General features: G+C 67.3%; 54 protein-coding genes. 22 read left to right on the top strand and 32 right to left on the bottom strand.

Annotated elements, in window-relative coordinates; all coding sequences use genetic code 11:
• Positions 1-93 precede the first annotated feature (93 nt).
• Positions 94-1,134 carry a PHP domain-containing protein gene (locus B5520_RS17715; RefSeq protein WP_079598396.1) on the top strand — a complete coding sequence of 347 codons (1,041 nt, stop codon included), beginning with the start codon at positions 94-96 and terminating at the stop codon, positions 1,132-1,134.
• Positions 1,135-1,168: 34 nt separating this feature from the next.
• Here B5520_RS17715 and B5520_RS17710 read toward each other — a convergent pair whose 3' ends face one another.
• Positions 1,169-1,852, bottom strand: coding sequence for a DsbA family protein (locus B5520_RS17710; protein ID WP_079598395.1), 684 nt, complete (start codon positions 1,850-1,852; stop codon positions 1,169-1,171).
• A gap of 126 nt (positions 1,853-1,978) precedes the next feature.
• Here B5520_RS17710 and B5520_RS17705 point away from each other — a divergent pair, with 126 nt between their 5' ends.
• The 3 genes from B5520_RS17705 to B5520_RS17695 are packed head-to-tail and all read left to right on the top strand — an operon-like array spanning position 1,979 to position 4,373.
• Complete coding sequence (locus B5520_RS17705; RefSeq protein WP_079598437.1) at positions 1,979-3,004, top strand: DMT family transporter; 1,026 nt, start codon at positions 1,979-1,981, stop codon at positions 3,002-3,004.
• Positions 3,005-3,013: 9 nt separating this feature from the next.
• Positions 3,014-3,442, top strand: a complete 429-nt coding sequence (locus B5520_RS17700) for a metallopeptidase family protein (RefSeq protein ID WP_079598394.1) — start codon at positions 3,014-3,016, stop codon at positions 3,440-3,442.
• A 10-nt stretch (positions 3,443-3,452) separates the two neighbouring features.
• The gene (locus tag B5520_RS17695; RefSeq protein ID WP_079598393.1) at positions 3,453-4,373 is read left to right on the top strand and encodes a cation diffusion facilitator family transporter; all 921 of its coding nucleotides are present in this window, start codon (positions 3,453-3,455) and stop codon (positions 4,371-4,373) included.
• A gap of 40 nt (positions 4,374-4,413) precedes the next feature.
• On the opposite strand, the gene B5520_RS17690 is transcribed toward B5520_RS17695, so the two are convergent.
• The 5 genes from B5520_RS17690 to B5520_RS17670 all read right to left on the bottom strand — a co-directional run bounded on the left by B5520_RS17690 (position 4,414) and on the right by B5520_RS17670 (position 11,501).
• Entirely contained in the window at positions 4,414-5,211 is a 798-nt protein-coding gene (locus B5520_RS17690; protein ID WP_079598392.1) for an ABC transporter permease, read from the bottom strand.
• A 70-nt stretch (positions 5,212-5,281) separates the two neighbouring features.
• Positions 5,282-6,235, bottom strand: a complete 954-nt coding sequence (locus tag B5520_RS17685; RefSeq protein WP_104443633.1) for an ABC transporter ATP-binding protein — start codon at positions 6,233-6,235, stop codon at positions 5,282-5,284.
• Between the two features lie 38 nt (positions 6,236-6,273).
• Positions 6,274-7,557, bottom strand: coding sequence for a hypothetical protein (locus tag B5520_RS17680; RefSeq protein ID WP_254865620.1), 1,284 nt, complete (start codon positions 7,555-7,557; stop codon positions 6,274-6,276).
• A gap of 71 nt (positions 7,558-7,628) precedes the next feature.
• Complete coding sequence (locus tag B5520_RS17675) at positions 7,629-10,424, bottom strand: PEP/pyruvate-binding domain-containing protein (protein ID WP_079598390.1); 2,796 nt, start codon at positions 10,422-10,424, stop codon at positions 7,629-7,631.
• Between the two features lie 36 nt (positions 10,425-10,460).
• The gene (locus B5520_RS17670; protein ID WP_079598389.1) at positions 10,461-11,501 is read right to left on the bottom strand and encodes a universal stress protein; all 1,041 of its coding nucleotides are present in this window, start codon (positions 11,499-11,501) and stop codon (positions 10,461-10,463) included.
• 437 nt (positions 11,502-11,938) lie between these two features.
• Between B5520_RS17670 and B5520_RS17665 the strand changes: the two genes are divergently transcribed.
• On the top strand, positions 11,939-12,565 hold the full coding sequence (locus tag B5520_RS17665) for an NAD(P)-binding protein (RefSeq protein WP_079598388.1): 627 nt from the start codon (positions 11,939-11,941) through the stop codon (positions 12,563-12,565).
• Positions 12,566-12,587: 22 nt separating this feature from the next.
• Here the strand turns inward: B5520_RS17665 and B5520_RS17660 are convergent, their stop codons facing one another.
• Positions 12,588-13,217 carry a copper resistance CopC family protein gene (locus B5520_RS17660; protein ID WP_079598387.1) on the bottom strand — a complete coding sequence of 210 codons (630 nt, stop codon included), beginning with the start codon at positions 13,215-13,217 and terminating at the stop codon, positions 12,588-12,590.
• A 110-nt stretch (positions 13,218-13,327) separates the two neighbouring features.
• Here B5520_RS17660 and B5520_RS17655 point away from each other — a divergent pair, with 110 nt between their 5' ends.
• Positions 13,328-14,770 (top strand): NCS2 family permease, encoded by a 1,443-nt coding sequence (locus tag B5520_RS17655; protein WP_079598386.1) that lies wholly within the window; start codon positions 13,328-13,330, stop codon positions 14,768-14,770.
• A 12-nt stretch (positions 14,771-14,782) separates the two neighbouring features.
• Here B5520_RS17655 and B5520_RS17650 read toward each other — a convergent pair whose 3' ends face one another.
• Positions 14,783-16,087, bottom strand: a complete 1,305-nt coding sequence (locus B5520_RS17650; protein WP_079598385.1) for a cation:proton antiporter — start codon at positions 16,085-16,087, stop codon at positions 14,783-14,785.
• Between the two features lie 172 nt (positions 16,088-16,259).
• Between B5520_RS17650 and hutG the strand changes: the two genes are divergently transcribed.
• The 3 genes from hutG (at position 16,260) to B5520_RS17635 (ending at position 18,914) form a co-directional block, all read left to right on the top strand.
• The gene (gene hutG / locus B5520_RS17645; RefSeq protein WP_079598384.1) at positions 16,260-17,249 is read left to right on the top strand and encodes a formimidoylglutamase; all 990 of its coding nucleotides are present in this window, start codon (positions 16,260-16,262) and stop codon (positions 17,247-17,249) included.
• Positions 17,250-17,415: 166 nt separating this feature from the next.
• Entirely contained in the window at positions 17,416-17,907 is a 492-nt protein-coding gene (locus tag B5520_RS17640; protein WP_079598383.1) for a transporter substrate-binding domain-containing protein, read from the top strand.
• Positions 17,904-18,914 carry a cation diffusion facilitator family transporter gene (locus B5520_RS17635; RefSeq protein WP_079598382.1) on the top strand — a complete coding sequence of 337 codons (1,011 nt, stop codon included), beginning with the start codon at positions 17,904-17,906 and terminating at the stop codon, positions 18,912-18,914. The genes B5520_RS17640 and B5520_RS17635 overlap by 4 nt, the downstream gene beginning before the upstream one ends.
• Before the next feature lie 28 nt (positions 18,915-18,942).
• On the opposite strand, the gene B5520_RS17630 is transcribed toward B5520_RS17635, so the two are convergent.
• The gene (locus B5520_RS17630) at positions 18,943-19,611 is read right to left on the bottom strand and encodes a response regulator (protein WP_079598381.1); all 669 of its coding nucleotides are present in this window, start codon (positions 19,609-19,611) and stop codon (positions 18,943-18,945) included.
• On the bottom strand, positions 19,608-21,182 hold the full coding sequence (locus tag B5520_RS17625) for a sensor histidine kinase (protein WP_079598380.1): 1,575 nt from the start codon (positions 21,180-21,182) through the stop codon (positions 19,608-19,610). Before B5520_RS17625 ends, B5520_RS17630 begins: the two co-directional genes overlap by 4 nt.
• 293 nt (positions 21,183-21,475) lie before the next feature.
• On the opposite strand from B5520_RS17625, the gene B5520_RS17620 reads away from it, so the two are divergent.
• From B5520_RS17620 to B5520_RS17605, 4 genes are read left to right on the top strand one after another with little or no spacing between them, the layout of a single operon-like run.
• Positions 21,476-22,486, top strand: a complete 1,011-nt coding sequence (locus tag B5520_RS17620; protein ID WP_079598379.1) for a Bug family tripartite tricarboxylate transporter substrate binding protein — start codon at positions 21,476-21,478, stop codon at positions 22,484-22,486.
• Entirely contained in the window at positions 22,483-22,995 is a 513-nt protein-coding gene (locus B5520_RS17615) for a tripartite tricarboxylate transporter TctB family protein (RefSeq protein ID WP_079598378.1), read from the top strand. The genes B5520_RS17620 and B5520_RS17615 overlap by 4 nt, the downstream gene beginning before the upstream one ends.
• Positions 22,995-24,605 carry a tripartite tricarboxylate transporter permease gene (locus tag B5520_RS17610; RefSeq protein ID WP_079598377.1) on the top strand — a complete coding sequence of 537 codons (1,611 nt, stop codon included), beginning with the start codon at positions 22,995-22,997 and terminating at the stop codon, positions 24,603-24,605. Before B5520_RS17615 ends, B5520_RS17610 begins: the two co-directional genes overlap by 1 nt.
• Entirely contained in the window at positions 24,602-24,994 is a 393-nt protein-coding gene (locus B5520_RS17605) for a universal stress protein (protein ID WP_079598376.1), read from the top strand. The genes B5520_RS17610 and B5520_RS17605 overlap by 4 nt, the downstream gene beginning before the upstream one ends.
• Here B5520_RS17605 and B5520_RS17600 read toward each other — a convergent pair.
• A complete protein-coding gene (locus B5520_RS17600) occupies positions 24,938-25,867 on the bottom strand; it encodes a fumarylacetoacetate hydrolase family protein (protein WP_079598375.1) in 930 nt (309 codons plus the stop codon). The genes B5520_RS17605 and B5520_RS17600 overlap by 57 nt on opposite strands.
• 234 nt (positions 25,868-26,101) lie before the next feature.
• Here B5520_RS17600 and B5520_RS17595 point away from each other — a divergent pair, with 234 nt between their 5' ends.
• A complete protein-coding gene (locus B5520_RS17595) occupies positions 26,102-26,362 on the top strand; it encodes a hypothetical protein (RefSeq protein WP_079598374.1) in 261 nt (86 codons plus the stop codon).
• Positions 26,363-26,446: 84 nt separating this feature from the next.
• Here the strand turns inward: B5520_RS17595 and B5520_RS17590 are convergent, their stop codons facing one another.
• The 6 genes from B5520_RS17590 to B5520_RS17565 all read right to left on the bottom strand — a co-directional run bounded on the left by B5520_RS17590 (position 26,447) and on the right by B5520_RS17565 (position 32,628).
• On the bottom strand, positions 26,447-26,683 hold the full coding sequence (locus tag B5520_RS17590; RefSeq protein WP_079598373.1) for a hypothetical protein: 237 nt from the start codon (positions 26,681-26,683) through the stop codon (positions 26,447-26,449).
• Between the two features lie 162 nt (positions 26,684-26,845).
• Complete coding sequence (gene hutH / locus B5520_RS17585; RefSeq protein ID WP_079598372.1) at positions 26,846-28,438, bottom strand: histidine ammonia-lyase; 1,593 nt, start codon at positions 28,436-28,438, stop codon at positions 26,846-26,848.
• A gap of 90 nt (positions 28,439-28,528) precedes the next feature.
• Positions 28,529-30,235 carry a urocanate hydratase gene (locus B5520_RS17580; protein WP_079598371.1) on the bottom strand — a complete coding sequence of 569 codons (1,707 nt, stop codon included), beginning with the start codon at positions 30,233-30,235 and terminating at the stop codon, positions 28,529-28,531.
• A 195-nt stretch (positions 30,236-30,430) separates the two neighbouring features.
• Positions 30,431-31,252, bottom strand: coding sequence for an IclR family transcriptional regulator (locus B5520_RS17575; protein WP_079598370.1), 822 nt, complete (start codon positions 31,250-31,252; stop codon positions 30,431-30,433).
• Between the two features lie 213 nt (positions 31,253-31,465).
• Positions 31,466-32,440 (bottom strand): NAD(P)-dependent alcohol dehydrogenase, encoded by a 975-nt coding sequence (locus B5520_RS17570; RefSeq protein WP_079598369.1) that lies wholly within the window; start codon positions 32,438-32,440, stop codon positions 31,466-31,468.
• Complete coding sequence (locus B5520_RS17565; protein WP_079598435.1) at positions 32,437-32,628, bottom strand: helix-turn-helix transcriptional regulator; 192 nt, start codon at positions 32,626-32,628, stop codon at positions 32,437-32,439. The genes B5520_RS17570 and B5520_RS17565 overlap by 4 nt, the downstream gene beginning before the upstream one ends.
• Before the next feature lie 148 nt (positions 32,629-32,776).
• On the opposite strand from B5520_RS17565, the gene B5520_RS17560 reads away from it, so the two are divergent.
• Positions 32,777-34,267, top strand: coding sequence for an amino acid permease (locus B5520_RS17560; RefSeq protein WP_079598368.1), 1,491 nt, complete (start codon positions 32,777-32,779; stop codon positions 34,265-34,267).
• 64 nt (positions 34,268-34,331) lie between these two features.
• Positions 34,332-34,970, top strand: coding sequence for a LysE family translocator (locus B5520_RS17555; RefSeq protein WP_079598367.1), 639 nt, complete (start codon positions 34,332-34,334; stop codon positions 34,968-34,970).
• 96 nt (positions 34,971-35,066) lie between these two features.
• Here the strand turns inward: B5520_RS17555 and B5520_RS17550 are convergent, their stop codons facing one another.
• Entirely contained in the window at positions 35,067-35,930 is an 864-nt protein-coding gene (locus tag B5520_RS17550; protein WP_079598366.1) for an SDR family oxidoreductase, read from the bottom strand.
• Between the two features lie 121 nt (positions 35,931-36,051).
• On the opposite strand from B5520_RS17550, the gene B5520_RS17545 reads away from it, so the two are divergent.
• Together B5520_RS17545 and B5520_RS17540 are read left to right on the top strand one after the other, a co-directional pair.
• Positions 36,052-36,441 (top strand): winged helix-turn-helix transcriptional regulator, encoded by a 390-nt coding sequence (locus B5520_RS17545; protein WP_079598365.1) that lies wholly within the window; start codon positions 36,052-36,054, stop codon positions 36,439-36,441.
• A 204-nt stretch (positions 36,442-36,645) separates the two neighbouring features.
• Positions 36,646-36,909, top strand: coding sequence for a hypothetical protein (locus B5520_RS17540; RefSeq protein ID WP_079598364.1), 264 nt, complete (start codon positions 36,646-36,648; stop codon positions 36,907-36,909).
• Between the two features lie 45 nt (positions 36,910-36,954).
• Here the strand turns inward: B5520_RS17540 and B5520_RS17535 are convergent, their stop codons facing one another.
• Both B5520_RS17535 and B5520_RS17530 read right to left on the bottom strand, forming a co-directional pair.
• Positions 36,955-37,704 (bottom strand): 3-hydroxybutyrate dehydrogenase, encoded by a 750-nt coding sequence (locus tag B5520_RS17535; protein ID WP_079598363.1) that lies wholly within the window; start codon positions 37,702-37,704, stop codon positions 36,955-36,957.
• 52 nt (positions 37,705-37,756) lie between these two features.
• A complete protein-coding gene (locus tag B5520_RS17530; protein ID WP_079598362.1) occupies positions 37,757-39,139 on the bottom strand; it encodes an MFS transporter in 1,383 nt (460 codons plus the stop codon).
• A 128-nt stretch (positions 39,140-39,267) separates the two neighbouring features.
• On the opposite strand from B5520_RS17530, the gene B5520_RS17525 reads away from it, so the two are divergent.
• On the top strand, positions 39,268-40,185 hold the full coding sequence (locus tag B5520_RS17525; RefSeq protein ID WP_079598361.1) for a LysR family transcriptional regulator: 918 nt from the start codon (positions 39,268-39,270) through the stop codon (positions 40,183-40,185).
• A gap of 28 nt (positions 40,186-40,213) precedes the next feature.
• Here the strand turns inward: B5520_RS17525 and B5520_RS17520 are convergent, their stop codons facing one another.
• From B5520_RS17520 to B5520_RS17470, 11 genes are all read right to left on the bottom strand, one after another.
• Complete coding sequence (locus B5520_RS17520; RefSeq protein ID WP_079598360.1) at positions 40,214-41,134, bottom strand: spermidine synthase; 921 nt, start codon at positions 41,132-41,134, stop codon at positions 40,214-40,216.
• Positions 41,135-41,166: 32 nt separating this feature from the next.
• Entirely contained in the window at positions 41,167-42,708 is a 1,542-nt protein-coding gene (gene rfaE2, locus B5520_RS17515; RefSeq protein ID WP_079598359.1) for a D-glycero-beta-D-manno-heptose 1-phosphate adenylyltransferase, read from the bottom strand.
• Positions 42,705-44,186, bottom strand: a complete 1,482-nt coding sequence (locus tag B5520_RS17510) for an aldehyde dehydrogenase family protein (protein ID WP_079598358.1) — start codon at positions 44,184-44,186, stop codon at positions 42,705-42,707. The genes rfaE2 and B5520_RS17510 overlap by 4 nt, the downstream gene beginning before the upstream one ends.
• 41 nt (positions 44,187-44,227) lie before the next feature.
• On the bottom strand, positions 44,228-44,929 hold the full coding sequence (locus B5520_RS17505; protein ID WP_079598357.1) for an SDR family oxidoreductase: 702 nt from the start codon (positions 44,927-44,929) through the stop codon (positions 44,228-44,230).
• A 48-nt stretch (positions 44,930-44,977) separates the two neighbouring features.
• Entirely contained in the window at positions 44,978-46,435 is a 1,458-nt protein-coding gene (locus tag B5520_RS17500; RefSeq protein WP_079598356.1) for a PfkB family carbohydrate kinase, read from the bottom strand.
• Positions 46,432-47,190, bottom strand: a complete 759-nt coding sequence (locus B5520_RS17495; protein ID WP_079598355.1) for a D-sedoheptulose-7-phosphate isomerase — start codon at positions 47,188-47,190, stop codon at positions 46,432-46,434. The genes B5520_RS17500 and B5520_RS17495 overlap by 4 nt, the downstream gene beginning before the upstream one ends.
• Positions 47,187-48,440: a glycosyltransferase gene (locus B5520_RS17490; protein ID WP_079598354.1), complete on the bottom strand. Its 1,254-nt coding sequence runs from the start codon at positions 48,438-48,440 to the stop codon at positions 47,187-47,189. The genes B5520_RS17495 and B5520_RS17490 overlap by 4 nt, the downstream gene beginning before the upstream one ends.
• Positions 48,437-49,471 (bottom strand): glycosyltransferase, encoded by a 1,035-nt coding sequence (locus tag B5520_RS17485; RefSeq protein ID WP_079598353.1) that lies wholly within the window; start codon positions 49,469-49,471, stop codon positions 48,437-48,439. The genes B5520_RS17490 and B5520_RS17485 overlap by 4 nt, the downstream gene beginning before the upstream one ends.
• Complete coding sequence (locus B5520_RS17480; RefSeq protein WP_079598352.1) at positions 49,468-50,556, bottom strand: glycosyltransferase family 9 protein; 1,089 nt, start codon at positions 50,554-50,556, stop codon at positions 49,468-49,470. Before B5520_RS17480 ends, B5520_RS17485 begins: the two co-directional genes overlap by 4 nt.
• Positions 50,556-51,092: a D-glycero-alpha-D-manno-heptose-1,7-bisphosphate 7-phosphatase gene (locus B5520_RS17475; protein WP_079598351.1), complete on the bottom strand. Its 537-nt coding sequence runs from the start codon at positions 51,090-51,092 to the stop codon at positions 50,556-50,558. Before B5520_RS17475 ends, B5520_RS17480 begins: the two co-directional genes overlap by 1 nt.
• 203 nt (positions 51,093-51,295) lie before the next feature.
• A complete protein-coding gene (locus B5520_RS17470) occupies positions 51,296-52,258 on the bottom strand; it encodes a sigma-70 family RNA polymerase sigma factor (RefSeq protein ID WP_079598350.1) in 963 nt (320 codons plus the stop codon).
• A 145-nt stretch (positions 52,259-52,403) separates the two neighbouring features.
• On the opposite strand from B5520_RS17470, the gene B5520_RS17465 reads away from it, so the two are divergent.
• A complete protein-coding gene (locus B5520_RS17465; RefSeq protein ID WP_079598349.1) occupies positions 52,404-53,444 on the top strand; it encodes an NAD-dependent epimerase/dehydratase family protein in 1,041 nt (346 codons plus the stop codon).
• A gap of 48 nt (positions 53,445-53,492) precedes the next feature.
• Here B5520_RS17465 and B5520_RS17460 read toward each other — a convergent pair whose 3' ends face one another.
• The gene (locus B5520_RS17460; RefSeq protein ID WP_079598348.1) at positions 53,493-54,113 is read right to left on the bottom strand and encodes a hypothetical protein; all 621 of its coding nucleotides are present in this window, start codon (positions 54,111-54,113) and stop codon (positions 53,493-53,495) included.
• Positions 54,114-54,321: 208 nt separating this feature from the next.
• On the opposite strand from B5520_RS17460, the gene B5520_RS17455 reads away from it, so the two are divergent.
• Complete coding sequence (locus B5520_RS17455) at positions 54,322-55,305, top strand: hypothetical protein (protein ID WP_079598347.1); 984 nt, start codon at positions 54,322-54,324, stop codon at positions 55,303-55,305.
• A partial coding sequence (locus B5520_RS17450; RefSeq protein WP_139386252.1) for a phage holin family protein occupies positions 55,305-55,573 on the top strand: 269 nt, incomplete at its 3' end. The genes B5520_RS17455 and B5520_RS17450, both read left to right, overlap by 1 nt.

The following is a 55,573-nucleotide window of genomic DNA, read 5'->3' as shown; positions in this document are numbered from 1 at the left end:
CTGGACTCTAAAACTATAGGGCCTAGTCCGGGATATTCCAAAATCGGCCTAAAACACCGTGCCTGAACAGGGAGAACAGGTGAAGATGGACTGATGGATGCCGTTGCAGCACTCAACGAGATTGCTTTCTGGCTGGAGCGCGGACGCGCCGCCACCTTCAAGGTCCAGGCCTTCCGCAAGGCCGCCGCGGCCATCAGCCCGCTGCCGCCGGAGGAGGTGGCGGAGCGTGCCAGAACCGGGCGGCTGAAATCCATGAAGGGCATCGGTGACCGGACCTACCAGGTCATTCAGCAGGCAGTGGGCGGAGGGGTCCCGGACTACCTGGCCGACCTTCGGGAGAAGGGCGCCCAGCCCCTGGCAACCGGCGGCGCCGCCATCCGGAACGAACTGCGCGGGGACCTGCACAGCCACAGCGACTGGTCCGACGGCGGCTCCCCCATTGAGCTGATGGTGGCGGCCGCCGGGGTGCTGGGGCGGGAATACCTGGCGCTCACGGACCACTCACCGAACCTCACCATCGCCAACGGGCTCTCGCCGGAACGGCTCACCCGGCAGCTGGACGTGGTGGCGGAGATCAATGCCGACGGGCAGTCCGGCCGCGGGAACCCGGACAGCAGGGTGCGGCTGTTGACCGGCATCGAAGTGGACATCCTCGAGTCGGGCGAGCTGGACCAGGAACCCGGCCTGCTGGACCGCCTCGACATCGTGGTGGCCAGCGTCCATTCCAAGCTCCGGGCGGACCGGAAGACCATGACCCGGCGGATGCTCGGAGGCATCCAGGCACGGCACACCAACGTCCTGGGCCACTGCACGGGACGCCTGGTTGAGGGTTCGCGGGGAACCCGCCCGCCGTCCGAATTCGACGCCAAGGAGGTCTTTGCCGCCTGCGCCGAATACAACGTGGCGGTGGAAATCAATTCCCGGCCGGAACGGCAGGACCCGCCGGATGCACTGATCCAGCTCGCGCTGGAAGCCGGGTGCCTGTTCTCGATCGACAGCGACGCCCACGCGCCGGGACAGCTGGACTTCCTGCAGTACGGCGCGGAGCGGGCCGCACGGAACGAGGTCCCGGCGGAGCGCATCATCACCACCTGGCCGGTGGACCGCCTGTTGGACTGGGCAGCCGCAACGTAACCTGCTTCCCGGATGACCGGCGCTGAACAGGAAGCTACTTCGCCGCGTCAGCCAGCTTCTGCCGGAAGTCCGCCTGCGTGGACAGCGTCAGCTTTTCCCCATTCAGGAAAAAGGTGGGGGTACCGCTCACGCCCAGCGCCTTGCCGTCGGCGATGTCGGCCAGGATCCGGTCCTCGGTCTTCTGGTCGGCCACCGCGGTATCGAACAGGGCAAGATCCAGCCCCAGCTCCTCGGCATAAGTGCGGAACAACGGCGCCTGCGACTGCTGGCTCCCCGCCCACTGGGACTGCGTTTCAAACAGCCGGTTGGCCATCTGCTGGTACTGGCCCTGCTGCCCCGCGGCCTCGGCGGCCAGGGCAGCCTGCCCGGAATTCGGATGCATCGACAACGGAAAATGCCGGTGGACGAACGTAATCCGGTCTCCGAACTCCGCCTTGAGCTGCTCCACCACAGGATGGATGGAGCCGCAGGACGGGCACTCGAAGTCGAGGAACTCCACCAGCTGGGCCTTCTCCACCGACGGCGTGGTGAGCCGGTGGCTGTCCGCCCGGACCAGCTGCTCCGAGCCGGGGACCGGCGGGGCGGCCTGTTGCGGCTTCCCGGCTCCGAAGAAGGCATACCAGGCGACGCCGCCTGCCACGACGAGGGCCAGGACGATCCAGATGATTGTCCTGACGAGGCGTGCGGCATCACGGGGAGGAGCAGGGTTTGAGACCATAACCCGCATCCTAACCGAGGCCGGCAGCTGCCCCTGCGCAAGCGCCGTGGAACTTTGGCAGGAAGTTGACCAGACGTGGCCGATTTCCGCCAGCCTGCAGCTCCTGCGCCCGGATACATTGGCACCATGCCGTCAACCACCCCCGCCAGCACATCCGTTCCCGCACCTGCCAGCCAAGCCGCCCCGCTGAAGGCGCTGGGCGTGGCAGCGATGGTGGTTACCGTGGTGCTGTGGGCATCCGCCTTCGTGGGAATCCGGGCCATCGGCCCGCACTTCTCCCCAGGCTCCCTGACGCTTGGCAGGCTGGCGATTGCCGCCGTCGTACTGTCCCTGCTGGTCCTGCCGCAACTCCTGAAGAGCCGGCACCTGCCCAGGGGCCGCGAGTGGTGGCCCATCCTTGCCTATGGCGTGATGTGGTTCGGCGGGTACAACGTGGCGCTGAACGCCGCCGAACATGTCCTGGACGCGGGCACCAGCGCTTTGCTGATCAACGTCAACCCCATCCTGGTGGCCATCATGGCCGGCATCTTCCTGAAGGAGGGCTTCCCCAGGTGGCTGCTGATCGGAAGCACCGTGGCGTTCGCCGGGGTTGCGCTGATCGCCGTGGGGTCCGGGCAGGGGACGGCGCCCGGGCTGGGATCCGTGCCGGCGTCCGGCGGAGGGGAAAGCACGACGGCGGAAATGGCGGGTGTGGCGCTTTGCCTCCTGGCCGCCGTACTCGCCGCGGTCAGCGTCATCATCCAGAAGCCAGTCCTGCGGAAGTTCCCCGCGGCGCAGGCCACCTGGTTCGGGATCCTGGTGGGTGCGGTCTGCTGCCTGCCCTTCGCAGGGCAACTGGCGGCCGAGGTGCAGGCCGCCCCGCCCGGGGCGACGGCCGGGCTGGTGTATCTGGGGATTTTCCCCACCGCCATCGCCTTTACCACCTGGGCCTACGCCCTCTCGCTCATTGACGCGGGCAAGCTCGCCGCCACCACCTACCTGGTGCCCGGCACCACGGTCCTGATTTCGTGGCTCCTGCTGGGAGAAATCCCCACCGCCCTGGGCCTGGTGGGCGGCCTCATCTGCTTAGCGGGAGTCAGCCTCACCCGGCGCCGTTCACGCCCGGGCGGCGGGCACAAGGCGCGGATCCGGCAGGGGCACATTCGGGACTAAAGTCGAGGTATGCCTGCCCGCCTCCCGCCCGGCCTCCCCATCATTCCGGAGGGTCCCCACGAACCGCTCGGCTTCAGGATGTCCGCCGACGAGTTCGAAGCCGCGGTGTCAGATGCCCTGGACAGCATCCCGGACAAGCTGGCCCGTGCCATGGACAACGTGGCCGTGTTCATCGAGGACGACTACGTGCCGGGGCCGGGTGAGGACCCGGACACAGTCCTGCTGGGAGTCTATGAAGGCGTGCCCCTCACCGAACGGGACTCCTGGTGGGACGCCGGCTCACTGCCGGACCGGATCACCATCTTCCGCGAACCCATCCTGGAGATCTGTGCGTCCCGGGAGGACGTCATCCACGAAGTGGCTGTGACAGTGGTCCACGAGATCGCCCACCACTTCGGCATTTCGGATGACCGGCTGCATGAGCTGGGCTGGGGCTAGCCTTGTAGGCATGGGACACGACCACAGCCACACACACGGCATCACCGCCACCGGGCGGCACCGCAGACGGCTCGTGGCCGTCCTTGTGATCACGCTGTCCGTGGTGGTGGTCCAGGTTGCCGGTGCCATCCTGTCCGGTTCACTGTCCCTGCTGGCTGACGCCGGGCACATGCTGTCGGACGCGGCCGGGGTGACCATTGCCCTGCTGGCATCCTGGATTGCCGGCCGGCCCGCCAGCGACCAGCGCACCTACGGGTACCAGCGGGCCGAAGTCCTCGCTGCGCTGGCCAACGCGCTGATCCTGATCGTGATCTCCGTGGTCATCTTTTCGGAGGCAATCCGGCGGATCGGGTCCGCGCCGGAAGTGCAGACCGACATCATGCTGTTCGCGGCCATCCTCGGCGCCATCGCGAACATCGTGTCACTGCTGATCCTGCATGGCGCCCACCATGAAAGCCTGAACGTGCGCGGCGCCTACCTGGAGGTCCTGGGCGACCTGCTGGGTTCCTTCGCCGTCATCGCCGCTGCCGTGGTGATCATGCTGACCGGGTTCAACGCCGCGGATACCATCGCGTCCGTGGTGATCGCCCTGCTGATCCTGCCCCGGGCCTGGAGCCTGCTGCGCGACGTGGTGGATGTGCTGCTGGAAGCCAGCCCCAAGGGCGTGGAGGTGCAGATGATCCGCGAGCACATCCTGTCCGTGGACGGGGTCACCGACGTGCACGATATCCATATCTGGACCATTACGTCCGGCGTGCCGGTCTTTTCCGCCCATGTGGTGGTGGAGGACGGGGTGCTCAATGCCCGTGGCGCCGACCAGCTGCTGGACAAGCTCATCACCTGCCTGGGCTCGCATTTCGACACCGACCATTGCACCTTCCAGCTGGAACCTGCCAGCCATTCCGAGCACGAAGCGCACCAGCACGCTTAGTTCTTCAAAACTGCCAGTTCGGCAACACGGCTGGTGCGGCTCAGCTCAGGACGTCCTTGGTGACCATCCGACCGTACGCGAGCGCCCCGAACGCGGTGATGTAACCGGCCTGCAGCAGCGCGTTGCTGGCGAACGTGTCCCACAGGACGGGCTGGCGGAGCATATCGCCAAAGCCGAACCAGTAATGGCTGAACAGCCATGGGTGCAGCCACTCCAGCTGGGGCAGCTGGTCCAGGACCTGGGACACCACCGAGACCACCACGGTGGCGGCCATCGCGCCCACCGGGACGACGGTCAGGGTTGAGAGGAACAGCCCGATGGCGGACAGGCCTGCCAGGGACACGGCAAGGTAGGCGGCAATCAGGAGAATGCGGACGGCAGCTTCCGGCGGCTGGATCACGTCGCCGGACAGCAGTGTCACCGGACCTACCGGAAAAAGCGCCGCGCCGATGGCCGCACCGGCAACGCCCACGGTGAGGGGTGCCACCAGGCAGAATGCGAGCGCCCCCGCGTACTTGACCAGCAGCAGCCGCACCCGCCCGGCAGGTGCGACCAGCAGGTACCTCAGCGTTCCCAGGTTCGCCTCGCCCGCAATCGTGTCCCCGGCAACCACCCCCACCGTGAGCGGCAGGAACAACGGGACCGAAACCAGCATCGCGGTAAAGGCGACGAACAGGCCGTTCTGGCTGATCCGGTCGAGGAAAGCAGGGCCGCGGCCCGGCGGGACGGAGGAGGACACCCGCACCGCGACGGCCACCAGCACAGGTATGGCCGCGAGCGCCAGCAATAGCGCCCAGGTGCGGCGGCGCGCAAACAACACCCTCAGTTCAGACAGCATCAGCGAAAAGCCGGACCCGCGGGGCACCCTTGCCGGTCGCAAGGCCACTCCCGGGACGTCCGCCGGGACACTACTGGGCAACGTCGAACCCCTCCCCCGTCAAGGCAACAAAGCGGTCTTCCAGGCTTTCGCGTTCGACGGCGAATCCCCTGACCCGGATTCCCGCCGCCACCAGGTGCCCCACAATGTCCTCCGGAAGGCGGCCGTCCGTACCTCCAGGGGAGGCCAGGTCAGACAGGAGGATCTCGCCGTCGGCCTGGACGCCCCCTGCCTCCACTTCCAGGCCAAGCCGGGCCAGGACCGGACGGGCCGCCCCGGCGTCCGGCGTCAGCAGCCGGATCCGGGCGCTGCCCGCCCTCCGCAGGTCGGCCAGCGGCCCCTGCGCCACCAACCTGCCGGCACTCATGACGGCGGCATGCGTGCACATCTGCTCCACCTCCGCCAACAGGTGGCTGGAGACAAAGACAGTGGCGCCGTCGTGGGCCAGTGACCGGACCAGGTTGCGTACTTCGCGCGTACCCTGCGGGTCCAGCCCGTTGGTCGGCTCGTCGAGGACCAGCAGGTCCCGGTGGGACAGCAGGGCATTGGCAATGCCCAGCCGCTGCTTCATGCCCAGCGAGTAGGCGTGGACCTTTTTTCCTGCGGCGTGCGACAACCCCACGCGTTCCAGCGCCCCGTCCACCCTGGCCTTGCGGGTGGACGGCACGGTGTGGCGGCCGGCGGCGTCCAGGCGGTGGAGGTTGGCCGCGCCGGACAGAAAGGGGTAGAACGCCGGCCCCTCCACCAGCGCGCCCACCCGGGGCAGCACGTCCTGGAACCGGCGCGGCATGTCCATCCCCAGCAGGTTGACCGTTCCCGCCGACGCCGCCGCCAGGCCCAGCAGCATCCGGATAGTGGTGGTCTTGCCGGACCCGTTGGGGCCCAGGAAGCCGAACACGGAGCCGGGCGGCACGGCAAGATCCACGGCGTCCACCGCAACCTGCTGGCCGAAACGCTTCGTCAGGCCCTGCGTCTCAATGGCCAATCCGTCAGTCCCGGGGCGGGAGCTTCCGCCCGCAGGGTTCACGGAACCGCCGACGCGGCTGCCTGCAGCCTGTCCGGCGGCACCATGCCCGCAAAGATGCGGCCGTCGTCGGTGATGAGAACGTTGAAGAGCGTGGTGGACAGCAGCCGCCCGCCCGGTACGACGACGGCGGCCTGGGACAGGAGTGGATCCTTCAACAGGGAGCCGGCGAGAGTGCCGCCCGCTGCCGCGGCAGGGATTTCCACCACAGTTTCCCAGCCCTTCCCCGTCACTGTGGACGGGGCCGGATCCTGGTGGATGCCGTCCGGATGCTGGTGGATGCCGTCCGGGCGCTGGTGGATGGCATCGAGTTGGTCGGGGGTGATCATCATGCCAGGGTTGTGGATGCCGGGCGGCCACCCGGTGGCCGGAACCTGCAGTTCCTCCACGGTGCTGCCCGGTGGCGGAACGAAGGTGAAGAGCGAATCGTCCGGTGCTTCAAGGGAAAGGCTGGTGAACCCGGCATGGAAGGACGGCGAGTCCGCACCGCGTGCGGTGACCTGGACGGACAGCGGCATTCCGGTTTCCCCGTCCACCGCGATGGCCACGTTGCCCACCAGGGTGGCGTCCGTGCGCGGCTCAAGTACCAGGTTGTAGGCCGCGCGTCCGGCCACTTCCACGTCGTCCCCGACCCGCACGGCGGTGGTGGAGTCCACCTTGGCCAGCAGGTGCTCGGCGAGTTCTTGGGGCGTGGCCGGCATGGCGCCGTCCGGTACAGACTGGTCCGGGGGCGGACTTCCCGGAAGTCCGGGATCAACAAGCGGCAGGTCGCGGGCGAATGCCGGCAGGGTCAGGTGCGCTGCGGAGTTGTCCCTGGAGGAGTAGAACCACAGGTCGCTGTCCCGGCGGATGATGTCGCGTTCAGCCAGCCGGTCCATGACCTGGATGCGGACCTTGGTTTTACCGTCCATGTAGACCCGTGCGGTGTGCTGTCCGGAGAGCAACTCGAACACCGAGGCTGCGCCGCCGGCAGATGCGGGTCCTGAGCTGGGCCCGGCAGCGGGCAGCTCCGGCAGGCCAAGGTCGGAGGACTGCTCGATGGTGCCCGAGAACGAGTGCGGTTTGTGCCCTCCGTCGTGCCCGCCCACCAGCGCCAGGACTTCAGCGGGAGTCTTGGCGGGCAGGGGATCACCGGCCCGCGCCGGAATGGTCCCCGCCAGGACGCCGGCGGCGATTACTGCAGGTGCTGCCACGGCAGGCACCCACCGCAGCCAGGCACGCCTGGTGCCGGGCGTACTCCGCCGGTTGAACCTGCCGCCGGAGCCCATGATGTCGGAGCCCATAGCTCAAGGGTACGCCTGCAACGGCGGGTAAACACGCGGGCCAATCCCCTACCTTCAGGGCTTCCGGAAGGTCACTCAGGCGCTACTGTGCCCGCCCCGCCGTCGACCGTTATTCTCTCCCCGGTAGTGATCCTGGCCGTGGCATCCGGCACCCCCACCACGGCAGGAATGCCGTATTCCCGCGCCACCACGGCACCATGGGAATTCGGACCGCCCATTTCCATCACCAGCCCGCCCGCCGTCAGGAACAGCGGCGTCCAGCCGGGGTCCGTGGACGGGGCAACCAGGATTTCGCCGGGTTCCAGGCGGGCGCCCACCGGGTCCAGGATGACCCGGGCGGCAGCGGTAACGGACCCGGCCGACGCAGGGCTTCCCGCCAGCGCGCCGGCAACAGTGTTTCCGGCCGCAGGCCGCAGCGCCTCGGGTTCCGTGCCGTCCGAAAGCAGCACCCGGGGAATGTGCCGCCGCCCGAGTTCCCGGGCGTACGCCTCGCGCCGTTCCGCCACAAGGTCCAGGATGTTTCCGGCTTCGGCTGTTGCGCCCGTGCCGCCAGTTTCGCCCGTGCCCGCCTGCCGGGTGACTGCCGTCCGGACTTCCTCGAAGTCGAGGAAGAAGATGTCGTCCGGCTGCCCGAGGACGCCGGCCGCGGTGAGCGCGCTGCCCACGTGCAGGAGTTGCCGGCGGACCTCGGCGAGGCCCAGCACCAGCTGGTACTTGGGCAGTTCCCTTAGCCCGGCGAACAGCCGCGCCCTGCGCAGGGCTCCGCGGACCAGCACGGCGTGGACGGCGCTGCGGGCCCTGGCCTGGGCGACGAGGCGTTCCACCTGCGCATCGGCAGCCTCTGCGGCCTTGCTGAACTGGACGTCGGGGGCAAGCCCGGGATCCTCCAGCCGGAGATAGTTGGCCAGGGACCCAAGGATGTGGGCAGGGTCATCGGACCAGCGGGGCATCCCGACGTCGATCTCGGCAACGGCGCGGTGCCCGTAACGGTCCAGGAACCTGGTGAGGCCGGCCTCCAGGCGTGGCGGCACGCGTCCGGCCAGGAACTCCCGGGCAAGGCGGGACGGGTCCTGGGTCAGCAGGGCCGCGCTGGATTCGGCGTCGTCCCTGATGGCCGCGGCAAGGTGCCACAGCTCAAGGTCCATTTCGGTGGTCACGTTGTTGGGCAGGCCGCGGAGCACCGGCTGGAGTTCGTCCCACCGTCTCCCGCCCAGCAGTTTGCCCGCCACTGCCAGCATGGCGAATCCCAGCGCCGGCAACGGCAGGATGGCGGGAACGATCGCGAACAAGCGCGTCTGCAGGAGCCTTTCGGCATGGTCGAGGCGTTCCCCGGGTCCGGCATCACCCGGCAGCGCCAGCGCGGCGTCGAATTCGGCCGTGAACCTCTCCATCCGCCGGAGGGCAGCAGCAGGCCGGACCAGTCCGCGGAGGACCGATTCCGGAGCTTTGGCACGGGCCGCTGCGGGCACGACGTGGCGGAGCAGCCCCCAGGGGGTCCTGCGCGTCACGGAAAAGGCCGGATCGTCGAAAAGTTGCCGCAGGACGATGGCGGAGCGGGCCTCCATGATGTCGAAGACGCGGGGCAGGATCTGCCGGCCCACCGTGCTCCGCAGTGGAGTGGTGGCGTCGATGTAGATGCGCTGCCCGGCTTCGGCATACGGGGACGGTCCGCGCCTCGGGTCGGGAACCCGGAAGCCTGCCGCTCCGGCGATCGAGGAAGCGATGAGCCGCAGGGCGGCGCGTCCCATCGGCGTCAGGGGACGGGTCAGGCCCTGGGCAAGGCTGAAGCAGAGGTACGCCCTGGTGCCGCCGGCGTTGCCGTTGCCGTTGGCCCGGGTGGTTCCGTTGCGTGCAGGCACCGGATACAGCGTGGTGATGGGCCTTGACTGCGTTAGCCACAGGGTGCCGTTATGGTCGATGGCCCACTCGATGTCCTGCGGCGCACCGAAATGCTGCTCTGCCTGCTGTCCCAGGCGGGCCAGTCCGGTCGCCTGGGCGTCGGAAAGGCAGGAAGAATCCGGCGCGGGTGGCAGGTCAACGCTCTCGGTCCCGCCGCCGGGAAGGGCCAGGACAGCCACCCGTTTGTCACCCAGTTTCCGCTCGACAACCCGGCCGGCAGCGGCGTCCACGACGTAATGGTCCGGATTGACCGCCCCCGAAACCACCGCTTCGCCCAGGCCCGGGCTGGCATCGATGACGGCGTGCCCCCTGCGTCCGGTCACAGGATTGGCAGTGAACAGGACGCCTGCCGCTTCCACGTCCACCATCTGCTGGACAACCACTGCCAGGGCGACGTCGTCAGGATCAATCCCGAGGCTGGCCCGGTAGGCGGTGGCCCGGTCCGTCCACAGCGAAGCCCAGCACTTCCGGACTGCTTCCAGGACGGGACCCGCGCCCACCACGTTGAGGTAGGTGTCCTGCTGCCCGGCAAAGCTCGCGAAGGGAAGGTCTTCCGCCGTGGCCGAGGACCTTACGGCCACGGGCACCTCCGGCCCAAGGCTGTTGTAGGCCTGTTCCACGGCGGCGGCTATGCCGGACGGAATGGGTGCCTCCTGGATGGCGCTGCGCGCAGCAGCCGCCAGGCCGGCAAGCGCATGCGGCTCAGGAGCACCACTTCCGGAGGCCGGCTTCAGGGCGGCATGGATCCCGGCGAGCGCCGGGAGCAGGTTGTGCGGGGCCCCGGTGATGTGCCGGTAGGCATCAGTGGTGAGGCAAAAGCCGTCCGGCACCGGCAGCCCGGCTGCCATCAGCTCGCCCAGGTTGGCGGCCTTGCCTCCCACCAGGGCGAGCATTCCGGCATCAAGGGAGCGCAGGTTCCGGACCAGGCCGTCACCGGCGCTCTCCTCAGCCTCCTCCGGCCGTTGCATGTGCGTGCCTTCCCTGGTGGCCGGGTGCTTGCCGTCTTAGGCGGCGTCGCCGAGGATCGGCCCGAAGCGGGCGCGGTCGGCGAGGCGGGGGTCTTCGCGGTCCGGAACCACCATCACCGGGCCCTTGGCATGGTGGAGCACGCCGTCGGACGTTGACCCCAGGAGCATCCCGGTGAACCCGCCGCGGCCGCGGGTGCCCACCACCACAAGCTCAACGTGCCTGCTTTCCCCAACCAGCACGTCCACGGGCGAGCCGTCCCGCAATTCCGACTCCGCCGGAAGGCCGGGGTAATGGCTCCGCAGCCAGGACATGCCGGCGTCCAGCGTTACCTGGATGTCCGCGAAGAGGGCCTTGCGGTCCATCGGAGCGGGAACCCAGGCGAGCGATCCGCTGTACTGGGGCACCGCGCACACCACACGCAAGGCCGCGCCCAGCCGTTCAGCCTGGTCTGCAGCTTCCAGCACGGCAACCCGTGCCTGTTCCGAGCCGTCAACGCCGACCACCACCACGTTCTCCACGCGCTGGTGCCCTGCTTTGGCCTGTTCAGCCTTGATGCGCCGGTCCTCGGTTGTTTCGCCCAACCGGTCCGAACAGATCAGCGGCACCGTCACCGTCGGGCATTTGGCGTGCGCGGGCAGGGCACTGCTCACCGAGCCAAGGAGCCGGCCCACGAAGCCGCCCCGGCCCCTGGTGCCGAACACCAGCAGTTCCGCGGTTTCGGACATTTCCAGCAATACTCCGGAGGCATCGCCGTTCTCCACGGAGGAGCTCACCTGGATGTCGTACCCGGCAACTTTTGCAAGTGCTTGCTTGACGATGGCCTCTGCACCCTCGCGGATCACGGAGTCATCCACGGTGGCGTAGCCGCCGTCAAGGCCGGACGCAGCGAAGATGGGCACGGAATATGCCGTGACGATGTGCAACGGACGACGCCGGCGCTGGGCCTCGCGTGCTGCCCACACCAGGGCGCACTGGCCATGGTCCGAACCATCAACGCCCACAACGATTCCATCGGGCGCGGCAGAAGTGCCACCACCGTCCCGTGCCGGGTCCGGATGCAACTCTCGTGCGCCCATGGGGCCGCCTCCTTGCGCTACTGCCTGATATTGCGGCTATTCTGCCAGAAGCCTGGCGTTCCCCAAGCACCCGGCCGGCAGCCGCAGCCACCCGGGAAACAACCCGCCTCCACTTCTCACTATTCTCCGTCCGCTGTGCCATAGCAAGCCTGTTCAGGCCACGGAAGCGCAGGTTATCCACAAGATTTCCACAGGCTCACGGCGGTGCCGCGGAAAGCGCGTTCACCAGCAGAAGAATGTTTGCGATTTGGGCTATGCCTGACCCGGATTGTTCTGTAGTCTTCAGGACATTGTTGGTCCGGGACGCCTACTGCCACTTCTTGTCAGGGGTGCCCGCCAACGTGCTGCGGCCGGACTTTGGGGGATACGGAACGCGCGCCGGCGAGGACGCCGGCACCTGCCGAAACTTTCGAAGGAGGGAAACTGTAGTGTCAAGCATGCCTGGGAGTGCCGGGACCGAACAGACCACCACCGTGATCATTGGCACGGGCCTCTCCGGCCTGGCCGTTGCCGCCGAACTGCGCCGCCGCGGCATTGACTCCATCGTGGTGGACGGGCTCGACATACTGGGCGCGGCCCAGCCTGCCAACACAGCTTCACTGCAGCGCTGCGATGCAGCGGACTCCGCCACCCTCCGGGAACGGAACGAGATCCTCCGGCACCTGCGCAACTACGCCGCCAGCCACCACGTGGACGTGCGGAACACCACCCGCGCCGTCCAGCTGACCATGGTGGAGCCCGCCCCGGCTGACGCTGCCGGCCCACAGTGGGAAGTCCACACCCCTACCGGCATCCTGGTGGCAGACCACATCGTCCTCACCCGCTGCGCCCACAGCCAGCTCCGGCGGATGATCAATGACTTCGGGATCGCCGTCGGCCGCAACCTTGCCGCCGCCATGCGGGCCATCGGCATCTACCTGGTGGGCGTTGGCGAGCTCATCACGCCGTCACCCAAGGAAGTCCTCCGCCAGGCAAAGACCGTTGGCCAGGCCATCTCCGCCAAGGTCCACCCGGACAGCACCGCCTTCCCGCCGACGGGGAGCTTTGCAATCCTGCCCTGCTAGTGATCCTGCCCTGCCGGTACGGCTATTTCCCGTCCGGCTGCTCTTCGCCGCCGGCGGACAGGCGGCGCTTCGCCAGGATGGCCAGCACCGCGAGCAGGCCCACGGCCACCGCGGCGAAAATGACGATGCTCCATTGGAACGGCTCCCCGGAGTTTGCCGGTACGGACGGTTCCGCCGTGACGCCAGGCTCAGCCGTGCCCATCCCCGGAACTGTTGCGGCCGCCGTCGAACCCGTTGCCGGGGCCGTTGCCTGGCCCGTTCCCTCCGCGGCGCCGGCCGCGGTGAAGCCGAAGGTGCCTTCGATGGGATGTGAATCGGAGCTGACCACCCGCCAGGACACCGTGTATTCACCGGCCGGGCCGCCCGCCCGGAGTTTCTGCGACGCCACGTTGTCCACGATCTCAACCGGCCCGTCGGCCCATTCGGCACCGGAGGCGTCCTTGACCGAGAAGGAGGCGCCGATGCCGAGCGGTTTGTTGCCGAAGGTGACCGACACCTGCGCGGGCGGGCTGGGCACGGACGCGCCCTGGGCGGGGCTGCTGGACTCGGCGGCGTCGTGGGCAGCGGCCGGGGCGGCAAAGCCCAGCAGGGCTGCGGCAAAAACGAGGGACCCGAGCACGAGGCTCAGCATTTGGCGGCGGATGGAACGCATGCGGGACTGCTCCTTGTGTTGGCTTCCTTACAGACTAGGGGAATTTGCCGGCCCTTCCGCCGTCACACCCATAGGATGCAGGTATCCCCACAGACTTCCCCGGAGGACTAATGCTTAAGCAAGGCTCTGCCCTGGACCGGTACTTCAAGATCACCGAGCGCGGCTCCAACCTCTCCCGCGAGATCCGGGGCGGCTTCGCCACGTTCTTCGCCATGAGCTACATCGTGGTGCTGAACCCCCTGATCCTTTCCGGCCCGGACTCGAGCGGCAACACCCTCGGCTTTCCCGCGGTTGCAGCGGTCACGGCGTTCGTGGCGGGCATCCTCACCATCCTGATGGGCGCGTGGGCAAAGCATCCTTTCGCGCTGGCCACCGGTCTTGGCGTTAACGCCTTCGTTGCCGTCACCGTGGCCACCAACCCGGGACTGACGTGGCCGGACATGATGGGCCTGGTGGTCCTCTCCGGCGTCACCATGCTGATCCTGGTCCTCACCGGGTTCCGAACGGCTGTCTTCAAGGCCGTGCCGGACGGGATCAAGACTGCCATCGTGGTGGGCATCGGCCTGTTCATCGCGTTGATCGGGCTCGTGAACGCCGGGTTTGTGAGGCGCATCCCCGACGTTGCCGGCACCACCGTTCCCGTGGGCCTGGGTTTCGACGGCAAGCTCCTGGGCTGGCCCACCGCCGTCTTTGTGTTCGGCCTGGTCCTGACCATCGCCCTGGTGGTGCGCAAGGTCAAAGGCGCCATCCTGATCGGCATCATCACCTCCACGGTCATCTCGGTGATCCTCGAACTCACCCTGCACATCGGACCCAGCGTGGTTCCCGGCAAGGAATTCAACCCCCAGGGCTGGTCCCTGGTGGCCCCCGCGTTCTCGGAATGGGCCGCCCCTGACCTGTCCCTGATCGGCAAGGCAAACCCGTTCGGCGCCTTCGACAACCTGGGCTTCGTGGCCGCCACCCTGCTGGCCTTCGTCATCCTCCTCAGCATCTTCTTTGACGCGATGGGCACCATGGTGGGCCTGGCGAACGAGGCAGGCACCGTGGACGAGCACGGCAACATTCCCAACGTGGACCGGGTCCTCCAGGTGGACGCGCTGGGCGCGATCGTGGGCGGCGGCGCCTCCGTGTCCTCCAACCAGATTTACGTGGAAGCCGGCGCCGGCATCGGCGAAGGTGCACGCACCGGCATCGCCTCGATCGTGACCGGGCTGCTGTTCCTGGTGGCCATGTTCTTCACCCCGCTCATCAACCTGGTCCCGTTCGAAGCCGTCGCCCCCGCCCTTGTGGTGGTGGGCTTCATGATGGTGTCCCAGGTGGGCAAGATCGACTGGCAGGACTGGGGCATCGCCATCCCGGCCTTCCTCACCTTCACCCTCATGCCTTTTACCTACTCCATCGCCAACGGCCTGGGCGCCGGGTTCATCGCGTACGTGCTGATCCGCACTGTCCAGGGCAGGGTCAGGGACATCCATCCGCTGATGTGGGCCGTGGCAGGAGCCTTCCTGCTGTTCTTCGCGGTGGGTCCCATCGAGGCTGCCCTGGGGATGTAGCCCGCTCCCGGCCTATACCGGGGTGTTGGGGGCGAGCCCTTCGTCCCCCGAAACGGCACGGGCCTTCTTCTCGCGAAGCCGGTCCAGCCGGTTCATCAGGGGCGAGGTGGTGGCGCCGTGGATCACGATGGACAGTGCCACCACCAGTCCCACGAAGGCCCACAGCCACTCTGCCTGGCCGCCGAACTGCCCTTTTCCGAGGGCGTAGGCGAGGTAGTACAGGGACCCGATCCCGCGGATGCCGAAGAAGGACAGGGCGATCCGCTCACGCGGGCCGGTTTTCCCGCCCAGCAGCCCCACCCACCCGGCCAGCGGGCGCACCACCAGCAGGAATGCCAACGCCACGAGCACCTCGGCCAGTCCGATGCCGGCCAGCAGTCCGCGGGCAATGGCGCCGCCGAGCAGGACCAGGATCACCACGGTCAGGAGCCGCTCCAGCTGCTCCACGTAGGAATGGAGCACGCGGTGGTAGCCGTGCGTATGCTCTGCGGCCCGGATGGTGACGGCGCAGACGAACACCGCGATGAAGCCGTAGCCCTCCACCATCTCCGTCAGCCCGTACGCCAGGAACGTCGCGGCGAGGGCCACGAAGCCCTCCGAGTGGTTGGACAGCCGGAGGCTTTCTTTCCGGGCCGAGAAGAAGAGCCGGCCCAGCAGTTTGCCCATCAGGAAGCCCAACAGCAGGCCAATGGCCAGCCGCCACAGGACGTCCACCCCGAACCATTCCAGAAACCACGAGGACGGGGACGATCCAGCAATGCTGATGGCGATGGCCAGGTAGACGAAGGGGAACGCCAGTCCGTCATTGAGGCCGGCCTCCGAGGTGAGGCCGAACCGCACCTCATCCTCCTTGTTGGCGCCGTCGTCGTGGTCTGCCGGCTCCCCCACCTGCACCTCCGACGCCAGGACGGGGTCCGTGGGAGCCAGGCTGGAGGCCACCAGCAGTGCAGCGCCGAGGCCCAGGCCCAGGAACCACAGCCCCAGCAAGGTCAAGGCGACAATGCACAGCGGCATGGCGATCCCCAGGAGCCGCCACGTGGTGGACCACTCCTTGCGCCCCACCGGCCGGTCCAGTGCCAGCCCCGCGCCCATCAGGGAGATGATGACGCAGATTTCGGCGAGGTGCAGGACGAAGTCGCCGTGCGCCACCGGGTCCGGATCGGGAAGCGTGGGGATCAGGGCGAACACTCCCATTCCGGCTCCGAGGAAGACCATGGGCATCGAAAACGGCATGTTGCGCAACAGCTTGGGCAGCACCGCGGCGATGAACACCGCCACGCCGGCGGCGGCAAACAGGAGGTTGGGGGCTTCAAACATGCGTGCTCTCCGGACTGTTCATTGCGCCCGTCCGGCGCAGGCAAACGTTCTGCGGTCCCAAACGGGATTGCTCCACCATAGCCCCTGCCGTTTTGGACGGGGTTCTTGGATTCCAGACACGACGACGGCGGCGCTGCTGGTTTTCGCCGCCTGCATGCGGTGAGCTTGAGGCATGCCTGCCGTGAGCCCCGCCGTCGATGTCCCGCCCCAGCCCTGGACGGGAAGGTTCGACGGGGACGGGCCGGAGCACCGCCGCTGGTGGCAGGCCGTGGCAGAGTACGGCCAGGCAGGACCGGCAGTCCCCGGGAATGCCGGCGGCGACGGCCAAGGCGCCGGTGACGCTTCCAAGCCCGTGGCCCTGCTCGGCTTTGCCAGCGACGAAGGGGTGCGCCGGAACAAGGGCCGCACCGGCGCGTCCGCGGCACCCGCCGCCCTGCGGAAGGCCCTGGGTCCCCTGGCGTTCCACCTGGACCGCAGCATCGCGGACGCAGGTGACGTTGTGGTGTCCGGCGGCGACCTGGAAGACGGCCAGGAACGCGCAGGCCATGCCGTAACGGAGCTGCTCGACGCCGGGCACTTGACCGTGGTGCTGGGCGGCGGCCACGAAACGGCCTACGCAAGCTACCTCGGCGTCAGCGCTTCCCAGGCAGTCCAGGGCGGCCAGCGGCTGGGCGTGCTGAACCTCGATGCCCACTTTGACCTTCGGGACGAACCGGTTCCCAGCTCCGGGACACCATTCCTCCAGATGGCAGAGGCAGAAGCTGACGCCGGGCGGGACTTCCGGTACGCCGTGGTGGGTATCTCCGAAGCCAACAACACCAGGGCGCTTTTCGACACCGCAGGGCGGCTGGGCGTGCGCTACCTGCTGGACGAGGACTGCGAGGCGGAGCGGGTCCGGGCTTTCGTGGCCTCCTTCCTCGGGGACATCGACGTCCTGTACCTGACCATCGACCTGGACGTGCTTCCCGCGGCGGTGGCTCCGGGGGTCAGTGCCCCCGCCGCATATGGCGTGCCGCTGCCCGTCATCAGTGCCGTCTGCCGGCAGGTGGCCTGGAGCGGCAAACTGCTCCACCTGGACGTTGCGGAGCTCAACCCCGCGTTCGACGTCGACGGCCGGACAGCGAAGGTTGCGGCGCGGCTGCTGGACACTTTGCTGCGCTGAATTCATTTCTGCCGCGCTGTTCGTTTCTGCCCGGCCGGGTTCATTCCTGCTGCGCCGGTCCATTTCTGCTGGGCTGAATGCGGCCGAGGTATCCACAGATTTCATCGAATGGTAAGCATGCTGTCTATCATGAAGATGAAAAGTACCTGCTGGAAGGAGAGTGCCGATGCGGCGTCACACGTTAGTGGCCGTCCTGCTGGCCGGGGTGATGCTTGTTGCCGGTTGCGGGACGTACCCGGTGGACCCGCAGGGCACCCTGGAGAAAGTCCGCGGCGGTACCCTTCGCGTGGGTGCCAGCCCCAACGGTGACTGGGTGCGGATTTCCGGGCAGGACACCCTTGGAACAGATGCTGTCCAGGGCTCGGAGGCGGAACTGGTGCGGCAATTCGCGCAGACGCTGGGGGCGGACGTCGAGTGGACCATCGGGACTGAGCAGGTCCTGGCTGAGGAGCTCAAGCATGGCGGGCTGGACCTGGTGATCGGCGGCCTGGATGACAAGACGCCGTGGTCCACCCACGCGGGCCTGACGCGCCCCTACGCGGAATCCAGGGACGGGCGGGGATCACTGCACAAGCACATCATGCTGGTTCCGATGGGCGAAAACGCGTTCCTGCTGGAACTGGACGCCTTCCTGAAGAGTGCGGCGGCCCAGGCATGAGCGCGCCCGGCAGCGGGACTGACGTGCGGTTCGGCCACACGCAACTGCCGCAGGAACAGCAGGACGCCCTGCGCAAAGCCAAAAAGTACGAGTGGATCACCATCGGATTCCTGGCGGCCTCCACGGCCCTCGTGTTTGGGGTGCTCGGCAACTCCCAGGCGATGAAGGCCGCATGGGTGGAGGACGTCCTGTCCTTCCTGCCGCCCATTGCCTTCCTTTTCGCCACACGCGTCATCCGCAGACACCCCAGCGAGGACCACCCCTACGGCTACCACCGGGCGGTGGGCATTGCGCACGTCGTGGCGGCGGTGGCCCTCACCGTCATGGGCGCCTATCTCATCGTGGATTCCGCCATTGGGCTGTTGAGCGCGGAACATCCCACGATCGGCGGCTTCAACTTTTTTGGCCAGACCATCTGGCTTGGTTGGCTGATGATCACGGCAATGGTCCTCACGGCAGGGCCTCCCATCTGGCTGGGCCGGGTCAAGATGAAGCTTGCAGAGAAGCTGCACGACAAAGTGCTGTACGCCGACGCTGACATGAACAAGGCGGACTGGATGACCGCCCTTGCTGCTGCCGTCGGAGTGGCAGGCATTGGGATTGGCTGGTGGTGGGCGGACTATGCCGCCGCCCTGGTCATTTCCGGGAGCATCCTGCACGACGGCGTCCGGAACACCCGCGCAGCAGTCTCGGCCCTCATGGACAAACGCGCCATGACCTACGACGACGACGCGCCCCACCCCCTGGGGCGGCAGCTGGACACCTACCTCTGCGGCCTCCCGTGGGCAGAGACGGCCAAGTCACGCATCCGGGACGAGGGGCACGTGTTCCACGTGGAATCGTTCGTGGTTCCGGCGCGAGGCACCATGCCCACCCTGGACCAAATTGAGGCGGCACGCGAAGCCTGCGTAGCCATGGACTGGAAGGTCCAGGACATGGTGATTGTCCCGGTGGCTGAACTGCCCTCGGAATTCCTTCCGGGCCCCACGCCTGGCGGCGAACACTAGGACTGGCTCCGGGTTCCCGGCGTGCCGGCTACTTGCCCTTCATGACGTAGCGGCGCTCGGGGCGTCCCACACCGTACTTGAGCCGGACGTCCAGGGTGCCTTCATCGTGCAGGTACTCCAGGTAGCGGCGGGCACTGACGCGTGACGTGCCGAGTTCCTCTGCCAGCTCGGCGGCCGAAAGGTCACCGGGGGCTGCGCCCAGGGCCGCCTCCACCAGCTTCAGTGTCTCCACGCTGCAGCCCTTGGGCAGCGGCCGCTCGCTGCGGTCCAGGCCGAAGACCCGGTTGACGTCCGACTGCTCGGCAATGTCCTTGGACGCATCGAGGCTCTGGTAGGCGCTCCGGTAATGCTCCAGCCGCTCCTGCAGGTCCGATTGCGAAAAGGGCTTGATGAGGTAGTGGACGATGCCTCCCCGGAGCGCCTTCCGGACTGTCTCCACTTCGCGGGCAGCGCTGATCACCAGCACATCCAGTTCCGGGGCCACCTCACGCAGTTGCTGCATCAGGTCCAGGCCGTTAATGTCCGGCAGGTGAATGTCCAGCAGCACCAGATCCGGCTGCAGCCGTTCGGTTTCGATCACCGCCTGGGCGCCGGTATGGGCAGCACCAACCACCTTGAAGCCGGGCGTCCGCTGGATGAACCCGGCGTGGACCTTGGCCACCATGAAGTCGTCATCGACTATCAGGACGTTGATCATGCTTCTGCACCTCTTTTGAATCGGGCGGTAAAAACCGCCCCGTTGCTGTTGGCCACCGTCAGGTCGCCGCCCGACCGGCGGCAGACCACGCGGGAGAGTGCCAGGCCAAACCCGCGCCCGCCCTCCCGCCTGGAATCCTTGGTGGTGAATCCCTGCCGGAAAATGTCCTGCACCTTGTCCGCCGGGACGCCGGGCCCGTTGTCACGGACGGTGACGGTAACCTGGCCCCCACTGTCCTCCACAAGCACCCGGACGGAGGCCTGCCCAACCCCGGCAACGGCGTCGAACGCGTTGTCCACCAGGTTCCCTGCCACGGTGGCAAGGTCGCGCGAAAGCTCATCATTGACCGGACGCAGCGATGATTCGGGATCCAGCTGGAGGGCCACGCCGCGTTCCGCCGCCAGGCTGGACTTGGCGATGAGCAGTGCGGCCAGCGCAGGGTCCTGGATCCTTGCCGTGACCTCGTCACTGAGCCGGGTCCGGTCCACCGTTGCCCCGTTCACGAACTGCACCACCGAATCGTAGTCGCCGATCTGGATCAGGCCGGAGATGACATGCAGCTGGTTGGCGAACTCGTGTGCCTGTGCGCGGAGGGTGTCCGTGGCAGTGCGGGTGGCGCCGAGTTCCTTTTCCAGGGAGGACAGCTCGGTCCTGTCACGCAGGGTGGTGACGGAGCCAATCCCGCGGCCGCGGGAACGGATGGGAACCCGGTTCAGCACCACCAGCCGCTCGCCCACCAGGACCAGCTGGTCAGGCTCCGGCTGGTCGCGGGTCAGCACCACTTTCAGTGCGGGATCCACGGGAAGTGATGCAAGCTTCTTGCCCACGCAGTCCGCGGGCAGTCCCAGGAGTTCCCGGGCGCTGTCATTGGCCACGGTGATGCGCTCGTTCGGATCGAGGGCCACCACGCCTTCCTTGAGCCCGTGCAGCATGGCCTCACGGTTTTCAACCAAGTTGGTAATCTCGCTGGGTTCCATGCCCAGGGTCTGCCGCTTGACGCGGCGGGACAACAGGAGGGAGCCCGCGACACCCAGCACGCTGGCCACCCCCACATACGTGAGCAGGTTGGGGACGGCATCGCCAAGCCGCTCCAGCGTGGTGGGATAGTTCCGGCTGACCGAGGCGATGCCGATCATTTTCCCGGCGTCGTCCAGCACCGGGACGTGGGCGGACAGGAGGGCTGCGCCGCTCCCGGCCACCACTCCGGTCCAGGCGCGGCCGTCCATCACCCGGCTCTCCCCCAGTTCCAGGTGCTGGCCCAGGAGCCCGGGGTCGGACGAGGCCACCACCGTCCGGTCCAGCTTCGCCAGCGCCACCTGGGACGCCCCGGAGACTGTCCGGACGGACTCGGCCACTGCCGGGAGTGCTGCGCCCACACGGGGTTCGGCGGCGGGAAGCAATTCACGGACCGCAGGGTTGTTACCGAGCGCTTCGGCGGCGGACAGCGCACGGCGGCCTTCGACGCGCTCGAAGGCGGCCGCAGACTGGGCCAGGGAGATGGCCACCACGGCCACCAGGACTGCCAACACAATCAGCAACTGCAGCACGAGGTACTGCCCCGCGAGGGACATCCCTCTTCGTCGAGTCACGGTGGTTGGTCCTTAAGGTTCAGCAAATAAGTCCGGCCGGGCCACTGGTCCTGCGGCCACCGGCGGAGGTACGGGAACTATACCGCAGGCGGAGCAGGTGCACGGCTGGCAGGGCTTTCCACCCCGGAGGCGCCCGGCGATGAGGGATTCCCGAAACGTGAACGCAATGAACTTAACTTTCTCTGCGTACATAAGAGTGACCGGTATCACGGCGGAACCTAGCATCGAAGCACAAGTCAGTCTTGCTGATCATTTTTCATGAGAAGAGGAACACCATGCGCCAGATCCGCGCATTGCGAATCGCCGCCGTCGCCGCCGGCATCGCCCTGATGGCCACCGGCTGCGGTGCCACCGGCAAAAGCTCCACGGGCACGGAAAGCTCCGGCGCTGCCGCCGGGCCCATCTCCGGCCTGCAGATCATGGTCCCCAACACTCCGGGCGGTGGCTACGACACCACCGCCCGCGTGGCCGCCAAGGTCCTCGACGACGAGAAGGTTGCCACCAACACCGAAGTCTTCAACCTCGCCGGTGCCGGCGGGACCGTGGGCCTGGCCCGCATCGTGAACGAAAAGGGCAACGGCGACCTCACCATGCTCATGGGCCTGGGCGTGGTGGGCGCAAGCTACACCAACAAGTCCGAGTCCAAGCTCACGGCCACCACTCCCCTGGCCCGGCTCATCGAAGAGCCCGGCGCCATCATGGTCAGCAAGGATTCGCCCTACAAGACCATCGATGACCTGGTTGCCGCCTGGAAGGCTGATCCAAGTTCCATCAGCGTCGGCGGCGGCTCCTCCCCGGGCGGCCCGGACCACCTGCTGCCCATGCAGCTCGCCGGCGCCCTGGGCATTGACGCCACCAAGGTGAACTTCGTTTCCTACGACGGCGGCGGGGACCTCCTCCCGGCCATCCTCGGCAACAAGGTGGGCTTCGCGGCCTCCGGTGCCGGTGAGTACCTCAAGCAGATCGAATCCGGTGAAGTCCGCGTCCTGGCCACCAGCGGCGAAGAGCGGCTTGAAGGCGTGGACGCACCCACGCTGAAGGAATCCAACATCGACCTGGTCTTCACCAACTGGCGCGGCATCGTCGCCCCTCCGGGCATCAGCGACGAGGACAAGGCATCCCTGATCGCCGCCCTTGAGAAGATGCACGCCACCGAAGGGTGGAAGGAAGCACTGAAGACCAACAGCTGGACCGACGCCTTCATCACCGGCGACGAGTTCGAGACCTTCCTCGCCGAGCAGGACAAGCGGGTGGCGGACGTCCTCACGAAGCTTGGCTTGGCGTGAGCTCCTCCCCAACACTTGCCTCACGGCTGAAAGGCCGCGCCGAGCTGGGGGTTGCCCTCCTGCTCGGCGCGGCCGGCGCCCTGGTCATCTGGGACGCGGCCCGCATCTCCACCCCGTACTCCCAGTCTGATCCAGTAGGACCAAAGACCCTCCCGTTCATCGTGGGCGCCATGCTGCTGGTCTGCGCCGTCCTCCTGGCCGTCAACGTCCTCCGCGGCGGCCAGGGCGAGGCGGAAGGCGGCGAGGACGTGGACCTTACCCACCCCGCCGACTGGAAGACGGTCCTGCCCCTGGCAGGCGCCTTCATCCTTAACATCCTGCTCATCGACTGGGCCGGCTGGGTCATCTCCGGAACGGTACTGTTCTGGGGCAGCGTCCTCGCCCTGGGCAGCCGCCACTACATCCGAGACGGGATCATTTCCCTGGCCCTGGCCCTGCTCACCTTCTACGGCTTCTACCTCGGCCTCGGCATCGCACTGCCGGCCGGACTCCTGGAAGGAATCCTCTGATGGACGTCTGGTCCTCACTGATGGACGGTTTCGCGACCGCCCTGACCCCCATGAACTTCCTCTACGCCGTGATCGGCGTACTCCTGGGCACCGCCGTCGGCGTCCTTCCGGGCCTGGGCCCGGCCATGACCGTTGCCCTGCTGCTCCCGGTCACCTACGCCCTGGAACCTACCAGCGCCTTCATTATGTTCGCCGGCATCTATTACGGCGGCATGTACGGCGGCTCCACCACCTCGATCCTGCTGAACACACCTGGCGAGTCGTCGTCGGTGGTGACGGCGATCGAAGGCAACAAAATGGCCAAGGCGGGGCGTGCGGCACAGGCGCTTGCGACGGCGGCCATCGGCTCCTTCGTTGCCGGCACCATCGGTACCGCCCTCCTGGCAGTCTGCGCCCCGGTCGTGGTGGAATTCGCCGTCAGCCTGGGCGCGCCGAGCTACTTCTCGATCATGGTGCTGGCCCTGCTGGCCGTCACCGCGGTCCTCGGTTCCTCCCGCCTTCGCGGCTTCGCATCGCTGGGCCTTGGCCTCGCCATCGGTCTGGTAGGCCTGGACGTGGTCACGGGCCAGGCCCGGCTCACGTTCGGCGTGCCGCTCCTGGCTGACGGCCTGGACATTGTGGTGGTGGCGGTGGCGATCTTCGCCGTCGGTGAAGCCCTCTGGGTGGCCGCCCACCTGCGCCGCAACCCCCTGCAGATCATTCCCGTGGGCCGCCCGTGGATGGGTAAGCAGGACTGGAAGCGGTCCTGGAAGCCCTGGCTCCGCGGGACCGCCTACGGCTTCCCCTTCGGTGCACTGCCCGCCGGCGGCGCCGAGATCCCCACGTTCCTCTCCTACGTCACCGAGAAGCGCCTCAGCAAGCACCCCGAGGAGTTCGGCAAGGGCGCCATCGAAGGCGTGGCCGGTCCGGAAGCTGCCAACAACGCTGCAGCTGCCGGCACCCTGACCCCCATGCTTGCCCTGGGCCTGCCCACCAACGCCACCGCCGCGGTGATGCTCGCAGCGTTCACCAGCTACGGCATCCAGCCCGGTCCCCAGCTCTTCTCGAGCCAGGGCCCCCTGGTGTGGGCACTGATCGCCAGCCTCTTCATCGGCAACCTGCTGTTGCTGCTGATCAACCTGCCGCTGGCACCGATGTGGGCGAAGCTCCTGCAGATCCCGCGCCCGTACCTGTACGCCGGCATCCTGTTCTTCGCCACCCTGGGCGCCTACTCGGTGAACCTGCAGGCGTTTGACCTGGTGCTCCTGCTGGCGCTCGGCGCGCTGGGCTTCATGATGCGGCGTTTCGGCCTTCCGGTCCTGCCGCTGATCCTCGGCGTCATCCTGGGCCCGCGCATCGAGAAGCAACTGCGGCAGACGCTGCAGCTCAGCGCCGGTGACCCGGCCGGCCTGTTCAGCGAGCCGATCGCCGTCGTCATCTACATCATCGTGGCCATCATCCTGGTGTGGCCGTTCATCTTCAAACTCATCCGGCGCAACCGTCCGGCGCTTGCCACGGGCGGCGTGGCCACACCGTCCGCTCCGGAGGCTCCTTCAGGCAGCTCCGCCCACCCGGATCTGCCCGTCCATTCAGAAAGCTCCGCCCGCCCCGAAAAGAAGGAGACACCATGACCATCGTGGTGGGATACGTCCCGACACCCGAGGGCGAAGCAGCCCTGACCCAGGCCATCCACGAAGCCCGGAAGAGCAACACCCGACTGCTGGTCATCAACTCGTCCAAGGGCGACGCTTTGGTGGACAACCGCTACGCCCAGGATTCGGACATCCAGAGCATCGAGGACCGGCTGGCCACCCAGGGCATCGACCATGTGATCAAGCAGCCGGTCCGTGGCCACGATGCCGCCGCCGAGGTCCTGGACGCCGCGGAGGAGAACAACGCCGAGCTGATCGTGATCGGCCTGCGGCGCCGCACCCCGGTGGGCAAGCTCATCATGGGCAGTGTGTCACAGCGCATCCTGCTGGAGGCCGACTGCCCGGTCCTGGCGGTGAAGGCCGGCTAGTACGCCGGATCCTGCGCGGTACAGTTCCTGGCGCTGGCGGCCCAGGCCTTCCACCTCTACCTCCACCACATCGCCCGGCTGGAGGTAGGGGAAGCGGCCGCTGAGGGCCACCCCTTCCGGAGTCCCGGTGATGATGACATCACCGGGCTCCAGCCGCATGTACTGGCTGCAGTGGTGGACCAGGGTGGCAGCGTCGAAAATGAGCTCTGATGTGGTGGAGTCCTGCCGCGGTTCCCCATTGACCCAGCTGCGCAGCCGGAGGTTCCCGCCGTCGACGTCTTCCGCAGGGACAAGCCACGGGCCCAGGGGTGTTGACCCTGGCAGCGTTTTGCCCTTTGTCCACTGCCCGGCGGCCCCGGGCAGCTGGTACTCACGCTCCGAGAGGTCGTTCGCCGCGACGTACCCTGCGATGCAGGCGGCCGCTTCATCTGTGGTTGCGAGGTAGCTGGCTTCCCGGCCGATGACGATGCCCAATTCCACCTCCCAGTCATACTTGCTGGAGAGGGGCGGAACGGGGGCGGCGTCGTAGGGACCGGCCACTGTGTTGCTGGGCTTGAGGAACACGACAGGGATCTCCAGCGGCGCAGAACCGGACTCCGCTGCATGGGCCGCATAATTCATGCCGATGCCCACCACTGTTCCCGGCCGGGCCACGGGAGCTCCCACGCGCAAGGTTTCTGCGTTCTCAAGGACGGGAAGGGTTCCGGCTGCCAGTGCCTCCCGCGCCCGGTCGAGGCCTCCTGATGCCAGGAAGGCGCCGTCCACATCCCGCGTCAGGGGCAGCAGGCTGAAGTACCGGGAGGAACCATCGCCGGCAGGAACCATCACGGCCGGCTGTTCCTTCCCGGCCTCGCCCAGGCGCATGATTTTCATGGTGAATCTCCTTTGATCCGGGATGAGTGGGAGGACTGTTTCCTATCGTGGCGCGGCGGCGCCTCCGGCCGCAAAACGCACCGATTGTGACTGGAGCCAGGCTGCCGTGGAGTCTTCTGTGCTTGCTCGTCCGGCGGCCGTAGAGTGCTTGGGATTCAGCAGTCATCTGACATCTCCGGTAGCGGCCGGTAGGCTGGGTGGGCCCTCAGGCAGGAAACACAGAAAGTTCAGCACATGACTACAGCCACGTTGGAGCGCCGCCCCGACGCCGCGGACTCCGCAGAAGCACATGCGAGCCGGTCCATCGACCTGGAATTTTCCAGCGCCCGCGAAGTACACGCCGGCCTGGAAGAGGCCGTTGCAGAGCTGATCGAGGTGGCCGCAAAGGATGCTGTCTGCGGCATCCTGGTGACGAGGCTCCACCCGGGACGCTACACCGTAGCCCTGGACGAATCAGTACCGTTCGGGGAAACCTACGAGGTGTTCGCAGCCTGATTTTCCCATCGCGGAAAGCCAAAACGCACAAATCCCCGCCCTGCCTTTCGGCAGTGCGGGGATTTGCTGTATCTGCTGGGGCTCCTAGCCGCGGCGGACCTGTACGCCGTCGGACTTCAGGAAGAGCTGCTTTTCTGCCGGGCCCGCCGGCACAAGCCACAGGACGTTTCCGCTCTGCGACACCTCTTCCACCTCCCCGGCCGCTACCACATGCGCATGCTTGATGATCTCGACATGGTCACCAACCGAAAGGCTCTTCCAGTTGGATACCACGGCGGAATGGGCATTGCGCCTCGATAAGACTGCCCCACGTGCTTTCATTTGAACTTCTACCCCTTTGTATACGTTCTGCGCCACAGCCTCGTTGATGTGACTTTCACTACACCTTCAGTTCTACTACACTCTTCCGCCCACGGTTGACCGTGTCGCCGAAAATTCCGCCCCTTGGACAGGAGCTGTCCGCATACTGAAGATTCTTCGATGTCAGGCAAGCGGGCCTACTGCTGATTCGGCCGCCCTCCACACCTCCCCGGACGCCACCAGCCGGTCCGCCGCTTCCAGCTCTGGTGAGAGGAAGCGGTCCGTTCCCGGCCCCTCGACGACCTCACGAAGGGCAGCGACGACGGCGGAGCCTGCCGGGCCAGGCGTGAGGACGCCGCCGGAAAGCTGGCTCCGGATGTCCAGGGCCCGGGCCGAGGTAACCAGTTCGATGGCCAGGACGCGGCGAAGGTTTTCGACGGCCTTGCGCAGCTTCCGGGCTGCATGCCAGCCCATGGACACGTGGTCTTCCTGCATCGCGGAGCTGGGGATGGAGTCCACGGATGCGGGGACCGCCAGCCGCTTGTTGTCGGACACCAGGCCCGCCTGGGTGTACTGGGCGATCATGAGGCCTGAATCCACACCGGGATCAGCCGCGAGGAAAGCGGGGAGGCCGTGCGATCGGGCAGGATCCAGCATCCGGTCCGTCCGGCGCTCCGCGATGGAACTCAGGTCCGCGACGGCGATGGCCAGGAAGTCCAGCACGTATGCCACCGGGGCGCCATGGAAGTTCCCGTTGGAGCTGACCCGGCCATCCGGCAGCACCACGGGGTTGTCGATGGCAGCGGCCAGCTCGCGCGACGCCACCAGTTCAGCATGGTCGATGGTGTCCCTGACGGCGCCGGCCACCTGCGGTGCACAGCGGAGGGAGTAGGCGTCCTGGACGCGTGAATCGCCCACCCGGTGGGAGGCAACGATGGGCGAGTTGGACAGGACGCGGAGCATGTTGTCCGCGCTGGCAGCCTGGCCGGGGTGCGGGCGCAGCGCGGCATGGAGCTCCGGCAGGAACACCTGGTCGGTACCCAGCAGCGCCTCGACGCTGAGCGCCGCGGTAATGTCCGCCGTCGTCAGCAGCCGGCGAAGGTCAGCGATGGCCATCAGGAGCATGCCCAGCATGCCCTCGGTGCCGTTGACGAGGGCCAGGCCTTCCTTTTCGGCGAGGGTGACGGGCTCGATGCCGTGATCGGCGAGCAGCTCCGCAACGGTGCGCTGCCCGGCGGCGCCAACCAGTTCGCCGTCAGGCCCTTCCGCCTCGCCCTCACCCATGAGCACCAGCGCGCAGTGCGACAGCGGGGCGAGATCGCCGGAGCAGCCGAGCGAGCCGAATTCGCGCACCACCGGCGTGATGCCGGCGTTGAGGACGTCCACCATGGTCTGCAGGACCACGGGCCGGACCCCGGTGCGGCCCGACGCCAGGGTCTTGGCGCGCAGGAACATAATGCCGCGCACCACCTCGCGCTCCACCGCGGGCCCCATGCCCGCGGCGTGGCTGCGGATCAGGCTCTTCTGGAGCTGGGTGCGCAGCTCGGTGGGGATGTGGCGGTTGGCGAGGGCCCCGAAGCCGGTGGAGATGCCGTAGGCCGGGACGTCGCTGGAGGCGAGGCCGTCGATGTGGGCGCGGACCTTGGCGACTGTTTCGAGGGCTTCCGGGGCGATGGCCACCTTGGCGTCGTGGCGCGCGACGGCGACAACATCCTCGGGCGTGACCCCGCTGGAGCCAAGGGTGATGGTCAGCGGTTCGTGGGTTATCAATGTCATGATTCCTACTTTTTGTGGTGTGCGGGGATCGATTGCTCCGTAACTGTCGTTTTCGGGGCTCTAAACGACAGTTACGGAGCAGTCGATGGACTAGTTGGTCCCTGAAGACTCGTTCATTGGGATGCGGACGCCGCGCTCCTGGGCGACGTCGAGGGCGCGTTCGTAGCCGGCGTCGGCGTGGCGGATGACGCCCATGCCGGGGTCGTTGGTGAGGAGGCGTTCGAGCTTTTCGGCGGCGAGGTCGGTGCCGTCGGCGACGGAGACCTGGCCGGCGTGGATGGAGCGGCCGATACCCACGCCGCCGCCGTGGTGCAGTGACACCCAGGTGGCACCGGAAGCGGTGTTGAGCAGGGCGTTGAGCATGGGCCAGTCGGCGATCGCGTCCGAGCCGTCGGCCATGGCCTCGGTTTCGCGGTAGGGGGAGGCGACGGAGCCGGAGTCCAGGTGGTCGCGGCCGATCACGATGGGCGCCTTGACCTTGCCTTCCTTGACGAGCTGGTTGAACAGCAGCCCGGCTTTGGCGCGCTCGCCGTAGCCCAGCCAGCAGATCCGTGCCGGCAGTCCTTCGAATTCGACGCGTTCCTGCGCCGCGTCGATCCAGCGGTGCAGGTGCTTGTTCTCGGGGAAGAGTTCCTTGATGGCCTCGTCAGTGACGCGGATGTCTTCGGGGTCTCCGGAGAGTGCCACCCAGCGGAACGGGCCCAGGCCCTCGCAGAACAGCGGCCGGATGTAGGCGGGGACGAAGCCCGGGAACTCGAACGCGCGGGTGTAGCCGCCCTTGCGGGCCTCATCGCGGATGGAGTTGCCGTAGTCGAACACCTCGGCGCCGGCGTCCTGGAATTCGACCATCGCCTGGACGTGGCGTGCCATCGAGGCCTGCGCCTTCTTGGTGAAGCCTTCCGGGTCGGCTTCGGCTTCGCGGTGCCATTCGCTGACCGAGATGCCCTCGGGGAGGTAGCTCAGCGGATCGTGGGCGGAGGTCTGGTCGGTGACGATGTCCACGGTGAGCTCGCCGGCTTTGTGGCGGCGCAGGATCTCTGGGAAGACCTCGGCGGCGTTGCCCACGTAGCCCACGGACCAGCCGCGCCGCTCTTCCTTGGCCTTGAGCACCTTGGCGATGGCGGCGTCGAGGTCCGTTTCCACCTCGTCCAGGTACCGCTTGCCGGCACGGCGGCGCAGGCGGGTCTCGTCGACGTCGACGATCAGGCACGCGCCCTCGTTCAGAGTGACCGCGAGCGGCTGCGCGCCGCCCATGCCGCCGCAGCCGCCGGTCAGGGTGAGTGTCCCGGCGAGGGTGCCGTTCTCGTCTTTGGTGAGCTTGCGGGCGATCGCCGCGAACGTCTCGAAAGTGCCCTGCAGGATGCCCTGGGTGCCGATGTAGATCCAGGACCCCGCCGTCATCTGGCCGTACATCATCAGGCCCTCGGCCTCGAGCCGGCGGAACTCGGGCCAGTTGGCCCAGTCGCCCACCAGATTGGAGTTGGCCAGGAGCACCCGGGGTGCCCATTCGTTGGTGCGGAAGACGCCCACGGGCTTGCCGGACTGGACCAGGAGGGTCTCGTCCTTCTCCATGGTTTCGAGGGTGCGGGTGATGGCGTCGAACGCTGCCCAGGAGCGCACGGCCCGGCCGGTGCCGCCGTAGACCACCAGGTCATCCGGACGCTCGGCCACCTCGGGGTCCAGGTTGTTCATGAGCATGCGCAGCGGCGCTTCGGTCTGCCAGCTCTTGGCGGTGAGCTCGGTGCCGCGGGCTGCTTTGACCGGGCGGGCACCGGTGGTGAAATCGGCGGGTGCCATGGTGGCTCCTTTTCGTTGTGCGTCTGTGCGTGGAAGAAGTTCTGTATCAACTAAAGCCCGTTAGGAAGAGGCTTTATAGGGGTTTTGCGGGGGTGCTGTCCGGCATTCCAGACAAGCCCGGCTGGCCGAGTTGCTCTGTCACTCAAGGCTCCCATTCCGGGGTTTTAGCAGCCGTAGGTGATGGAGCAACGAGCTTTATTTGACTGGTCGGCCGTGGATTCGGACCGAGAGCTCGTCTGCGACCTTTTGGACACGCGCCGCCAGGACGGGCCACTCTTCCGGCTGCAATTTGTCCTCAAGGAATGTGACCGCCACGGCCGCGGTGGGCCAGCCAAGGTGGTCGGTCACGGCGGCGGCGATGGAGCCGAAGCCGGGGGTCACCTCGCCGTGTTCAGTGGCGTAACCCCTTTGCCGGACCCGGTCCAGGTGTGAGGACAAGGCGGAGTACTTCATGATGGGCGACTCGGTCTCGTGCCGGGCCGTAAATGCGGCTGCATTCGGGTACAGCGCGCGGACCTGGGATTTGGGCAGGGCGGCAAGGATGGCCCGCCCGCTGGCGGTGAGGTGGCTGGGGAGCCGGACGCCGACGTCGGTCACCAGCGACGGGCGGTTCTTGGCCCGCTCCTCGACAATGTAGAGGACATCCCGCCCATGCAGCACGGCCAGGTGCGCGCTCTCCCCCAGTGCATCCACGAGGGAAGCAAGAAGAGGGCGGCCCAGCCGCGACAACGGTTCCTGCCTCGAATACGCGGAACTGAGCTCAAAGGCGCTGATCCCCAGACCGTACCGCTGTTCTTCATGGAGGTGGAGCACAAACCCGTTGGCTTCCATCACTCCCAGCAGGTGGTAGACGCTGGATCGGGGCAAGCCCAGGGAAGAAGCAATTTGCGAGGCTGCCATGGGACCGCGGCGGGAGGCCAGCAGTTTGAGGATGCGCAGGGTGTTTTCGGCGGCGGGAACCTTGGACGCCGCCTTTGATGTGCTGCCGGCCAGCGGCCTCGCTTCCGTAACTAACACCGGAACTCCTCCATTTCTCATGTGCGGCCCCGACGCTATCCGGGATCCCGTACTTAACCTTGCGCCCTTCGTTCCCCCGGAAGCACTACGTGAGACTAGGCACTGTCCGGGATACCAGATAGTGCCGCAACGTCTGACCGCACAATGCAGTCTCCTGGACGGCCAGGACCAGCCCCGGTGCCTTGACGGGGTCGGAGCGCGGGATTTCTGGCGTTATGAAACCCCGACCACCACCTTGCCCCGGCTCCGCCCCTCGTGCAGGTAGGCGATGGCGGCCGGAGCTTCCTCAAGGGGGAAGACCGTGTCGACGGCAGGCTTCACGCTGCCGGCTTCAATGAGCGATGAGAGTGCTTCCAGGTCCAGGTGTGTCTCCTTTGAGACAAGCCCCTTGAATTTCTGGCGCGAGAAAAGTGAAGCAAAGGGCGCCCCAATCGACCGCTCAAAGCCGCCGGTCAGCTTGCCGCCGCCTTCGCCTCCGACGATCACCAGCGTTCCCTGTGGCCCGAGCACCCGCCGGAGGACGGACAGCGGCCGGTTGCCGGCGGTATCCAGGATGACGTCGTACAGCTTTCCGCCACTGATGATCTCAGAGTTCTTGTAGTCAATAACTGCATCGGCCCCGAGGGACCGGACGAGGTCCATTTTGCCGGTACTGCAGACCCCGGTGACCTCCGCCCCGAAGGCCTTCGCCAGTTGCACGGCGAAGGAGCCCACTCCCCCGCCCGCCCCAATGACCAGCACCTTTTGCCCAACGGTGACCTCGCCGGCGTCGCGGACAGCCTGAAGGGCCGTAACACCGGAAATGGGAGCTGCCGCCGCCTCCTCGAATGAGAGGTTCACGGGCTTCCGCGCCAGCTTGTCCTCCCTCGCGCAGACGTATTCCGCAAAGGACCCCTCGCAGGTTCCATAAACTTCGTCGCCCACCCGGAAGCGGTCAACATCGGCTCCCACAGCCTCCACAACGCCGGCCACCTCCCGGCCCCGCACCGGCGTCTTGGGCTTCCTCATTCCGTAACCGAAAAGCCTGATCAGATAGGGCAGCCCCGTCATCAGGTGCCAGACCCCCTGGTCGACGCCGGCGGCCCGCACCCGGATAAGGACCTCACCATCACCCGGCACAGGCCGCGCGATCTCACGCAACTGAAGCACGTCCGCCGCTCCATAAACGTCCTGCACGATAGCTTTCATGGCTGATCTCCTTCTGGCTGCGGGTACTGGAACACGTCCTCAAGCGAAACGCCGAGCACATGGGCGATCTGGAAGGCCATCTCCAGCGACGGTGAATACCGGCCCTGTTCGATGGCGATGAAATTCTGGCGGGTGACCCCCACCCGCGTGGCGTCACCAACGTAAAGAGAACCCGACACCGCGTCAATAGTTCTGTACCAGCGAGCAGAAAGCCCGCAGGGAAGAACCAGCCAGTCTGCGATGAAAGACACCAACCTCCCGTGAGGCTCATCACCCCGCACTCGAAAGTGGTCTGCTGGTTACCGGTTCCCCTCCCAATGACGAGAAGGTATTTGCATGCAAGCAGCACCAAACCCCACCAGGAACGACAGTCCGGCCGGACAGCGAACCCCAGCAGCCGCCGTCGGGAGCGTCCTTAACCGGGGGCTGAACGTCCGCCACATCCGGTTCATGGCCCTGGGCTCGGCCATCGGCACCGGCCTCTTCTACGGGTCCGCCTCCGCCATCCAAAAAGCCGGACCGGCCGTCCTGCTGGCCTACATCATCGGCGGCGCCGCCGTGTTCATGGTGATGCGGGCCCTGGGCGAGATGGCGGTGAGGCACCCCGTCTCCGGCTCCTTCGGACAGTATGCAAGCCGTTACCTTGGCCCCCTGGCCGGCTTTGTCAGTGGCTGGACCTATGTCTTTGAGATGGCAATTGTCGCCATCGCGGACGTGACAGCCTTCAGTATCTACATGGGCTTCTGGTTCCCCCAGGTGGACCGGTGGATCTGGATCCTGGCCATCATCTGCTTCCTGGCTGCCCTGAACCTCCTCAGCGTCAAGGTCTTCGGGGAGCTGGAGTTCTGGTTTTCACTGATCAAGGTGGCCGCCATTATCGCCATGATCGCCGGCGGTGCCGCGATCATGGCCTTCGGCTTCCAGGCGGGCGGTTCCAGCGTCGCCCCGGGACTGGGAAACCTCGTTGAGCACGGCGGCATGTTCCCGCATGGCTTCGAAGGGATCCTGGCATCCTTCGCCGTGGTCATGTTCGCCTTCGGCGGGATCGAGACCCTGGGCATTACCGCCGGCGAGGCCGCAGACCCGAAGAAGGTCATCCCCAAGGCCGTCAACACCGTGCCGGTGCGCGTCCTGTTGTTCTACGTCCTGACCCTGGGTGTCCTTATGAGCCTCTTCCCCTGGAACGAGATCGGCAGCAACGGCAGCCCGTTCGTGCAGATCTTCAGCGGACTCGGCATCCCTGCGGCGCCGCACATCCTCAACGCCGTCGTCATAACAGCCGCCCTTTCCGCCATCAACAGCGACATCTTCGGTGCCGGGCGGATCCTCTTCGGGCTGTCCAGGCAGGGCCACGCCCCGGCCGCCTTCGGCAAGGTGTCCCGGCATGGGGTCCCCTGGATGACAGTGGTCATGATGACGGCCATCCTTCTGGTGGGCGTGGTCCTGAATGCGGTCATTCCCAAGGATGTCTTCATCCTCATCGCCTCCATCGCCACCTTCGCCACCGTGTGGGTGTGGATCATGATCCTCGCGTCCCACGTGGCAATGAAGCGGGAGATCGCACGGACCGGCCTGCCGGCGTCGGAATTCCCCTCGCCCTGGTGGCCGGCGGCCTCTGTCCTCACCATTGCCTTTATGGCACTGGTCATCGCCGTCCTGGGCGCGTTTGAGGACACGAGGATCGCGCTCTACGTGGGCGGCGCGTGGCTGGCTCTCCTGGTCCTTGCCTACCGGCTGTGGATCAAGGGTGACGGACGACGGCGGGCCGAACTTGTGGACGAGACCTCACCGCTGCCGGTGGTCACGGCGGTCCGCGGCGGCGATTAGGTCCCGATCCGACGGCTGCGGCCAGACCTGTGCCCGCCCGGTCCTTCCGGAGCTAAGATCAGGCATGGTTCCCCTCTCCAACCTGCTGGCGTTTTCGTTGGCTTCAGTGGTGCTGATCGCCGTGCCGGGGCCGAGCGTCCTGTTCGTGATCGGCCGCTCGCTGGCTCTCGGTTGGAAGGGCGGAGTCCTCACTGTCCTGGGTAATGCGACCGGCCAACTGGTCCAGGTGGCAGCAGTGGCCCTGGGCCTGGGCATTGTGGTGGCACAATCCGTGATCCTCTTCACCGTGGTGAAGTTTGCCGGTGCCGCTTACCTCGTTTACCTCGGGATCCAAGCCATCAGGCACCGCCACAGCCGCATCGAGGCCGAACATCAACCAGCCCATTCCACGCCCTGGCGGCGGCTGGTGGGAGAGGGCGCAGTGGTTGGAGCCACCAACCCGAAATCCGTCGTTTTCTTTGTTGCCGTGCTGCCGCAGTTCGTGGACTACGCGTCGGGTGCCATCCCGTTCCAGCTGGGACTGCTCGGTTCGGTGTTCCTGGTGATCGCCCTGGTCTCGGACAGCATGTGGGCCATCGCGGCAGGGACGGCCAGGCGATGGTTCGCCCGCTCGCCCGGGCGGGGTTCAGCCGTGGAGGTGACCGGCGGTGCCTTAATGATCGGGCTCGGCGGCACCCTCGCCCTCACCGGCAGCAAGTCCTGAGAACCAGCCCTCAGGGCCGAGCCCGCCGCAGTGCCGGCGATCCCAGAGACAGAAAGTGCCCGGTCCCACCAGGGAACCGGGCACTTTCCATGAAAACTAGGCAGAAGCCGCGGCGGAGCGTACCGCTTGGGCGAGCGACATGGCCGGGCGGCCGATCAGCGTCCGCAGGTCACCTGTGCTGACCAGGAGATCACCCCTGGCAATACCGAGGTCCGAATCAGCCAGGATCTCGGCAAAGGCCTCGGGAACACCAACACCCTTCAGCAGTCCGGCGTAGTCCTCGGCAGGCAGGTTGTTGTAGCTGATGTCCTTGCCGGTCGCTGCGGTGATTTCGGCCGCGAGGTCCGCCATGGTGAATGCCTCGTCGCCACCCAACTCGTAGACCTTGCCGGCCTGGCCCTCAGCTACCAGCACCGCCGCGGCCGCGTGCGCGTAGTCGACCCGCGCCGCGCCGCTGACCTTGCCGTCTCCGGCGCTGCCCGCGATCGCACCCTGCGCCAGGGTCCCGGGCAGCTGCTCGGTGTAGTTTTCCAGGTACCAGCCGTTGCGCAGCAGGACGAAGGGGACGCCGGATTCGCGGAGGATGGCTTCGGTCTCCTTGTGCTCCGCCGCCAGCTTCATGCCGGTGGTGTCGGCGTTGGCAATGCTGGTGTAGGCCAGCAGCTCCACGCCTTCAGCCTTGGCGACCTCGATGACAGTACGGTGCTGCTCCACCCGCTGGCCCACCTCGCTGCCGGAGATCAGCAGCACGCGGCGGGCACCCTGGAGGGCAGCAGCCACCGAGGCGGCGTCGGCATAGTCGATGGCGCGGACATCGACGCCCTGCGCGGCGAAGTCCGCCAGTTTCTCGATGGAACGTCCGGTGGCCACAATGTCCCCTGCAGGAACGTTGCGCTCCAGCAGGGCCTCGACGACGTGGCGGCCGAGCTGTCCGGTGGCTCCTGTTACAACGATGCTCACGATGAATCCTTTCGGGAAGTACTGGGTTGTCGAAAGGCACAACCAGCGCCCTGACGGATTACTTCCCAAAAGAGAGTACGCACTTTGAAGTAAGGTACTGACCTAGCGGTAAGGTGGAAGCATGGAAGCAATCACGCGTCCGCTCCCCCTGCCCATGAGCTTTGCCGACGGCGTCTTCCCGGCCGGGTGCCCCAGCCGGACCCTGCTGGACCACATCACCAGCAAGTGGGGCGTACTGATCCTGCTGTCCCTGTCCGAAGGTGAGCAGCGGTGGAGCGAATTACGACGGCGGGCCGAGGGCATCAGCGAAAAGATGCTCGCCCAGACGCTGAAGACGCTTGAACGGGACGGCCTGGTCAGCAGGAAGGCCCAGCCGGTCATACCGCCGCGGGTGGATTACAGCCTGACCGACAAGGGCTATGAGCTGAGCGGCCTGCTTGTTCCGCTGGTGGGCTGGGCGTTCGACAACGCTGACGAAATCATCAACGGCAAGCGCTCACCGCTCGCCTGAATCGACCGCCGGCGGTCCCGCACCAAAAGCAAGTAGTGCCCATTTTTAATCTGAGTACTTGTTACTGGTGTGACTGGTGTGAATAGCGAATAGCTTTGGCGTACGGTGCCAGCCGGAATTGGAGGGCCGTCCTCGCGCTGGGAGCGTTCCGGTTACCTGCACCGACAGCGTGCGGCTGATTGCCGCCGCAAGGAGGTGGTACGCATGGTCAAAGCATATGTCCAGGACCTGTCGAGCATGGGTAAACCGGTGAGCCTGGCCTCGGTCGCGGCGCAGACGTGGAGCCGCATTGCGAGGCCCTTCGCCCCGCGGTCCCCGTACAGGATCGGCGACGCCGTGGTGGCCGACGATCCCTTCAAGGGCCGCCGCGAGGGAGTGGTGGTGTTCCTGCAGGGCTTGTCCGCGGGCGTGGATACCGCCGAGGGCGTTTTCTTCTACGACCACCGGCAACTCAAGAAGCTGGACTAGCCGCTGAAGGCGGCCAGTCCAGCTGTGCGGATTACCAAAGAGTGCCTAGCGGGCAGACCAGCCGCCATCCATGGTGTAGCTGGCGCCGGTGACCATGCCGGCATGGCCGGATGCGAGCCATCCCACCAGGGAGGCCACCTCTTCAGGCTCCACCAGGCGCTTGATGGCGGACTCGGTGAGCATCACTTTGGCCAGGACTTCGGACTCGGGGATGCCGTGCACCTGGGCCTGGTCCGCAAGCTGCTTCTCCACCAGTGGGGTGCGGACATAGCCGGGGTTGATGCAGTTGGACGTCACGCCGTGCTCACCGCCCTCCAAGGCCGTCACCTTGCTCAGCCCCTCAAGGCCGTGCTTCGCGGAAACATAGGCGCTCTTGAATGGCGAGGCCCGTATGCCGTGCACGGATGACACGTTGATGATGCGGCCGAAATTGTTGGCGTACATGTGCGGCAGCGCTGCCCGGATCAGCAGGAACGGGGCTTCCAGCATCAGGGTGAGGATCCGCCGGAATTGGAGGGGATCGAATTCCTCGATGGGGCTGACGCGCTGGATCCCGGCGTTGTTCACCAAAATGTCGCAATCCAGGCTCAGGGTGGCGAGCGAGTCCACGTCCAGCAGATCCACCACCCAGGCCGTGCCGCCCACCTCATCGGCGAGGGCCGCGGCCCCGGCGGAGTCGACGTCGGCCACCGCTACCTTTGCCCCGCGGGAGGCGAGTTCCCGCACGCAGGCGGCACCGATGCCGCTGGCCCCGCCAGTGACAAGTGCCTTCCGGCCGTTCAAATCGTGTTCCATCACTTTTCCCATCGTATGCATAGTCAACTGGCTGTCCAACGGCTCAAGCAGCTCAGCGCCGGGCCGCCGGGAGCAGTCCCTCGCGGGCGGCGTCGGCCTTGTCCACGTCCTCCAGGGCAATGCCCTTGGTCTCCCGCAGGCTCAGCACGGCAATGGAGGTGACGATGCAGGCGACCACCAGGTACAGGGCCGTGGGTACCCAGGAACCGGTGTCCTTCAGCCACTGCGTGGCCAGCAGCGGGGCGAGCGAACCGGCGAAAATGGACGTCACCTGGGAACCGAGCGACACACCGGAGTACCGCATCCGGGTGGGGAACAGTTCCGCCATGATGGCGGGCTGGCCGGCGTACATAAAGGCATGCAGGCACAAGCCGATGGTGACGGCGGCGACGATGATCACGGCGTTGCGGGTATCGAACATGGGGAACGCGAAGAACGGCCAGGCTGCCCCGGAGATGGCACCGATCAGGTACACCGGCTTGCGTCCCAGCGTGTCCACGAGCCGCCCCACCTGCGGGATGACCAGGAAGTGGATGACGTGGGCGATCAGCAGGGCCAGCAGGAGCGAGGATGTGTCGTACTGGTGAACGCTCTTGAGGTAGACGATGGAGAAGCTCACCACGAGGTAGTACATGATGTTCTCGGCGAAGCGCAGGCCCATGGCCTGAAGGATGCCCCTGGGGTACTTGCGGACCACTTCAAACACGCCGTAGCTGACGGCCTGCTCCTTCTCCACCAGGGCCTTGGCCTCGAGGAAGATGGGGGCCTCCGTGACGTGGGTGCGGATGTAGTAACCAACAAACACGATCACCGCGGACAGCCAGAACGCCACGCGCCAGCCCCAGCCCAGGAACGCCTCGGGGCTCAGGGTGGAGGACATGATAAAGAGCACCAGCGTGGCCAGCAGGTTGCCGACGGGTACTGCCGCCTGCGGCCAGCTGGACCAGAAGCCGCGGGACTTGTTGGGGCTGTGTTCGGCAACCAGCAGCACGGCACCGCCCCATTCGCCGCCCAGTGCGAAGCCCTGGATGAAGCGCAGCGCCACCAGCAGGGTGGGTGCCAGGTAGCCGATATCGGCGAATCCGGGCAGGCAGCCCATCAGGAACGTTGCCACGCCCACAATGACGATGGTCAGCTGCAGCGTGGGCTTGCGGCCCAGCTTGTCGCCGATCTGGCCGAACACGATGCCACCGAGCGGACGTGCCACGAAGCCGACGGCGTAGGTGATGAAGGCCTGGATGATGCCGTCCAGCTCGTTGCCGGTAGCCGGGAAGAAGTACTTTCCGAAAACCAGGGTGGCTGCGGTGGCGTAGAGGAAGAATTCGTACCACTCCACCACCGTGCCCACCATGGAGGCGGCGACGATCTTCTTCAGCCCCGACCCTTTGGCTGCGGACCCGGCATTGTTGCCTGCCGGGCGTTGCTCTACGCTCACTGTTTCTCCTTGGTGTCCACATTGACACGTGCTGTGATCCACAGCACTGACGACTACCCTGAGTATTGCTGCACAAACCTGCGGCTTCAATGACCAAACCGGCACCAAACGTGTGCAGAATTGCAGATATGAACACCAACCCGGATGACCTGCTGGTGCTGCTCGCAGTCTCCCGCTCCGCCAAATTTACGACGGCGGCCCAGGCTTTGGGCCTGAACCACACCACCGTTTCCCGCCGGATCGCCGCGCTGGAGAAGGCGCTGGGCGGTCGGGTCCTGGCCCGGGCAACGGGCGGCTGGGAACTGACGGAACTGGGCGAACAGGCCGTGCGTGTTGCCGAGCAGGTGGAGGAGGTGCTGGGCACGCTGGGACCGGCGGGCAAGGCACCCGACCCCATTGCCGGCGTCGTGCGCATGACGGCGACGGACGGCTTCAGCGCCTACATCGCCGCCCCGGCGGTGGCCCGGCTGCGGCGTGAGCACCCGGGACTGAGCGTGGAAGTGGTGACCATGACCCGGCGGGCACTGCAGCAGCGTTCCGGACTGGACATCGAGGTGGTGGTGGGCGAACCGCAGGTGCACCGCGCCGAGGCCGTCCGGCTGGGCGACTACATGCTGGGCATGTACGCGTCGCGGTCCTACCTGGCCGAGCACGGTACCCCGGCAACGGTGGCCGAACTCAATGAGCACCCGCTGGTGTACTTCGTGGACTCGATGCTGCAGGTGGACGACCTCGATGCGCCCCGGCGGCTGGTGCCTGCAATGCGGGACGGGCTGACGTCCACCAACGTCTTTGTCCACGTGGAGGCAACCCGGGCCGGTGCGGGTATCGGCTTCCTGCCCTGCTTCATGGGCGACCTCCACGATGACCTGGTCCGGCTGCTGCCCACCGAGATCGCCGAACTGCTTCCCTACTGGATGGTGCTCCGGCCGGATTCACTGCGGCGCCCGGCCGTCGCGGCGGTGGTGGGGGCGCTGCGGGAACAGATGGCAGCCCACCACGAAGCGCTTATGGGGAGGGGCAAAACCTCATCGAGTGCTCCATAACGGCCTTTTTGGGGCTCGAAAACGGCGTTTATGGAGCAATCGATGGTGCTGCGGGATCGTGGCGGACCGGGGATCCGGCGGCGAAGGCGCGGACCTGGGCGTCGTTCCACAGGTGCGCGGGAACGGCGCCGCCGAGGAGCCGGCGGGCAAGCTGGGGGTCGTCCCCGAAGGGAACGTCGCTGCCGGCCATCACCATGTTTCCGTAGCGCCGGCCCTTCAGCATGGCGGGGTCCGCGATGATCACGGTGTGTTCGAACGCGGCCGCGATGGTGGCGGCGTCCTCCCGGGCGTTCTTCAGGTCCGGCGCATCGCCGGAGTTCACCACATAGAGCCCGCCCGGAGCCAGGACCCGCCGCACATGCTGGTTGAATTCCGCGGTGGTCAGGGAGCGCGGGGTCAGGGCGCCGGCAAAGACGTCCCGGATGATGAAGTCCCGGGTGTCCGCCGTAAGGGACTCCGTCACCTCACGCGCCTCCCCCACCCGCAGCCGCAGCAGGGGCGCTTTGGGCAGGTCGAACCAGCCGCGCACGTATTCCGCGAGCTTCCCGTCGAGCTCCACCACCACCTGCCGCGCGTCCGGGTAGACGGCGGCAAAGTAGCGCGCCAGGGAGCAGGCGCCGCCGCCCAGGTGGAGGCCGCGCAGCCGCGGGGGCCCGGCAGGAGAAGCGGACGACGGCGGCCAGCGCGACTCGATGAGCGCCGCCATCCAGCGCATGTACTCGAAGTCCAGGAACAGCGGGTCCGCGAGGTCGATGTGCGAGCTCATGACGCCGTTGATCTTCAGGAGCCAGCCGGTGGAGTTGTCCTGGTCCGCGATCAGCTCGCAGTCACCGGTGTCGATGTAATACACGCCCTCCACGGGACCGTCCGGCCTGGTTCCCTTCGGCACGTCCACGACTCCCGCCGTCGAACGGCCGCCCCGGCCTCCTGACCTTCCGCGTTTCGCCATTACCCGTGCCCCGCTTCAGTCATGCTTCAACCCTAGTTGGTAGGCACCGCTCCTTCGCCTTCGCGGATGCGCTTCACTACGGCGGTGGTGGAGCGCTCCGCCACGTAGTCCAGGATTGCCACCCGGCCGCCGTACTCCTCCACCGCCGGGGTCTCGGCCAGCATCTCGGGGGTGTAGTCCCCGCCCTTGGCGTAGACCTCGGGCCGGAGCTGCTTGATCAGCGGCGCAGCGGTGGGGGTATCGAAGACCGTCACGTAGTCCACGCAGCTGAGGGCGGCCACCACGGCTGCCCGGTCGGCGACGCCGTTGATGGGTCGGCCCGCGCCCTTGAGCCGGCGGACGGAATCGTCGCTGTTGAGGGCCACCACCAGGATGTCGCCCAGCTGCTTGGCCTGGTTGAGGTAGCGGGTGTGGCCGCTGTGCAGTACGTCGAAGCAGCCGTTGGTGAGGACGATCTGCTGGCCCTGTGCCCTGTGCACCGTGAGCTGGCGTTCCAGTTCGTCCGCGCCCAGCGCCGTGTCCGCGAATGCCCGCAAATAGCGGCTGAGCTGTTCCGTGCTGCAAACCGATGTGCCCGGCTGGTGCACCACCACGTCCGCTGCGGACTGCGCCAGGTCCAGGCTGGCCGTGAGCGGCAGGCCGGCCGAGCGGGCCAGCGTGAGTGCCGCCACGAACGTGTCCCCCGCGCCGGATGCCTGCTTCTCGGCAGCAGGCCGCGCCCACGTCCGGTGCCGCACGCCGTCGGGGGTCAGGAGCACTGTACCGTCGCGATCCAGCGTGACCACCACAGCGCGGGCGCCGGTGGCCGCCAGCAGCGCGTCCGCTTGCCCGCCCACGGCGTCCACCCGTTCCTGGCCGTCAGGGAGCCGGCGGTCCAGCAGCCGCGCGGTTTCCTGCGCGTTGGGCGTGACCAGGTCCGGATGCAGCGGCGCCCAGGGGCGGGGGTCGTGCGCATCGACCACCACCATCTGCCGGCGCGTTTCCCGGTCCCCCTGTTCCGCGGCGGCGAGCGCCTCGACCAGTCCGGCACGCACCGGGTCTGCCAGCACTCCGGTGCCGTAGTCGCACACGAGCACGGCGTCCTGGCGTTCGACGGCGGCACGCACCGAGGCGGCGAGCGCGGCAAGTGCGTCGGCCGGGACGGTCTTGGCTGAGTCGTCGAGGCGGAGCATCACCTGTCCGCCGCTGCTGATCCGGGTCTTGGTGGTGGTCACCATGTCCGGGTGGGAGTGCAGGTGCCGGACGTCGATGCCGGCGGCCACCAGCTGGTTCTTCAGGTCCACCCCGGCGTCGTCCGTTCCGATGATCCCGGCCACGGAAACCCGGGCTCCCAGAGCGGCCAGGTTCATGGCGGTGTTGGCGGCGCCGCCGGGCGCGGAGTCGCGCGCCTGGAGGTCCACCACCGGGGCCGGGGCCTCCCGGCACAGCCGCTCGATGCTGCCGCTCCACCAGCCGTCCAGCATCACGTCGCCGATCACCAGGATGCGCGGTTCTTCAGCCGCGAGCCGTCCGGGCAGCCACTCGGACAGGGCCCGCTGGGTGGAGAGGTCCACGGCGTCGGGAGAGATGCTCATGGCTGGTCCTGCCCTTCAATCGCCCGTTCTTCAGCGGCCCGTTCTTCCGTAGCCGGTCCGGCGGGACGTCTGGCACCGGCGGGCGGCGCGGCGATGTGCACCACCTTGACCTGGCTGAACTCATCCAGCAGTTCGGGACCGTAACCGAACCCGTGGCCGCTCTCGCCGCGCGGCTGGGCAGCGCCGCCGGGGGCGCCGCCGAACACTTCGTTGACCTTGACCGTTCCTACGGGCAGGGACGCCACAGCCTGCTGGATATGGGCAATGTTGCCGCTCAGGACTGTGGCGGCGAGGCCGTACTTTCCGCTGCACGCCAGGCGCAGGCCGTCGTCGAACGTTTCGACCACCTGCACCGGGGCGACGGGACCGAACGTCTCCTCCGTCATCACCTGCATCCCCTCCGTGCAGCCGAGCAGCACCGTGGCCGGGTAAAAGGAGCCCGGCCCGTCCGGCAGGACACCACCCTCCACCGCCCGCGCGCCCTGGTTGATAGCGGCCGTGACGTGGGCGTGCACCTCGTCCCGCATGCGCAGGTCCACCAGCGGTGCCACCGATCCGTTGCTGTTCCGCGCTGCCGCTTCGGCTTCAAGGGCGGCGCAGAATTCGGCGGCGATGTCCTCGTGGACGTAGATCCGTTCCACGGAGGTGCAGATCTGCCCGCTGTTGCTGAAGGCGCCGATGGCAGCCTGTTCAGCTGCCCAGGCGGGATCCACGTCGCGGTCCACCAGCAGGGGATCGTTGCCGCCGTTTTCGCGGATGACGTGGGCACCCGTCAGCGCACCCGCCCTGGCAATCCTGGCACCGGAGGCACTGGAACCGACGTGCGCCAGCACATCCACGTCCGCCTCGGACAGAAGGGCACCAACGTCCGCTCCGCCCGAAATGGTCAGGAAAACGCCCGGCGGGAAGGCCGGCGCCAGGACTTCACCCAGCGCTTCACCAAGGCGCGGGCACCGCTCGCTGGGTTTGTGGATGACGGTGTTGCCCGTGACCAGTGCCGCGCCTATCAGGCCGCAGGCCACCGCAACCGGATCATTCCACGGAGTCAGGAGGACTGCCACGCCCCGCGGTTCGGCCACCGTGTAGTCAGAGGCAAGCCGGTTGCCGCGGAGGCTGTGGCCGCGGTGGACGGGGCCCAGTTCAGCGTACTGCTCAAGAGTGGACACAGCGGCGGCGATCCCCGCCAGCGCTTCCCCTACCGGACGGCCCGTCTCACTGGCGTTGAGCCCCGCCAGTTCCTGCGCTGCTGCCTCGAGCGCCTTGGCCGCTGTGCGGAGCGCGGCGCCCCGCTCGGCCGGTGCCGTGGCGGCCCATTCGCCAGCGGCGCGGCGGGCCACCTCCACAGCATGGTGCACCGCACCGGGTTCTGCTTCCGGTACGGTCCACAGCACCTCGCCGGTGCGCGGGTCGCGGATGGTGATGCCGGAGCCTTCTGCTGGGTCCCGTCTTGTGGTCACTTCGGTGGCGGTTGTAGGCATGGTTTTCCTCCCGACGATTCCGTTCTAGTCCGTTTGCGGGCTTAGGGCCAGGAGCCCTCTTCCTCGTGGCAGATCAGCATCTCGCGGACCTCGCACCCGGTGGGCTGCCGCAGCGCGAACAGGATGGCCTGGGCCACGTTGCCGGGGTCGTTGAGGCGGGAATCGTCCTGCGGCTTGTACTGCTCGGTGCGATCGTCAAAGAAGCGCGTCTTCATGCCGCCGGGGATCATGGTGGTGACGCCGATTTCGCCGCCGGTCTCCGCGGCGAGCGCGTGGCTGAAGCCCACCACACCGAACTTCGAGGCGCAGTACGCCGTTGCGTCGGCCACCGCCCGTTTGCCCAGCGTGGAGGCTACGGTGACAACCCGGCCGTGGCTGGTCTTGAGGTAGGGCAGGGCGGCGCGCACCACGGACACGGTGCCCATGAGGTTCACCCCGATGACCTTTTCCCATTCCGTGGCTTCGACGTCGGCGAGCTTGCCGCACCGGTCGATGCCGGCCGCGGTCACCACCGCGTCCAGGCCACCCATGGTTTCGGCCGCTTCCCGCACCGCCTTTTCCACGGCCAGGCGGTCGGCAACGTCCACTTCAAAAGCCTTCACGGCAGACACGCTGCTGATGTCGCGGTCCAGCACCACCGGAGTGCCGCCCGCCTGGAGGACGGCGTCGACGACGGCGGCGCCCAGTCCCGAGGCACCTCCCGTCACGAGGACGCGGCCAAGTGTTGTGGAATCTGAAGTCATGGTGTTCCTTTCGATGGGAAATACAAGTCGATCGGGATGGGAAAAAGGTCAGCTCACCTTGGCGAGCGCGTCGGCCAGTCCGGTGGTGGAACGTGCCGGGTGGTAGGGGACGGTGAGGCAGCGGCCGCCCCAGCTTTCCACGAGTTCCGTTTCGGGCAGCCGGGCACCTTTGTAGTCGCCGCCCTTGACCCAGATGTCCGGGCGCAGCCGCTCCAGGGCGGCTTCCGGGGTGTCTTCGTCGAAAACCAGCACCGCGTCCACGCATTCCATGGCGAGCAGCAGTTCGGCCCTGTCGTGCTGGCCGATGATGGGACGTTCGGGGCCCTTGAGCCGCCTCACCGAATCATCCGAGTTGAGGCAGACGATCAGGCAGTCCCCCAGCTCGCGGGCCGCGGTCAGGGACCGGACGTGCCCGGCGTGCAGCAGGTCGAAGCAGCCGCCGGTGGCCACCACCGTGCCGCCGCCCTGCCGGACCGAACGGGCAAGCAGCAGCGGTTCGGTGGAGCGGCGCCGGGCTGCCGCCGGGGATTCGTTGTTCCGGCCGGCAGGCTCTTTGGTGCGGTCCGGGAGTGCTGAGACGCCGCCCGCGGCCAGGAAATCCGCTGCCTCGTGGACTGCCAGTTCCGCGGCTTCCTCGAGGGACCGGCCGGCCAGGAGGTGCACGGCCAGCCCAGCCGCCAGGCGGTCGCCGGCACCGCACGGATCGCCCGCCTCCACCCGCGGGGCAGGAACAGGGTGTGGTGTTGCATTGTTGTCCCGCAGCAGGACTGCGCCCTGTTCGCCCTTGGTGACCAGGACTGCCTTGCTGCGCCAGTGGTCCAACAGGATCCGGCCGGCTTCGACGGCCTGGTCCTGCGGCGCCTGGTCCTTGTGCGCCTGGTCCTTTTGTGCTTCGGGCTTGTTCGTTACGGTCCGAGCATCTTTCGGCGCCCGGGACTGGGCGGCCCTAACGGCTTCGGACAGGTTCGGCGTGACCACGGCGACGCCGGGGACGGGATCCGGTCCGGCGGGGTGCGGGTCCCAGATGATGGGAACCTCATCGGCAAGCCGGGCCAGGAGATCCCGCAGCCGGGGGTTGGCCGCCACTCCCCTGCCGTAGTCGGCGACGATAATCACTCCAGCCTCTTCCACGGCACGGAGCATGGCGGGGCTGACCTCGGGAACAGGCGTCTTTTCGCATCCTTGGTCAAAGCGGACCACGGGATGGGATCCGGCCCTGACCCTGGTCTTGACCGGCGACGGGTAGCCACTGGGCCCTGCCACCAGGCGCACTCCGGCGAGATGCTCCTGGAGCTGCCGCCCGGCGTCGTCGTCGCCCAGCACCGTCACCAGCGTGACGGGCCAGCCGTCCTCAGCCAGCATCCGGGCCACCAGCCCGGCGCCCCCTGCGCGACGCCGGACGTCCGAGACATCCACTACCGGCACCGGGGCGTCCGGGCTGAGCCGTGTGGCCTCCCCGGAGAGGTCCACATCCAGCATGACGTCGCCTACCACCACGATCCTCATGGCCGGCCACCTCCCTGGGGCAGTCCGGTTGCCGGCAGCCCGGCTTTGGGCATTCCCGATGCCGGAACTCCGGCGGGAACGCCGGGGCTGCGGCGGCCTACCTCCATGTCAAAGGCACGGCACAGTGCGTGCAGCGCGATCAGGTGCCCCTCCTGAGCATTGGCGTTGAGGGCGTCGATCATCACGGCCTCATCGCAGGCGTCGGCCAGCGGGTTGGGCCCCGCGCCGGTCAGTGCCCAGGTGGTCACGTTGAGGCGGGACGCCACCTCGGCAGCGCGCAGCAGGTTGGGGCTCTTGCCGCTGGTAGACAACAGCATCAGCACGTCCCCGGAGCGGGCATGAGCCCGCACCTGCCGGGCAAAGACGTCGTCGTAGCCGTAATCGTTGGCGATTGCGGTAACGGCCGAGGACTCGGCGTGCAGGGAGATCGCGGAGAACGGGACGCGCTCGCCGTCGAACCGGCCCACCAGTTCGGCGGTGAGGTGCTGCGCCTCGGCAGCCGAACCGCCGTTGCCGGCGGCGAGGAGCCGCTGGCCCCGGAGCAGGCGCTGGGCCAGCTCCACGCCCCAGGCGGCGAGCCTGCCGGACTGGCTGCGCAGGGAATCCAGCGCCGGAAGCACGTTTTCCAGGTGGATGCGGACGGCGTCGGCGCTGGCCGGGTCCACAAAGGCGGCGCCAGGCATCGCAGCGGGCAGGGCAGGCGGGGTGGCCAGGGCCCGCAGGTCGGCTTCCTTCAGGGACCATTCAGCAGTCACAGCACTGCTCCTTCCATGGGAACCACGCCGGCCGGGGCCTCCGCCACTGCCAGCTGGTAGGCCTTTTCGGTTTCGGCGGCCACCCGGTCCCAGGAATACCGGGTCCGGGCACGTTGCTGGCCGGCTTTGCCGAGCTCCGCGCGCAGGGACGGGTTCCCGAGCAGCAAGGTGAGCGCCGACGCGATGGCTTCCGGGTCCCGCGGCGGCACATGCAGCCCGGTGGTGTGGTCCACCACCGTGTCCCGCAGGCCACCCACGGCGGCGGCCACCACGGGAACGCCGCAGGCCATGGCCTCCAGGGGGACGATGCCGAAGGGCTCGTACCAGGGCGCGCACACCACGGCATCGGCGCTGCGGAAGATCCCCGGCATCTCGCCCCGGGAAACCTGGCCCTGGAGGGACACCTGGTCCGAGACTCCCAGCTCGGCGGCCAGGTCCAGCAGGCGCCGGACCTCCGGGTCGGCGTGCAGTGCCCCCGAGTCCCCGCCGCCGCCCACAATCAGCAGCTCGACGTCGTCGAACCCTGCCTCGCGCAGGTACGGCAGGGCGCGGATCACCAGGTCAACGCCTTTCCGCGGCACCAGCCGGCCCACGGAAAGGATGCGGTGGCGGCGATTCCTGGCGGCGATGGGGCCGTCCGCGGAGAAAAAGCCGAGGTCCACGCCGCAGGGCGCGATGGAAACCTTGCCGGTGGTGATGCCCATGGCTTTGAGCTCAAAGACCTCGTCCGAGCAGGTGGCAATGATCCTGTCCGCGGAGCGGCCCACACCCGGTTCCAGCCAGCGGCGTTCCTGCGGGCTGGTGTCCTCGGCGCCCTGGTGCCGCCGCTTGACGGTGCCCAGGGCGTGGAAGGTCTGGATGACCGGGACGCGGTAGCCGGCGTCGGGCCGCCTTGCTGCGTCCAGTGCGGCCAGCCCGGACATCCAGAAGTGGCCGTGCACCACATCCGGTGGCCGCTGGCCCCAGTCCCGGGCCACGCCGTCCGCGAGCTCGCCCATGTACGGCAGCAGCTCGTCCTTGGGAACATGGCAGGCAGGGCCTGCATCGACGTGGACCACGTCGAACCGGCGCCCCACCCGGACCCTGGAGGGAAGCCCCGTCGCGTCCCTGCGGGTATAAACGGTGACGTGATGACCCCGCTTGGCAAGCGCCTCGGAGAGCGCGGCAACATGGACGTTCTGCCCCCCGGCATCCACCCCGCCCAGCGCCGCCAGAGGACTGGCGTGCTCGGAAATCATGGCGATCTTCATGGTGTCTTCCTCTCTCGCGCCGGGACAAGGATCCGCTCGTCCGGGTGCTCGTTGACGGAGTGCCGGGGCAGGCCGCGCAGGTCCGCCAGGAGCTCATCCCAGCGGTCCTGGAACTTGCCCAGGCCGTAACGTTCCAGTGCCGCCTCACGCGCGGCAACGCCCCGCCGTCGGGCTTCATCCGGATTGGCGACCAGCCGCCGCGCACAGCGGAGCAGCTCATCAACATCGGCGGAAACGGCGCCGGCCTCCGGCGGCACCGCCCGCGGCGCTTCAGTGGTGGCCAGGGCCACCACCGGCATTCCCAGGTGCATGGCTTCCAGGAGGGACAGGCCCAGGGAAGTCCAGCGCATCGGGTGTACGTAGACGCGGCAGCGCGCCAGTTCGCGGTGGAGTTCCTGCGTCCGCAGGTCTCCCCGCGCCCTCAGGCGGGTCTCCGCGATCCCGGTGGCCGCGGCAAGCCCGTCCGTCTTCATGCCGAAGACCTGCAGCGGGGCCACCGAGGCGAATGCCGGCAGCAGGTCGGTGCCTGTGACGCGGCCGCGGCGGACCGGTTCGTTGACCACAACCCCCAGCTCCGCCAGCTCACCGGTGTAAAGCTGCCCGGGGTCCGGGATGCCATGTTCGATGACCGTGCTGGACGCGGAACCGTTGTCCCAGGCCAGCCTGTTGAAGTGGGTCACGTGGACGATCGGGATGTTGTGCTGGTCCGCGAGCGGGTGGGTGGTGAACGGGAAGTCGCCCTTCGGCGTGTTGTGCTCCACGTAAACCGCCGGGAGGTCCAGCCCGGGGGTGCGGCCGAGTATCCGGGTGACCTCCCCTATCTCCTCGGGGCGTTGGAGGACGACGGCGTCAACAGCGTCCGCGTCGAGCGTCGCCAGGTCCACCTCCCGGACGGATGGCGGCCAGTCCCTGCCGGCACGGCCAAGTCCCCAGGCACCGCCTTCCGGCAAGACTGGAAGCAGGTACTCATGACGGCCGCGGACGAAGGCGTCCGTCCAGGAACCGTGGACATGCCAGAGCAGGATTTTCATCTGTTGCGGGCCTTTCTACGGGTGCTGACGTGGGTGCTGAAGGAGCTCACTCCGCCCATCAGCCGTTCCACGGCTGCCACCACTTCCTCAGGGGATACGGAGTCAAGGCAGGGGTGGCCCGGGACGGGGCAGACGCGGGCGCGGGTCATCCGGCAGGGCGCGTTCTGGTCGCCGAGGAGTTCCAGGGGCACCCCGTACGGTGCCCAGCGGATGGCCGGCACCACGGGTGAAAAGAGGCAGACGACGGGGGTCCCCACGGCGGCGGCAAGGTGCGCCGGGCCGGTGTTCCCGGTGACCACCGCCTCAGCCCCCGCCATAACACCCGCCATCGTCTGAAGGTCAGTGCGCCCGCCAAGGTCCAGGGCCGAAGGGCCGGCAACGGTTGCGGTGAGGGAGGTTTCATTCGGTCCGCCGGTCACCACCACCCGGTGGCCCGAACCCTGGAGGAGTTCGACGGCGGCCGCGTGGTGCAGGGGCGGCCAGGCCCTGGCCGGGACGGCAGCCCCGGGATGGACCACCACGTAGGGTTCGTGTCCCACGAGGTCCCGGACGTCGGGGACGGTTGCCACCCGGAGCTTGCCGTCGTCGCCCGCCGGCAGCCGGAACCCTGCGGCCTCGGCGATGCCCAGGGCACGTTCCGCCTCGGGCTGGTCTTCCGGAAAGTCTTCCCCGGGCTTGAGCCGGACGTCCAGCAGGGATCCGGCGTAGTCGGTGGACGCCCCGGTGATCCGTTGAACGCCGGCCAGCCGGAGCAGCAGTGCCAGCGGCAGCGGGGACTGGTGGAAGGAGGTCAGGATGACGGCTTCGGTGATCCTGGAATTGCGGACGTATTCGATGAGCCTGTCGGCGTGCGGGCCGGTCATCTTCGGCGCGGGATTCATGATCCAGGGGCTGTCCCAGCTGTAGACCTCCGCCACCCCGGGCAGCAATCCCGCGGCGGCCTCGCCTTGCCTGCCGCACAGCATCACCACGTGGTTGGCACCGCTGCCGTCAGGGATCCGGCCGTTCGCCACGGCCCGGACAGCAGGCCCCGCCAGGAGGACATCGCCCATGCTGTCCAGGCGCGCCACCAGGACCCGGCCCATCAGGGCGTCCCCCGCAACAGGCCGACGGCGGCCGCCAGGTCCGGTGCGACCAGCCGCGCTGCGGCCACCTCCTCAGCCCGGGTCACCGGGGTGGGAACCAGCACGCCTGTGGCTCCGGCGGCTTCCGCAGCGCCGACGTCCGCCCCGATGTCTCCGATCAGCGCTGCCTCCGATTCCCGGATTCCGAGTTTCCTGCAGGCACTGTGGACCATGCCGGGCGCCGGCTTGCGGCAGGTACAGCCGTCCTGCTCGGAGTGCGGGCACACTTCCCACACATCAAAGGGTCCCAGGAGTTCTTCAACCCTGGCGTTGACCCCTGCCACGTCGGCTTCCGTGATCAGGCCACGCGCAATACCCGACTGGTTGCTGATGACGCCGGTTGCTATGCCTTCTGCGCGGAGGCCGTCCAGCACGGCTTTGGCGCCCGGCATCGGCCTGACCAACGCGGGGTCCCCGTTATAGGGCACATCGACCACCAGGGTCCCGTCCCGGTCGAACAGGACAGCCCGGAGCTTGGAGGTTACGGAGCTTCCCATATCCACACTGTTCCCCACTGCTCCTGCTCCTAAACAGGGCCGGACGCTTTTCTCGGCTTTCGGACAGAGAAGTTCCGAGCCGTTGAACAGGCAAGATAGGAATTACGGGACTGCTGCTGCTCCTTCGGGGCCGCTCTGGCGGTGTCACGAGGGGTGGTTTCGGGGGGGGTGGTTTGGCGAGCGGGGATGCGGCTGGCCGGCCGCTACCTGGTCCTTGCCCTGGCACCGATCCGGCGGACCGGAACGTCATCTGCTGCGCGGGCATTCACACTCCGGACGGACCTGCAGGAACCCGTGGAGCCGGCCGCACGGCCAGCGCCGGCACTGAGCCGCGCTTCTCCGCCACCATTGTGGTCATCGCCAGTTCCACCAAGCCGCGAGCTGCTCTCGAGCCGGCGCTGGAGTTCCACCAGCACACGGGCCAGCCTTCGTGAAACCTGCATCTGCGACATGCCCAGCCGCTTTCCCAGTTGCACCTGGGTCTCCTCGCAGAAGTAGCGGCGATAGAGCAGTTCCCTGTCCTCCGCGTCCAGGTCCTGCATGGCGTCGCGCAGGCAGGCCAGTTCTTCCAGCCGTTCGAGCGGAGTATCCGGACACGCCAGCAATTCCCCGATGGTCGGCGCGTCCGAGTGCGGATTGACGGCGTCCAGCGAATCCGGGTGCATGCTGCTGGAGGCCGAGATTGCCTCCTGCACTTCCGCCGGGTCCGTCCCGAGCTCCCCGGCCAACTCCTCCACGCTGGGGTTCCTTCCCAGCGCCTGGGTCAGCTCCGGCTCTGCGCGGAACATGCGGGTTCTCAGGTCCTGGATGTGGCGTGGAGGACGGACCACCCACGTGCGGTCGCGCAGGTACCTCTTCAGCTCACCGGTGATGGTGGGGGCTGCATAGGCAGGAAAGCTTTCACCCTTGGACTGGTCAAAGCCGCGGGCTGCCTTCACCAGCCCCAGGTAGGCCACCTGGTTCAGGTCTGCGCGTTCGCGGCCGCGGGCTTCGAACCGCCCAGCAAGGGCCTCCGCGAGGTCCAGGTAGCCCAGGACAAGGTCGTTCTCGAAGGCCTGCCGCAACCGGCCCGAAGAGGCGGTCGAAGCATTCCTGTGCGTAAGTTCTGGTTGTTGTTGGCGGACTGGCGTAACATCCACGGCAAGTGCGGCAAGAGAGTCGGGCATTGTCGTTGGTACCTCCGGTCTGGTTCCGAAAGCCTGCGGCAAGACTTAGCAGTAGGAAATCATAAGCCTGCTTATAAAACAATCCTTCCTGGCTATAGGCTCGGCATGTCAGCGGAAATACCCACCCCGCCAAGGAGTATTTTTCATGCGCATCGCCATTACCGGAGCCAGTGGAAATGCAGGAACTGCACTTCTCCGCAACCTTCAGGGCCAGCTGGCCAAAAAGCCCGGAAGCCTGCAGCTGACCGGGATCAGCCGCAGGCTCCCCGACACCTCGCGGGAACCCTACGCGGGCGTTGAGTGGCACACCCTGGATATCGGCGTGGATAGCGACAGGCCACTGTTGGAGTCGGCACTGGCCGGAGTGGATGCCGTAGTGCACCTGGCCTGGCAGATCCAGCCCAACCGGGACCTGGAGCAGCTGTACCGGACCAACGTCAACGGCACCAGGCGCGTATTGGAAGCGGCAAGGACCGCGGGCGTCAAGCAGATCGTCTGCGCTTCCTCCGTGGGCGCCTACAGCAAAGCCCCCAAGGACCGGCGCGTCGACGAGTCGTGGCCGGCAGGGGGCATGGCCGGCTCGCATTACAGCCGGCACAAGGCAGAGCAGGAAGAGATCCTGGACCGTTTTGCGGAAGCAGAGCCGGGCATTGCAGTGGCAAGGCTTCGCCCGGGCCTCATCTTCCAAAGCGAGGCTGGGAGTGAGATCGGCAGGTACTTCCTGGGCCGGGTCATACCCCGGCTCTTGCCCGGCAAACTTAGGGTTCCGCTGCTGCCGGCCCCGGACAACCTGATCTTCCAGGCGGTCCATGCCGACGACGTGGCGGAGGCCTATTGGCGGGCCATCGACCAGCGCGCGTCAGGAGCCTTCAACATTGCTGCCGAGCCTGTACTGACACCCCACGAACTCGCCCGGATCGTGGGGGCACGGAGGATTCTCCCCGTCCCCATGGGACTGCTCCATGCGGTTGTGGACATCGCGTGGAGGTTGCGGCTGCAGCCTACAGACTCCGGATGGGTGGACATGGCGGCGGGGGCTCCCATCATGGACACCAGCCGGGCCCGCCGCATCCTGGGATGGGAAGCGAAAACCTCATCCGTCGATGCGGTCAAGGAAGTCCTCGAGGGCATGGGAAAGGGGAAGGGTGTCAGCCCCTCCCCCCTCCTCAAGCCGCGCCGGCCCTGACGGCCTCAGCGGCGCCAGGCCGGCCCTACGAAAGCCTGATATCGGCGACTAGATACCATTTCGCGGGTTTTCCCTGTCCCTGCGGGCGGCTTCCTCCCGCGCAGCCTCGGCACGGGCAGCGTCGCTGCGGATCGGATTGCGCCCGTCAGCCTCGCCCGGAATCCCGTCCCGATAATTCGCGTCGCCGCGGCGGGCATTGTCGTCATCCATCCGGCCACGGTCCGCGTGCAAGCCCTCGCCCCGAGCGCCGCCCACTCCACCACCCGGGCCGGTTCCTGCATCCCTGTCCGTTGCGGCGTCCCTGACAGCGTCGTCACGGGTGGCGGCACTCCTCCTGCTGCCGTCCTTCTGGACATCGGGATCCACTTCGTCCGCCTTGCGGGTATGGCTGGCCACGTCAGCGCGAAGGGACTGGGCTTCCCTGGCGGTCGACTCAGCTTCCTGCCGGAGCCGCGCAGCGTCCACCTGGGCCTGTTCCGCATCAGCACGCGCACGGGTGGCCTTGGCCTCGCGCTCCCGGGCGTCCAGTTCCATCTTTTCCGCCTCGCGGCGAATTTCTGCTGCCTTTTCCCGGTGCGCTTCATCGCGCTTTTGCTGCAACGCCTTCCGGCGCCTTCCGGTTAACAGCAGCAGCACAATCAGCACCACTACAACAATGGCGACGACCACCCAAACCCATGGAGCTGTTTCCAAATTACCCACCACTTTCCACTCGATGTGACCGTGCAGGCCTGCGCCATTCCGGCTGACTTCTGGAACCGTTATAACTCGCTTAGCAAGGGTACTTACCTTTTATTAGTAATCATGCTTATTATTTTACGGCCAGTATTGCTGGTTCTTGATCAACAACCGGCCTTCTTGGAAAGAGAGAGCGAAGATGACAGAGAACCAATGGCCCGAGGATCCCGCTTACACGGCTCCCCCGGCCTCTACGGGAATTCCGGGCGAGCGGACTGCCTCCACCTTTCCACCCGCCGCTACTCCTCAGACAGGAGTTACACAGACCGGGGTTACACAGACCGGTGACACCTCCGGGGCGTCCCGAAAGGATGCGGCGAAGGAAGAAGCAGCAGACGTAGCCCGCACGGCAAAAGGCTCCGCCCAGAATGTGGCGCAAACGGCCAAGGAAGAGGCGGCCAACGTTGCATACGAAGCGAAGAACAGCGCAAAGGATCTCCTCAACCAGGCGAAGTCGGGGCTGAGCAGCCAGGCCGGCACCCAGCAGCAGAAGGCGGCCGAGGGCATCCGCACGATTTCCAGCCAGCTGCAGAGCATGGCTAACGCTCCTGAGCAGCAGGGCGTGGCCAGTGACCTCATCCGGCAGGCCGCGGAGCGCAGCGAGTCCATGGCTTCCTGGCTTGAGAACAGGCAGCCGGGCGACCTGCTGGGCGAGGTCCAGCGCTTCGCACGGAACCGCCCCGGCACCTTCCTGCTCCTTGCAGCAGGAGCCGGCATCCTGGCCGGCCGCCTTACCCGCGGACTCGCCGCAGGCGCCCAGGAGAGCTCCACCACCACGCCCCGCACAGCCGGGCTGGCAGGACAGTACTCCGGCACCCCCTACGGCGACCAGTACAGCGAATCCTACGTACCGGCCGGTGGCACCGTCCCGCCCCCGCCGGTGCAGCTCCCTGGCCCGGCTACCACCACGGCAGGGTACGACGGCGGCGCTCCCGGCAGCGGCTACGGTGAGCCCGCGCGTCCGGCCAGTGCGCTGGACAGCCCGCAGCTGGTCGAGGAACCGTGGTCGGGAAACCAGGTTGCCAATGACCCCTTGGGTGACCGCGATCTCGCCGACGAGCCGATGACCAACGATCCCCTGACCCGCGACCGTCGCGCAGGCGGCCAGTCAGGCGGGCTCTGATGAGCAGTCAGATTCCGGAGCCTCCTCCGACTGAGGCGCATCAGAAGGCGGAAAACGCGTCGCTGGGTGAGTTGCTGGGTGATGTGACCCGGGATCTGTCCACCCTGATGCGCCAGGAGGTGGAGCTTGCCAAGGCCGAAGCCAAGCAGTCCGCCACCAAGGCCGGGAAGGGCGCCGGGATGCTCGGCGGCGCCGGCGTGGCCGGACACTTCGTCCTGGTCTTCCTGTCCCTGGCGCTGATGTTCGCCCTGGGCGCCCTGATGCCGCT

Source organism: Arthrobacter sp. P2b (assembly GCF_900168295.1).
In the GTDB taxonomy this organism is placed as follows: Bacteria; Actinomycetota; Actinomycetes; order Actinomycetales; family Micrococcaceae; genus Arthrobacter.
Note: the sequence above shows the minus strand (reverse complement) of the source record. Positions and strands in the feature narration are given on the sequence as shown.

Excerpts from the sequence above, each read along its gene's own strand:
- hutG (WP_079598384.1), top strand. The coding sequence starts at position 16,260 with ATGCCTGCCGTGAGCCCCGCCGTCGATGTCCCGCCCCAGCCCTGGACG.
- B5520_RS17475 (WP_079598351.1), bottom strand. The coding sequence starts at position 51,092 with ATGGGAAGCTCCGTAACCTCCAAGCTCCGGGCTGTCCTGTTCGACCGG.
- B5520_RS17670 (WP_079598389.1), bottom strand. The coding sequence starts at position 11,501 with ATGGGCGCACGAGAGTTGCATCCGGACCCGGCACGGGACGGTGGTGGC.
- B5520_RS17605 (WP_079598376.1), top strand. The coding sequence starts at position 24,602 with ATGACCATCGTGGTGGGATACGTCCCGACACCCGAGGGCGAAGCAGCC.
- B5520_RS17555 (WP_079598367.1), top strand. The coding sequence starts at position 34,332 with ATGGTTCCCCTCTCCAACCTGCTGGCGTTTTCGTTGGCTTCAGTGGTG.
- B5520_RS17470 (WP_079598350.1), bottom strand. The coding sequence starts at position 52,258 with ATGCCCGACTCTCTTGCCGCACTTGCCGTGGATGTTACGCCAGTCCGC.
- B5520_RS17560 (WP_079598368.1), top strand. The coding sequence starts at position 32,777 with ATGCAAGCAGCACCAAACCCCACCAGGAACGACAGTCCGGCCGGACAG.
- B5520_RS17590 (WP_079598373.1), bottom strand. The coding sequence starts at position 26,683 with ATGAAAGCACGTGGGGCAGTCTTATCGAGGCGCAATGCCCATTCCGCC.
- B5520_RS17695 (WP_079598393.1), top strand. The coding sequence starts at position 3,453 with ATGGGACACGACCACAGCCACACACACGGCATCACCGCCACCGGGCGG.
- B5520_RS17600 (WP_079598375.1), bottom strand. The coding sequence starts at position 25,867 with ATGAAAATCATGCGCCTGGGCGAGGCCGGGAAGGAACAGCCGGCCGTG.
- B5520_RS17675 (WP_079598390.1), bottom strand. The coding sequence starts at position 10,424 with ATGCAACGGCCGGAGGAGGCTGAGGAGAGCGCCGGTGACGGCCTGGTC.
- B5520_RS17625 (WP_079598380.1), bottom strand. The coding sequence starts at position 21,182 with ATGTCCCTCGCGGGGCAGTACCTCGTGCTGCAGTTGCTGATTGTGTTG.
- B5520_RS17620 (WP_079598379.1), top strand. The coding sequence starts at position 21,476 with ATGCGCCAGATCCGCGCATTGCGAATCGCCGCCGTCGCCGCCGGCATC.
- B5520_RS17510 (WP_079598358.1), bottom strand. The coding sequence starts at position 44,186 with ATGCCTACAACCGCCACCGAAGTGACCACAAGACGGGACCCAGCAGAA.
- B5520_RS17595 (WP_079598374.1), top strand. The coding sequence starts at position 26,102 with ATGACTACAGCCACGTTGGAGCGCCGCCCCGACGCCGCGGACTCCGCA.
- B5520_RS17520 (WP_079598360.1), bottom strand. The coding sequence starts at position 41,134 with ATGGCGAAACGCGGAAGGTCAGGAGGCCGGGGCGGCCGTTCGACGGCG.
- B5520_RS17665 (WP_079598388.1), top strand. The coding sequence starts at position 11,939 with ATGCCTGGGAGTGCCGGGACCGAACAGACCACCACCGTGATCATTGGC.
- B5520_RS17540 (WP_079598364.1), top strand. The coding sequence starts at position 36,646 with ATGGTCAAAGCATATGTCCAGGACCTGTCGAGCATGGGTAAACCGGTG.
- B5520_RS17715 (WP_079598396.1), top strand. The coding sequence starts at position 94 with ATGGATGCCGTTGCAGCACTCAACGAGATTGCTTTCTGGCTGGAGCGC.
- B5520_RS17535 (WP_079598363.1), bottom strand. The coding sequence starts at position 37,704 with ATGGAACACGATTTGAACGGCCGGAAGGCACTTGTCACTGGCGGGGCC.
- B5520_RS17680 (WP_254865620.1), bottom strand. The coding sequence starts at position 7,557 with ATGGGCTCCGACATCATGGGCTCCGGCGGCAGGTTCAACCGGCGGAGT.
- B5520_RS17690 (WP_079598392.1), bottom strand. The coding sequence starts at position 5,211 with ATGCTGTCTGAACTGAGGGTGTTGTTTGCGCGCCGCCGCACCTGGGCG.
- B5520_RS17570 (WP_079598369.1), bottom strand. The coding sequence starts at position 32,440 with ATGAAAGCTATCGTGCAGGACGTTTATGGAGCGGCGGACGTGCTTCAG.
- B5520_RS17705 (WP_079598437.1), top strand. The coding sequence starts at position 1,979 with ATGCCGTCAACCACCCCCGCCAGCACATCCGTTCCCGCACCTGCCAGC.
- B5520_RS17500 (WP_079598356.1), bottom strand. The coding sequence starts at position 46,435 with ATGAGGATCGTGGTGGTAGGCGACGTCATGCTGGATGTGGACCTCTCC.
- B5520_RS17660 (WP_079598387.1), bottom strand. The coding sequence starts at position 13,217 with ATGCGTTCCATCCGCCGCCAAATGCTGAGCCTCGTGCTCGGGTCCCTC.
- B5520_RS17700 (WP_079598394.1), top strand. The coding sequence starts at position 3,014 with ATGCCTGCCCGCCTCCCGCCCGGCCTCCCCATCATTCCGGAGGGTCCC.
- B5520_RS17545 (WP_079598365.1), top strand. The coding sequence starts at position 36,052 with ATGGAAGCAATCACGCGTCCGCTCCCCCTGCCCATGAGCTTTGCCGAC.
- B5520_RS17580 (WP_079598371.1), bottom strand. The coding sequence starts at position 30,235 with ATGGCACCCGCCGATTTCACCACCGGTGCCCGCCCGGTCAAAGCAGCC.
- B5520_RS17485 (WP_079598353.1), bottom strand. The coding sequence starts at position 49,471 with ATGAAAATCCTGCTCTGGCATGTCCACGGTTCCTGGACGGACGCCTTC.
- B5520_RS17635 (WP_079598382.1), top strand. The coding sequence starts at position 17,904 with ATGAGCGCGCCCGGCAGCGGGACTGACGTGCGGTTCGGCCACACGCAA.
- B5520_RS17465 (WP_079598349.1), top strand. The coding sequence starts at position 52,404 with ATGCGCATCGCCATTACCGGAGCCAGTGGAAATGCAGGAACTGCACTT.
- B5520_RS17655 (WP_079598386.1), top strand. The coding sequence starts at position 13,328 with ATGCTTAAGCAAGGCTCTGCCCTGGACCGGTACTTCAAGATCACCGAG.
- B5520_RS17640 (WP_079598383.1), top strand. The coding sequence starts at position 17,416 with ATGCGGCGTCACACGTTAGTGGCCGTCCTGCTGGCCGGGGTGATGCTT.
- B5520_RS17650 (WP_079598385.1), bottom strand. The coding sequence starts at position 16,087 with ATGTTTGAAGCCCCCAACCTCCTGTTTGCCGCCGCCGGCGTGGCGGTG.
- B5520_RS17505 (WP_079598357.1), bottom strand. The coding sequence starts at position 44,929 with ATGACTTCAGATTCCACAACACTTGGCCGCGTCCTCGTGACGGGAGGT.
- hutH (WP_079598372.1), bottom strand. The coding sequence starts at position 28,438 with ATGACATTGATAACCCACGAACCGCTGACCATCACCCTTGGCTCCAGC.
- B5520_RS17630 (WP_079598381.1), bottom strand. The coding sequence starts at position 19,611 with ATGATCAACGTCCTGATAGTCGATGACGACTTCATGGTGGCCAAGGTC.
- B5520_RS17610 (WP_079598377.1), top strand. The coding sequence starts at position 22,995 with ATGGACGTCTGGTCCTCACTGATGGACGGTTTCGCGACCGCCCTGACC.
- B5520_RS17455 (WP_079598347.1), top strand. The coding sequence starts at position 54,322 with ATGACAGAGAACCAATGGCCCGAGGATCCCGCTTACACGGCTCCCCCG.
- B5520_RS17525 (WP_079598361.1), top strand. The coding sequence starts at position 39,268 with ATGAACACCAACCCGGATGACCTGCTGGTGCTGCTCGCAGTCTCCCGC.
- B5520_RS17490 (WP_079598354.1), bottom strand. The coding sequence starts at position 48,440 with ATGAAGATCGCCATGATTTCCGAGCACGCCAGTCCTCTGGCGGCGCTG.
- B5520_RS17480 (WP_079598352.1), bottom strand. The coding sequence starts at position 50,556 with ATGGGCCGGGTCCTGGTGGCGCGCCTGGACAGCATGGGCGATGTCCTC.
- B5520_RS17710 (WP_079598395.1), bottom strand. The coding sequence starts at position 1,852 with ATGGTCTCAAACCCTGCTCCTCCCCGTGATGCCGCACGCCTCGTCAGG.
- rfaE2 (WP_079598359.1), bottom strand. The coding sequence starts at position 42,708 with ATGAGCATCTCTCCCGACGCCGTGGACCTCTCCACCCAGCGGGCCCTG.